50 protein-coding genes (2 of these 50 running past the window's edge) are annotated in these 56,921 nt (G+C 70.2%); 25 read left to right on the forward strand and 25 right to left on the reverse strand.

The window, feature by feature from the left end; genetic code table 11:
- Nucleotides 1-285 carry the 3' portion of a LytR/AlgR family response regulator transcription factor gene (locus ACQQ2N_RS18190; protein WP_440222984.1) on the forward strand. 510 nt of this gene lie to the left of the window's left edge, so the window shows 285 of its 795 coding nt (coding positions 511-795); the start codon falls outside the window, past its left edge; the stop codon is at nt 283-285.
- 55 nt (nt 286-340) lie between these two features.
- A complete protein-coding gene (locus ACQQ2N_RS18195; RefSeq protein WP_440222985.1) occupies nt 341-1,054 on the forward strand; it encodes an rRNA pseudouridine synthase in 714 nt (237 codons plus the stop codon).
- A 27-nt stretch (nt 1,055-1,081) separates the two neighbouring features.
- Here ACQQ2N_RS18195 and ACQQ2N_RS18200 read toward each other — a convergent pair whose 3' ends face one another.
- Nucleotides 1,082-2,035 carry a glutaminase gene (locus ACQQ2N_RS18200; RefSeq protein ID WP_440222986.1) on the reverse strand — a complete coding sequence of 318 codons (954 nt, stop codon included), beginning with the start codon at nt 2,033-2,035 and terminating at the stop codon, nt 1,082-1,084.
- A 149-nt stretch (nt 2,036-2,184) separates the two neighbouring features.
- On the opposite strand from ACQQ2N_RS18200, the gene ACQQ2N_RS18205 reads away from it, so the two are divergent.
- Nucleotides 2,185-5,217 carry a ligand-binding sensor domain-containing diguanylate cyclase gene (locus tag ACQQ2N_RS18205; protein ID WP_440222987.1) on the forward strand — a complete coding sequence of 1,011 codons (3,033 nt, stop codon included), beginning with the start codon at nt 2,185-2,187 and terminating at the stop codon, nt 5,215-5,217.
- A 313-nt stretch (nt 5,218-5,530) separates the two neighbouring features.
- Here ACQQ2N_RS18205 and ACQQ2N_RS18210 read toward each other — a convergent pair whose 3' ends face one another.
- Both ACQQ2N_RS18210 and ACQQ2N_RS18215 read right to left on the reverse strand, forming a co-directional pair.
- The gene (locus tag ACQQ2N_RS18210) at nt 5,531-6,970 is read right to left on the reverse strand and encodes a UdgX family uracil-DNA binding protein (RefSeq protein ID WP_440222988.1); all 1,440 of its coding nucleotides are present in this window, start codon (nt 6,968-6,970) and stop codon (nt 5,531-5,533) included.
- Complete coding sequence (locus ACQQ2N_RS18215; protein WP_440222989.1) at nt 6,967-8,211, reverse strand: putative DNA modification/repair radical SAM protein; 1,245 nt, start codon at nt 8,209-8,211, stop codon at nt 6,967-6,969. Before ACQQ2N_RS18215 ends, ACQQ2N_RS18210 begins: the two co-directional genes overlap by 4 nt.
- Before the next feature lie 206 nt (nt 8,212-8,417).
- On the opposite strand from ACQQ2N_RS18215, the gene ACQQ2N_RS18220 reads away from it, so the two are divergent.
- From ACQQ2N_RS18220 to pdeM, 4 genes are all read left to right on the forward strand, one after another.
- On the forward strand, nt 8,418-9,416 hold the full coding sequence (locus tag ACQQ2N_RS18220) for a ligase-associated DNA damage response exonuclease (protein WP_440222990.1): 999 nt from the start codon (nt 8,418-8,420) through the stop codon (nt 9,414-9,416).
- Complete coding sequence (locus ACQQ2N_RS18225) at nt 9,416-11,017, forward strand: ATP-dependent DNA ligase (protein WP_440222991.1); 1,602 nt, start codon at nt 9,416-9,418, stop codon at nt 11,015-11,017. The genes ACQQ2N_RS18220 and ACQQ2N_RS18225 overlap by 1 nt, the downstream gene beginning before the upstream one ends.
- Nucleotides 10,974-13,430 carry a ligase-associated DNA damage response DEXH box helicase gene (locus ACQQ2N_RS18230; protein ID WP_440222992.1) on the forward strand — a complete coding sequence of 819 codons (2,457 nt, stop codon included), beginning with the start codon at nt 10,974-10,976 and terminating at the stop codon, nt 13,428-13,430. The genes ACQQ2N_RS18225 and ACQQ2N_RS18230 overlap by 44 nt, the downstream gene beginning before the upstream one ends.
- A gap of 178 nt (nt 13,431-13,608) precedes the next feature.
- Nucleotides 13,609-14,265 (forward strand): ligase-associated DNA damage response endonuclease PdeM, encoded by a 657-nt coding sequence (gene pdeM / locus ACQQ2N_RS18235; RefSeq protein ID WP_440225798.1) that lies wholly within the window; start codon nt 13,609-13,611, stop codon nt 14,263-14,265.
- Between the two features lie 418 nt (nt 14,266-14,683).
- Here pdeM and ACQQ2N_RS18240 read toward each other — a convergent pair whose 3' ends face one another.
- The 6 genes from ACQQ2N_RS18240 to hrcA all read right to left on the reverse strand — a co-directional run bounded on the left by ACQQ2N_RS18240 (nt 14,684) and on the right by hrcA (nt 21,676).
- Nucleotides 14,684-15,124, reverse strand: a complete 441-nt coding sequence (locus ACQQ2N_RS18240; protein WP_440222993.1) for a hypothetical protein — start codon at nt 15,122-15,124, stop codon at nt 14,684-14,686.
- Between the two features lie 6 nt (nt 15,125-15,130).
- The gene (locus ACQQ2N_RS18245) at nt 15,131-16,501 is read right to left on the reverse strand and encodes a DNA/RNA non-specific endonuclease (protein ID WP_440222994.1); all 1,371 of its coding nucleotides are present in this window, start codon (nt 16,499-16,501) and stop codon (nt 15,131-15,133) included.
- 155 nt (nt 16,502-16,656) lie between these two features.
- Nucleotides 16,657-17,793 (reverse strand): molecular chaperone DnaJ, encoded by a 1,137-nt coding sequence (gene dnaJ / locus ACQQ2N_RS18250; protein WP_440222995.1) that lies wholly within the window; start codon nt 17,791-17,793, stop codon nt 16,657-16,659.
- A 138-nt stretch (nt 17,794-17,931) separates the two neighbouring features.
- Nucleotides 17,932-19,842 (reverse strand): molecular chaperone DnaK, encoded by a 1,911-nt coding sequence (dnaK, locus tag ACQQ2N_RS18255; RefSeq protein ID WP_440222996.1) that lies wholly within the window; start codon nt 19,840-19,842, stop codon nt 17,932-17,934.
- A gap of 105 nt (nt 19,843-19,947) precedes the next feature.
- Nucleotides 19,948-20,478, reverse strand: a complete 531-nt coding sequence (gene grpE, locus ACQQ2N_RS18260) for a nucleotide exchange factor GrpE (RefSeq protein WP_440222997.1) — start codon at nt 20,476-20,478, stop codon at nt 19,948-19,950.
- A gap of 142 nt (nt 20,479-20,620) precedes the next feature.
- Complete coding sequence (gene hrcA / locus ACQQ2N_RS18265; RefSeq protein ID WP_440222998.1) at nt 20,621-21,676, reverse strand: heat-inducible transcriptional repressor HrcA; 1,056 nt, start codon at nt 21,674-21,676, stop codon at nt 20,621-20,623.
- 172 nt (nt 21,677-21,848) lie between these two features.
- On the opposite strand from hrcA, the gene ACQQ2N_RS18270 reads away from it, so the two are divergent.
- From ACQQ2N_RS18270 to sugE, 3 genes are all read left to right on the forward strand, one after another.
- Nucleotides 21,849-23,018, forward strand: a complete 1,170-nt coding sequence (locus ACQQ2N_RS18270; RefSeq protein WP_440222999.1) for a site-2 protease family protein — start codon at nt 21,849-21,851, stop codon at nt 23,016-23,018.
- A gap of 146 nt (nt 23,019-23,164) precedes the next feature.
- Entirely contained in the window at nt 23,165-24,838 is a 1,674-nt protein-coding gene (recN, locus tag ACQQ2N_RS18275; protein ID WP_440223000.1) for a DNA repair protein RecN, read from the forward strand.
- 144 nt (nt 24,839-24,982) lie between these two features.
- Nucleotides 24,983-25,306 (forward strand): quaternary ammonium compound efflux SMR transporter SugE, encoded by a 324-nt coding sequence (gene sugE / locus ACQQ2N_RS18280; RefSeq protein ID WP_440223001.1) that lies wholly within the window; start codon nt 24,983-24,985, stop codon nt 25,304-25,306.
- Between the two features lie 19 nt (nt 25,307-25,325).
- On the opposite strand, the gene ACQQ2N_RS18285 is transcribed toward sugE, so the two are convergent.
- Complete coding sequence (locus ACQQ2N_RS18285) at nt 25,326-26,435, reverse strand: LysR substrate-binding domain-containing protein (RefSeq protein WP_440223002.1); 1,110 nt, start codon at nt 26,433-26,435, stop codon at nt 25,326-25,328.
- A 115-nt stretch (nt 26,436-26,550) separates the two neighbouring features.
- Between ACQQ2N_RS18285 and ACQQ2N_RS18290 the strand changes: the two genes are divergently transcribed.
- The 11 genes from ACQQ2N_RS18290 (at nt 26,551) to ACQQ2N_RS18340 (ending at nt 38,918) form a co-directional block, all read left to right on the forward strand.
- Entirely contained in the window at nt 26,551-28,023 is a 1,473-nt protein-coding gene (locus ACQQ2N_RS18290) for a form I ribulose bisphosphate carboxylase large subunit (protein ID WP_440223003.1), read from the forward strand.
- Between the two features lie 26 nt (nt 28,024-28,049).
- Nucleotides 28,050-28,469, forward strand: a complete 420-nt coding sequence (locus ACQQ2N_RS18295; protein WP_440223004.1) for a ribulose bisphosphate carboxylase small subunit — start codon at nt 28,050-28,052, stop codon at nt 28,467-28,469.
- Between the two features lie 107 nt (nt 28,470-28,576).
- The gene (cbbX, locus tag ACQQ2N_RS18300; RefSeq protein ID WP_440223005.1) at nt 28,577-29,545 is read left to right on the forward strand and encodes a CbbX protein; all 969 of its coding nucleotides are present in this window, start codon (nt 28,577-28,579) and stop codon (nt 29,543-29,545) included.
- 11 nt (nt 29,546-29,556) lie between these two features.
- Nucleotides 29,557-30,642, forward strand: a complete 1,086-nt coding sequence (locus ACQQ2N_RS18305) for a class 1 fructose-bisphosphatase (protein WP_440223006.1) — start codon at nt 29,557-29,559, stop codon at nt 30,640-30,642.
- A gap of 19 nt (nt 30,643-30,661) precedes the next feature.
- Nucleotides 30,662-31,543: a phosphoribulokinase gene (locus ACQQ2N_RS18310; RefSeq protein ID WP_440223007.1), complete on the forward strand. Its 882-nt coding sequence runs from the start codon at nt 30,662-30,664 to the stop codon at nt 31,541-31,543.
- A 22-nt stretch (nt 31,544-31,565) separates the two neighbouring features.
- Nucleotides 31,566-33,620, forward strand: coding sequence for a transketolase (tkt, locus tag ACQQ2N_RS18315; protein ID WP_440223008.1), 2,055 nt, complete (start codon nt 31,566-31,568; stop codon nt 33,618-33,620).
- Nucleotides 33,617-34,303 (forward strand): phosphoglycolate phosphatase, encoded by a 687-nt coding sequence (gene gph / locus ACQQ2N_RS18320; RefSeq protein ID WP_440223009.1) that lies wholly within the window; start codon nt 33,617-33,619, stop codon nt 34,301-34,303. Before tkt ends, gph begins: the two co-directional genes overlap by 4 nt.
- A gap of 35 nt (nt 34,304-34,338) precedes the next feature.
- Complete coding sequence (fba, locus tag ACQQ2N_RS18325) at nt 34,339-35,376, forward strand: class II fructose-bisphosphate aldolase (RefSeq protein WP_440223010.1); 1,038 nt, start codon at nt 34,339-34,341, stop codon at nt 35,374-35,376.
- Between the two features lie 4 nt (nt 35,377-35,380).
- Nucleotides 35,381-36,142 (forward strand): HAD-IA family hydrolase, encoded by a 762-nt coding sequence (locus tag ACQQ2N_RS18330; RefSeq protein WP_440223011.1) that lies wholly within the window; start codon nt 35,381-35,383, stop codon nt 36,140-36,142.
- 107 nt (nt 36,143-36,249) lie between these two features.
- Nucleotides 36,250-36,822 carry a hypothetical protein gene (locus tag ACQQ2N_RS18335; protein WP_440223012.1) on the forward strand — a complete coding sequence of 191 codons (573 nt, stop codon included), beginning with the start codon at nt 36,250-36,252 and terminating at the stop codon, nt 36,820-36,822.
- A 35-nt stretch (nt 36,823-36,857) separates the two neighbouring features.
- Nucleotides 36,858-38,918 carry an alkaline phosphatase gene (locus tag ACQQ2N_RS18340; protein WP_440223013.1) on the forward strand — a complete coding sequence of 687 codons (2,061 nt, stop codon included), beginning with the start codon at nt 36,858-36,860 and terminating at the stop codon, nt 38,916-38,918.
- 84 nt (nt 38,919-39,002) lie between these two features.
- Here the strand turns inward: ACQQ2N_RS18340 and gorA are convergent, their stop codons facing one another.
- Nucleotides 39,003-40,358, reverse strand: a complete 1,356-nt coding sequence (gene gorA / locus ACQQ2N_RS18345; RefSeq protein WP_440223014.1) for a glutathione-disulfide reductase — start codon at nt 40,356-40,358, stop codon at nt 39,003-39,005.
- A gap of 10 nt (nt 40,359-40,368) precedes the next feature.
- Entirely contained in the window at nt 40,369-41,622 is a 1,254-nt protein-coding gene (locus ACQQ2N_RS18350) for an NAD(P)/FAD-dependent oxidoreductase (protein ID WP_440223015.1), read from the reverse strand.
- A 306-nt stretch (nt 41,623-41,928) separates the two neighbouring features.
- Between ACQQ2N_RS18350 and ACQQ2N_RS18355 the strand changes: the two genes are divergently transcribed.
- Nucleotides 41,929-42,243: a hypothetical protein gene (locus ACQQ2N_RS18355; RefSeq protein WP_440223016.1), complete on the forward strand. Its 315-nt coding sequence runs from the start codon at nt 41,929-41,931 to the stop codon at nt 42,241-42,243.
- A gap of 106 nt (nt 42,244-42,349) precedes the next feature.
- Entirely contained in the window at nt 42,350-42,868 is a 519-nt protein-coding gene (locus ACQQ2N_RS18360) for a C40 family peptidase (RefSeq protein WP_440223017.1), read from the forward strand.
- 41 nt (nt 42,869-42,909) lie between these two features.
- Here ACQQ2N_RS18360 and ACQQ2N_RS18365 read toward each other — a convergent pair whose 3' ends face one another.
- Nucleotides 42,910-43,398, reverse strand: coding sequence for an FKBP-type peptidyl-prolyl cis-trans isomerase (locus tag ACQQ2N_RS18365; protein ID WP_440223018.1), 489 nt, complete (start codon nt 43,396-43,398; stop codon nt 42,910-42,912).
- 112 nt (nt 43,399-43,510) lie between these two features.
- On the reverse strand, nt 43,511-44,053 hold the full coding sequence (locus ACQQ2N_RS18370) for a YkvA family protein (protein WP_440223019.1): 543 nt from the start codon (nt 44,051-44,053) through the stop codon (nt 43,511-43,513).
- 309 nt (nt 44,054-44,362) lie between these two features.
- Between ACQQ2N_RS18370 and ACQQ2N_RS18375 the strand changes: the two genes are divergently transcribed.
- Complete coding sequence (locus ACQQ2N_RS18375; protein WP_440223020.1) at nt 44,363-45,688, forward strand: DEAD/DEAH box helicase; 1,326 nt, start codon at nt 44,363-44,365, stop codon at nt 45,686-45,688.
- Nucleotides 45,689-45,718: 30 nt separating this feature from the next.
- Here ACQQ2N_RS18375 and ACQQ2N_RS18380 read toward each other — a convergent pair whose 3' ends face one another.
- From ACQQ2N_RS18380 to ndk, 11 genes are all read right to left on the reverse strand, one after another.
- A complete protein-coding gene (locus ACQQ2N_RS18380; RefSeq protein WP_440223021.1) occupies nt 45,719-46,381 on the reverse strand; it encodes a hypothetical protein in 663 nt (220 codons plus the stop codon).
- Nucleotides 46,382-46,435: 54 nt separating this feature from the next.
- A complete protein-coding gene (moeB, locus tag ACQQ2N_RS18385; RefSeq protein WP_440223022.1) occupies nt 46,436-47,569 on the reverse strand; it encodes a molybdopterin-synthase adenylyltransferase MoeB in 1,134 nt (377 codons plus the stop codon).
- A 1-nt stretch (nt 47,570) separates the two neighbouring features.
- The gene (locus ACQQ2N_RS18390; protein ID WP_440223023.1) at nt 47,571-48,824 is read right to left on the reverse strand and encodes a molybdopterin molybdotransferase MoeA; all 1,254 of its coding nucleotides are present in this window, start codon (nt 48,822-48,824) and stop codon (nt 47,571-47,573) included.
- Nucleotides 48,821-49,396 carry a molybdenum cofactor guanylyltransferase gene (gene mobA / locus ACQQ2N_RS18395; protein WP_440223024.1) on the reverse strand — a complete coding sequence of 192 codons (576 nt, stop codon included), beginning with the start codon at nt 49,394-49,396 and terminating at the stop codon, nt 48,821-48,823. Before mobA ends, ACQQ2N_RS18390 begins: the two co-directional genes overlap by 4 nt.
- A gap of 10 nt (nt 49,397-49,406) precedes the next feature.
- Entirely contained in the window at nt 49,407-50,807 is a 1,401-nt protein-coding gene (gene der / locus ACQQ2N_RS18400) for a ribosome biogenesis GTPase Der (RefSeq protein ID WP_440223025.1), read from the reverse strand.
- Nucleotides 50,808-50,998: 191 nt separating this feature from the next.
- Nucleotides 50,999-52,156 carry an outer membrane protein assembly factor BamB gene (bamB, locus tag ACQQ2N_RS18405; protein ID WP_440223026.1) on the reverse strand — a complete coding sequence of 386 codons (1,158 nt, stop codon included), beginning with the start codon at nt 52,154-52,156 and terminating at the stop codon, nt 50,999-51,001.
- Complete coding sequence (locus ACQQ2N_RS18410; RefSeq protein WP_440223027.1) at nt 52,153-52,836, reverse strand: YfgM family protein; 684 nt, start codon at nt 52,834-52,836, stop codon at nt 52,153-52,155. The genes bamB and ACQQ2N_RS18410 overlap by 4 nt, the downstream gene beginning before the upstream one ends.
- Nucleotides 52,837-52,974: 138 nt before the next feature.
- Entirely contained in the window at nt 52,975-53,934 is a 960-nt protein-coding gene (locus ACQQ2N_RS18415; protein ID WP_440223028.1) for a helix-turn-helix domain-containing protein, read from the reverse strand.
- Between the two features lie 113 nt (nt 53,935-54,047).
- Nucleotides 54,048-54,857 (reverse strand): type IV pilus biogenesis/stability protein PilW, encoded by an 810-nt coding sequence (gene pilW, locus ACQQ2N_RS18420; RefSeq protein ID WP_440223029.1) that lies wholly within the window; start codon nt 54,855-54,857, stop codon nt 54,048-54,050.
- The gene (rlmN, locus tag ACQQ2N_RS18425) at nt 54,847-55,959 is read right to left on the reverse strand and encodes a 23S rRNA (adenine(2503)-C(2))-methyltransferase RlmN (protein WP_440223030.1); all 1,113 of its coding nucleotides are present in this window, start codon (nt 55,957-55,959) and stop codon (nt 54,847-54,849) included. Before rlmN ends, pilW begins: the two co-directional genes overlap by 11 nt.
- A 10-nt stretch (nt 55,960-55,969) precedes the next feature.
- Entirely contained in the window at nt 55,970-56,395 is a 426-nt protein-coding gene (gene ndk, locus ACQQ2N_RS18430; RefSeq protein ID WP_440223031.1) for a nucleoside-diphosphate kinase, read from the reverse strand.
- A gap of 234 nt (nt 56,396-56,629) precedes the next feature.
- On the opposite strand from ndk, the gene ACQQ2N_RS18435 reads away from it, so the two are divergent.
- Nucleotides 56,630-56,921, forward strand: partial view of a TetR/AcrR family transcriptional regulator gene (locus ACQQ2N_RS18435; RefSeq protein ID WP_440223032.1) — the beginning only. Its footprint extends 329 nt past the window's final position; only the first 292 of its 621 coding nucleotides appear in the window; its start codon is at nt 56,630-56,632; the stop codon falls past the right edge of the window.

Below are 56,921 nucleotides of genomic sequence, written 5' to 3' on the forward strand. Positions count from 1 at the left end.
TGGATCCGTGCCAACGGCAACACCGTGCGCCTGCACCTCGCCGATCGCGAACACGACCTGCGCGAGACGATGGCCACCCTCGCCACGCGCCTGGATCCGAAGCATTTCGCACGCGTGCACCGCTCGGCGATCATCAACGTGCGTCGCGTCAAGGCGATCCATCCGTGGTTCAACGGCTACCACGTGGTCACGATGGACACCGGCCAGCAGCTGCGCATGAGCCGTTACCAGCACGAGGCGTTCCTGCGCCTGGCCACCGTGCGCAGCGAGGATCCGCCGGCCTGACGCGCACGCCGGCGCCGCCGCGCGTACACTCGCCGGCCGTCGCCGAAGCCCCGCCATGACCGAATCCGTCCGCCTCGACAAGCATCTCGTCGCCCTGCTCGGCTGCTCGCGAGGCGAAGCACGCCAGTACATCGAGGGCGGCTGGGTGCTCGTGGATGGCGCGATGGTCGACGCGCCGCAGCACCCGATCGACGGCCAACACGTCGAACTCGCCCCGGGCGCGCGCCTCGGCGAGATCGAACCGGTGACGCTGCTGCTGCACAAGCCGGCCGGCCTCGACACGCAGGCCGCGATCGCGCTCGTGACTCCGGCGACGCTCAGCCCGCTCGATGTCTCGGCACCACGCGTGCTCAAGCGTCATTTCCATCACCTCGAGGCGCCGATGCCGCTCGACGACGACGCCAGTGGCCTGCTCGTGCTGACCCAGGACCACGGCGTCAAGCGCCGCCTGACCGAGGACGCCGCGCATCTCGAGCAGGAGTACATCGTCGACGTCGAGGGCACGCTCGCGCCGTACGGACTCACGAAGCTCGCCGGTGGCACCCTTCTCGACGGTGGCTGGCCGCTGCCACCCTGCCAGGTCAGCTGGCAAAGCGAGACGCGCCTGCGCATCGCGATCAAGCGCGCCCGTCCCGGGCAGATCGCGCGCATGTGCGCCCTCGTCGACCTGCGTGCCGTCGCGGTGCGACGCCTGCGCATCGGCAGCGTCGGGCTCTCGAAGATCGCGCCGGGCACCTGGCGCTATCTGCGTGCGGACGCGCGTTTCTGACCAGGCGCGACGCGCAGGCGCCGAGGATCAGAACACCGACAGCCCCGTCATGCGCGTGAACCGGTGCAGCGCGTAGCCGCCGAGCATTGAGTTGCCTTTCGCATCGAGCGCAGGTGACCACGCACACAGCGCCATGACCTTGGGCACGACCGCGACGATCGCGCCGCCGACACCGCTCTTGGCCGGCAGCCCGACGTGGAACGCGAAGTCGCCCGCCGCATCGTAGGTGCCGCAGGTGAGCATGACCGCGTTGATGCGCGTGGCGCCTTCCGCGCTCGTCACGCGCTCGCCCGAGACCGGGCATTCGCCGGCGTTGGCGAGGTAGAGCACGCTGCGCGCGAGGTCGACGCAGTCCATGCGCAGCGCGCAGTGGAACGAATAGAAATCGAGTACCGCGTCGACGTCGCAGGCGAGGTTGTCGAAGCTGCGCAGGAAGTTCGCGACCGCGATGTTGCGCGGGCCACTGCGGCGCTCTTCGGCCGTCACGGGCGGATCGACGCCGATGCGCGGGTTGCCGGTGCGCGCGCGCAGGAACGCGAGCAGCGCGTTCTCGGGGTCCGCATGCAGCGACATGAGCACGTCGTCGACAACGAGCGCACCCGCGTTGATGAACGGGTTGCGCGGGATGCCATGCTCGTATTCGAGCTGCACGAGCGAATTGAACGGATCACCCGACGGCTCGCGGCCGACGCGCCGCCACAGCGCGTCGCCGGCCTCGTGCAGTGCCATCGTGAGCGTGTGCACCTTCGAGACGCTCTGGATCGCCAGCGGCACGCGCGCATCGCCGACCGCGTGAACGTCACCGTCGAGCGTGACCACGGCCATGCCGAAACGCTCACGCGGCTGGCCGACCAGCGACGGGATGTCCTCCGGCAGCGTGCCCTCGCCGAAGCGTTCGCGCACCTCGGCGTCGATCGTCGCGAGGATCGCCGGCAGGTCATGGCGGCGCAGGTCGTAGGGATTGTGCGGGATGGTCCGCATGGGTCGGCCTCGGGTCGCGTCGCGCGAGTGTGCGAGGCCCAAGCTGAACGGGCTGGGGTCGCAAGAGGGCAGACATGCGCGCGGTCGGAGGCCCCCGCGGCGCCACGCCGATGCGTCATACTTCAGGCAGGGGAAATCATCAGCGCAACATGTCCAGAGTCGTCGCGTGCGTCGTGCTTGTGTCCGGCCTGCTGGTCGCCGTGTGGACGGCCGCGCGCGCGGAGCCCGTGCGACCGCTCGACCTGCAGGACCTCGGCGCACCGACGTTCACGAACTTCTCGCCGCGCGACGGCCTGCCCGACGCCGTCACCGTCGCCGCCCGCACCGATCGGGATGGCTTCGTCTGGGTCGCGTCGCCGGCCGGCGTGGCGCGTTACGACGGCCGACGCTGGATGCCCAGCGACGATCCGCGCATGGCGCATGGCGTCGACGCCTTGTTCACCGATCACGACGGCACGCTCTGGGCCGGCTTCCGCCAGCAGGGCATCGCGCGTTACGACGGTCGCCGCTGGCACGTCGAGGATGCCGCGTCGGGCTTGCCGTCCCAGCAGATCCGCCGGTTCGCGGAAACCACCGACGAGGCCGGCGTCACGACCCTGTGGGCGCTCACTTGGGACCTCGGACTCATGCGCCACGACGGCGGCCGCTGGAGCGCCGATCCCGGCAATGCCTCGCTGCCGCGCGGCCCCGTGCTCGGCTTCGCCCGGACACGCACGCTCGGCGGCGCGGCGCGCCAGTGGGCAGGCACCGGCAACGACGGCCTCTGGTACCGCGACGAAGGCACCTTCGCATGGACGCGCTGGCATGCCGAAGGCTTCGATGCCGCGCAAGTCGAGTACCTCCTCGCGACGACCCAGGCGAACCACGAGGCACTGTGGATCAGCGGGTTCGGTGCCGGCCTGTGGCGCCTCGACGACGAGGGCTTGCGCGCATGGTCGCTCGGTAGCGGCGAGTTGCCGACCAACGATCTGTACGACATCGCGCAGACGCCATTGCCCGGTGGCGATCTGGCGGTCTGGGTCGCCTCGCGTTCGGGCTTGCTGCGCATCCACGGCGATCGCGTGCAGGTGTTCGACCGCCGCCACGGCCTGCCCTCCGATGTGGTGCGCGGGCTCGACGCCTGGCGCAGCCCGAACGGCGAGGACGCCCTGTGGCTGGTCACCGAGGCCGGCGTCGCGCGCACGATCCCGTCCGCCAATCCCTGGCTCACCGCCTCGCTCATGGGCACGCGCTCGACCGGTGTGTTCGCGGTGCTCGTCGAGCCCGATGGCCACGGTGGCGAACGCCTCTGGGTCGGCGCCAACGGCGATGGCCTTGGACTCTACGAAGACGGGCGCTGGCGTCACTTCACGCAGGCCACGGGCGATCTTCCCGACGCCGGCGTGAGCCTGGTCGTGCCGCATCGTGGCGCGCGCACGACGCACACGCACTGGATCGGCCTGCGCAAGGGGCACCTGCTGCGCATGCACGATGGCCCGCGTTTCGAGGAAGAGGTGACGCCCTGGCCCAAGCTCATGGGCGAAGCCGTGCTGGACGTTTTCGAACGTGATGTCGACGGCCACGAGGAGCGCTGGATCGCGCTGCGCCAGGCCGGCATCCATCGCTGGCGCGACGGCACGTGGACGCATTTCCCAGCCGCCGGCGAAGGCGTCGCGTGGCGCGTCAACCGCATCGTCGAACAGATCGCCGCGGATGGCAGCCGCTGGCTGTGGGCCACGACCGATCGCGGACTTGCACGTTTCGACGGTTCACGCTGGGACCTGCTGGGGCGTGCGGATGGCCTGCCGGACGAGGTGCTGCTCGGCATCACCCTGCTCGACGACGGACGCGGGCATCCGGTGTTGTGGATCGGCTCGTCGACGGCCGGCGTGATCCGCGTCGATACCACCTCGCCGCGCGCGCCACGCATCCTGCCCGCCGACCTGCCCAGGTCACCGGACCCGACCGTCTACAGCGTGCTTCGCGACTCGCGTGGCGTGATCTACGTCTGCACGAACAACGGCGTGCAGCAGCTCGTCGCGGAGGGCAGCGGCTACGCGAGCAGCGTGTCGACGCGTCGCGACGGCATGGTGCACGAGGAGTGCAACACCAACGCGCAGTTCATCGACGCCCACGACCGTTTCTGGACCGGCACGCTCGGCGGACTCACGGTGCACGACCCGCGCAGGCGCAGCATCGACACCCAACCCAAGTCACTGCGCATCGTCGGCATGCAGGTCGACGGTGTCGCACGCGAGGGGGATGCGCTCGACGTGTCCGCCGGGGCGCGCGCGATCGACATCGAGTTCGCGCTGCTGTCCTGGCAGCGCGAGGGCGAGTCACGCTTCCGCACGCAGCTGGTCGGCTACGACAACGCGCCCTCCGACTGGACGGCCCAGAACAACAAGCGTTTCAACGCGCTGCCGCCTGGCCACTACGTCCTGCGCATCGAGGGGCGCGATTATGCGGGCAACCTGAGCGCGCCGATCGAGCTGCCGGTGGTGATCGCCGCGCGCTGGTGGCAGCAGTGGTGGGCCAGCGTCGCCCTCGGCATCGCCCTCCTCCTGCTCGGTTACGCGGGCGCCCTGTGGCGCAACCACGTGCTCAAGGCGCAACGCCGCGCGCTCGAGTATCGCGTCGCCGCGCGCACGGCCGAACTGCACACCGCGAACGCGCGGCTCGTCGAACTCTCCTACGTCGACGCGCTGACCGGCCTCGCCAACCGTCGCCGCTTCATCGAGGCCCTCGAGCATCGTCCGCAGTTCGGGGCCCCCGACGAGACGACCTCGCTCGCGTTCGTCGACGTCGACCACTTCAAGGCCTGCAACGATCTGTACGGCCACCCGGCGGGCGACGAGGCCTTGCGTGCCGTCGCGACGATCCTGCGTTCGGAGGCGCCTGCGGGAACGCTCGCGGCGCGTTACGGCGGCGAGGAGTTCGCCTGCCTCCTGCCCGACACGTCCATCGACGCCGCGATCGCATTCGCCGAGCGCGTGCGCGAACGTGTCGCGGCATGCGACATCACCGTGCCCGACGGCGACCGCGTGTTCCGCATCACGATCAGCGCCGGCGTCACCGGCGCCGTGCTGCACGACGCCGACGACACGCGCCGCCTGCTCGCCGATGCCGATGCTGCGCTGTATGCGGCCAAACGCTCCGGACGCGACCGCGTCGCGGTGCTCGAGGGCAACACGATCGCGTGAGTCGACGCGAGTGTCACGCATGATGCTGTGCTCCGGGCCGACAGACACGCCACGCCGTCGGCGGCATGCGTAAACGGAGTGCGTCACGTCGTACCGACGGCGGAATCCGCTGCGCGGGTTCCGCCCTACCCGAGAACGTTGCAGCCATCGCGCTGGGTACCACTCGCTCGTCTCGCGCGCAGGGTGGAACCGCCGCAGGCGATTCCACCGTGCCCGGCGTCGCCGTCACGTTCCCGCGCGTGCGGTTGCGGTGCATCGTACCGAGGGTCTCGCGGAATCCTCTGCGAGGGTTCCACGCTACCTCGGCCATGCCTTACGGCGCAGCATCCTGCGCGGCGTCGGCGCGTTCGGCGAGCAGGGCGCGATCGTCGACGAAGCCCTGGTAGGCCGTGTCACGCGCCTCGCCGGCGGCCTGCCTCAGCACCCACGATGGATGCACGGTCGCGAACGCACGCGTGCCGTCGTCCAGACGCATCCAGATCGCACGCTGTTCCATGAGCTTGAAGCCCGCACCAAACACCGCGCGCGCGGCGGTCGCACCGAGGCAGACGATGATGCGCGGCTTCACGGTCGCGATCTCGCGCTCGAGCCACGGCCGGCAGGCCTGCATGTGGCTGACCGCGGGATTGCGGTGCAGGCGCCGCTTGCCGCGCTGCTCGAAGCGGAAGTGCTTGACTGCGTTGGTGAGGTAGAGACGCGCGCGCTCGATGCCGTGCGCGGCGAGCGCGCGGTCGAACAGCTGGCCGGCCGGACCGACGAACGGACGGCCGCTGAGATCCTCGGCGTCTCCGGGCTGCTCGCCGACGATCATGATGCGCGCCGAGGACGGGCCTTCGCCGAAGACGGTCTGCGTGGCCGGCTGCCAGAGCTCGCAGCGACGGCATTCGCGCGCCGCGATACGCAGCGCAGGCAGGCCTTCGGCGCGCGGCAGCGGCTCGACCACGCGCTCGGGGATGCGTCGGCGCGGGGCCTCGGCCTCGCGATCGGCCATCGCCTGCACGCGGGCGCCGGCCTCGGCGAGCAGCGTCGGCAGCAGCCGCGCCTCGGGCAGGTTCTTCCAGTACTTCTGCGGCATCTCCTGGGTCATCATGCGCGGGTTGAGCCGCGCCGGATTGAAGATGTTCGCGTAGTAGGTGCGCCACAGCGCGTCCTGCGCATCGTCGGCAGGCGCATCGCCACGCGTCGCACCGCCGCCGAAGCCGAGCGCACTGCCGTCCCAGAACGCGCTGCGGTACGGCGTGAGGATGGCCCAGCGCATGCCGGCGAAACGCCGCGCGAAGAACGGTGCCACGCGGTCGACGATGAAGTGCTCGGGTTCGAACCAGGCGACGAACGCATCGTGTTCGCCGGGCACTTCGCGGAAGCGCACGAAAGCCTTCATCTTGTGGCTGTCGCGGCCGACGGCCTTGGCGAGCTCGCCGGCGCGCCGCACGTCGGCATCGGTCTCGCGCTCGAGCAGCGCACGCTCGCCGCTCGCTATGCGCCACAGCAGCCGGTACAGCAGGCCATGCCGCTGCGCATCGCGATGGCAGAGCACGCTGCCGGCCAGCGCGAGGAAGTCGGAGGACACGTGCGGGGCGAGGCGTGTCGGCGCCTGCGTGGTCACGTCGATGCCGGCGAGCAGGCTGGCCTGGCCGTCACCGTCCCACGTGAGCTGATCGGGTGCGACGCCGGCACGCCAGGCCGCGCGCGCGACGTCGCGCCACGCACGCTCGTCCCACGGCGGCGTGACGGTGGCGTGGAACGTGCTCACCCGAACAGGCTTTCCTGGCGCGGAGGCGGCGCGAACCGCGCACGCATGCGCGCGGGATCGTCGAGGCGACGCTTCGGGTGGTGATCGAGCGTCGCGACGAACGGCAGCACCTTGCGCAGCGGCACGCGCAGCGTCGTGAGGTCGGCCACGCGCAGGCGTGCGTGGCGGCGCGAGCCCAAGATGCGTTCGACCGTGCGCGCACCGAGGCCCGGCACGCGCAGCAGCACCTCGCGCGGTGCGCGGTTGATGTCGACCGGGAAGCGCTCCGGATGACGCAGCGCCCACGCGGTCTTCGGATCGACGTCGAGATCGAGCATGCCGGCGCCGTCGGCCGGCGCGATCTCCTCGACATCGAAGCCGTAGAAGCGCAGCAGCCAGTCGGCCTGGTAGAGGCGATGCTCGCGCACGAGCGGCGGCGCCTGCAGCGGCAGGCGCGCCGACGCATCGGGGATCGGGCTGAAAGCCGAGTAGTAGACGCGGCGCAGGCGGTAGTTGCCGTAGAGGTTGGTGCTCGTGCGCAGGATGTCGCGGTCGTCCGCGCCGTCGGCCCCGACGATCATCTGCGTGCTCTGCCCGGCCGGCGCGAAGCGCGGCGGCTTGGCGCGCGTCTTCGCCTCGGCCTTGCGCGCGTCGACGTTCTCCTCGATGCGCCAGCGCAACTCGCCCATCGCGGTGCGGATGTCCGGCAGCTTCTTCTCGGGCGCGAGTGCGGCGAGGCCTTCCTCGGTCGGCAGCTCCACGTTGATGCTGAGGCGATCGGCGTACCGGCCCGCCGCGGCGAGCAGTTCCGGCGAGGCATCGGGAATCGTCTTGAGATGGATGTAGCCGCGGAACCTGTGGTCCTCGCGCAGGCTGCGCGCGACCTCGACGAGCTGCTCCATCGTGTAGTCGCCGTTGCGGATGATGCCGCTCGACAGGAACAGCCCCTCGATGTAGTTGCGCTTGTAGAAATCGAGCGTGAGCGTGACGACTTCCTGCGGCGTGAAGCGCGCGCGGCGCACGTTGCTCGACACGCGGTTCACGCAGTACACGCAGTCGAACACGCAGAAGTTGGTCAGCAGGATCTTGAGCAGCGACACGCAGCGGCCGTCCGGCGTGTACGAATGGCAGATGCCCATGCCCTCGGTGCTGCCGATACCGCCCGTGCCCAGCGAGTGCCGGCGATCGGCACCGCTCGACGCGCAGGAGGCATCGTATTTGGCCGCGTCGGCGAGCACGGCGAGCTTGTCGAGGAGTTGCATCGCGCCAGCTTACGCATCCGCCGTCTCAATGCATGAACGCCGCAAGCTGAACGGTTCAGGCGGCCACGACGTCGATACGCCGGCGTCGGCAGGCGTTAAGTCGCGGGCCGCGACCATCGCGTGATGCGCGCCCCGTGCCCTTCTTTCCTGCGTCGATCCGCCGCCCGCCGCGGCGGTGCGATGCCGTGCGGGACATCCGTCGACCGATGACGCGCCCATCCGATCTCGTCGCGCTGACACCCGAGGGCCTGTACTGCCCGGCCGGCGACTTCCACATCGATCCCTGGCGCCCGACGTCGACCGCGATCATCACGCACGCGCACGGCGACCACGCGCGCACGGGCTCGCAGCACTACTGGGGCACGAACGTCGGTGCGCCGCTGCTCGGCGAACGCCTGCCGGGCATGGCGCTCGACACGCTCGACTACGGCGAGGTGCGTCGCTTCGGTGAGGCGCGCGTTTCCCTGCATCCGGCCGGCCACATCCTCGGCTCGGCGCAGGTGCGCATCGAAGTCGACGGCCGCGTCTGCGTCGTGTCGGGCGACTACAAGCGCGATCCCGATCCGACCTGCGCACCGTTCGAGGTCGTGCCCTGCGACGTGTTCGTGACCGAGGCGACGTTCGCGCTGCCCGTGTACCGCTGGCCACCGATGGAGGCCGTCGTCGCCGACGTGATCGCGTGGTGGGATGCCTGCGCCGCGCGCGGTGTGCCGGCGGTGCTGTTCTGCTACGCGCTCGGCAAGGCGCAGCGCCTGCTCGCCGAACTCGCGCGTGCGACCGACCGCACCGTGCACCTGCACGGCGCGATGCTCGCGCTGGTCGAGCGCTACCGCGAACTCGGCGTCACCATGCTGCCGACCGTGCCGGTGTCCGATAGCGCACGCGGCCGCGACTTCGCCGGCGAACTGATCCTCGCGCCCCCGTCCGCGGCGGGTTCGACATGGATGCGTCGTTTCAACAACGCCTCGACCGGATTCGCCTCGGGCTGGATGCGCATCCGCGGCAACCGGCGCCGGCGCGGCTACGACCGCGGCTTCGTCGTCTCCGATCACGCCGACTGGCCGAGCCTGATCGAGACGATCCGTGCGACCGGCGCGCAGCGCGTACTGCCGACGCACGGCAATACCGATGCGCTCGTACCCTACCTACGCGAGCTCGGCCTCGACGCCGAGCCGCTGCGCACCGACTTCGGCGGCGAGGACTGATGCGCCGCTTCGCCGAACTCTACGCCGAGCTCGATGCCTCGACCGCGACCAGCGCGAAGGTCGAAGCGATGGCCGCGTACTTCGCTCAAGTGCCCCCCGCCGACGCGGCCTGGGCCGTGCACGTGCTGACCGGCCGCAAGCTCAAGCGCCTGATCCGCTCGAGCGAGCTGCGTACGCTCGCCGCGCGCGCGAGCGGCTATCCCGACTGGCTCGTCGAGGAGAGCTACAGCCACGTCGGCGACCTCGCCGAGACGATCGATCTGCTGCTCGACGCACCGCTCGAGGCACGCGACGAGCTGTCGCTGTCGACCTGGATCGAGCAGCGCCTCGCCCCGCTGCCCTCGCTCGACGAGGCTGGGCGCGCGGTGCGCCTGCTCGCGTGGTGGTCGGAGCTTCCGCATGCGCAGCGCTTCGTGCTCAACAAGCTCATGACCGGCAGCCTTCGCGTCGGTGTCTCGCAGCGCCTGGTCGTGCAGGCGCTCGCGCGCGTCGCGGGCCTCGACACGGCGCTCGTCGCGCACCGCCTGACCGGCGACTGGACACCGACGCCAGCCGCGTTCCGTGCCCTGCTCGATCCGGCGGGCCAGCTCGCCGTCGACGTCGACCAGCCCTACCCGTTCTTCCTTGCTTCGCCGCTCGAGCACGCGGTCGAGACGCTCGGCGAGCGCGCCGACTGGCTCGCCGAATGGAAGTGGGACGGTATCCGCGCGCAGCTGCTCAAGCGCGCCGGCGCCGCGCGGTTGTGGTCGCGCGGCGAGGAACGCCTCGACGGCCGCTTCCCCGAGATCGAAGCCGCTGCGGCGACGCTGCCTGACGGCGTCGCGATCGACGGCGAGATCCTCGCCTGGCGCGATGGCGCGCCGCTGCCGTTCACGGCACTGCAGAAGCGCATCGGCCGCCTCAAGCCGGGCGCGAAGTCGCTGGCCGACGCGCCCGTCGTGCTGCTCGCCTACGACCTCGTCGAGGACGCCGGAATCGACATCCGCGCCTCGTCGCTGCAGGAGCGCCGCACACGGCTCGCGCAACACCTCGCGACGTTGCCGGCGGGTGCGGATGCCGCGATCCAACTGTCGCCCGCGCTCGACGGCGATGACTGGCAGGCGCTCGCACGCCTGCGCGAGGCCTCGCGCGAGCGCGGCGTCGAAGGCCTCATGCTCAAGCGCCTGGCATCGCCGTACCAGGTCGGCCGCAAGCGCGGCGACTGGTGGAAGTGGAAGGTCGAGCCGTACACGCTCGATGCCGTGCTGATCTACGCGCAGGCCGGCCACGGCCGCCGCGCGAACCTGTTCACCGACTACACGTTCGCGGTCTGGGACGGCGACGCGCTCGTGCCGGTCGCCAAGGCCTATTCGGGCCTGACCGACGAGGAGATCGGCCGCCTCGACCGCTGGATCCGCGCACACACGCTCGAGCGCTTCGGACCCGTGCGTTCGGTCGAGCCGCACCACGTGTTCGAACTCGCGTTCGAGGCGATCAACGCCTCGTCGCGCCACAAGTCCGGCGTCGCGGTGCGCTTCCCGCGCATCCTGCGCTGGCGCACCGACCTCTCGATACGCGATGCCGACAGCCTCGATCAGCTCAAGACGCTGGCTGGCGGCTGAGCGCCGCCTCGCCGACTGGCTCGCCGAGCGCAGCGGCGGGCGCGTCGCGCCGTTCCAGCGCGAGACCTGGCGCGCATGGCGCGACGGCGCGAGCGGGCTCGTGCACGCGCCGACCGGCAGCGGCAAGACGCTGGCCGCGTTCGGTGGCCCGCTCGTCGACGCACTCGCACGCGATCCCGCGGCGCGACCGGGTTTGACCCTGCTGTGGATCACCCCGCTGCGTGCACTGGCCGCCGATCTCGTCGTGCAGCTCGAGGCGCCGCTGCGCGAGCTCGGCCTCGCCTGGCGCCTGCTGCGTCGGACCGGGGACAGCGGCAGTCGCGAGCGCACGCGCCTGCGCAAGGGCGAGGTCGAAGTGCTCGTGACCACGCCCGAAAGCCTCGCACTGCAGCTTTCGCACGCCGATGCCGCGCAACGCTTTGCCGGCCTCACGACCGTCGTCGTCGACGAATGGCACGAGCTCGTCGCGGGCAAGCGCGGCGTGCTGCTCGAGCTCAATCTCGCGCGCCTGCGCCGCCTCGCGCCGGCACTGCGCACCTGGGGCTTGTCGGCGACGCTCGGCAACCTCGACGAGGCCATGCAGGCATTGCTCGGTCCGCAGGTCGAGGGGCGCCTCGTCAGCGTGACGACGCCGCGCCGCGTCCTCATCGAAACCGCCCTGCCCGACGAAGTCGAACGCTTCGCCTGGGCCGGCCATCTCGGCCTGTCGCAGCTGCGTCGTGTCGTCGAGGCCACGCGCACGCCGCGCTCGGTGCTCGTCTTCACCAACACGCGCTCGCAGGCCGAACTGTGGCACGAGGCACTGGCCTCGGTGTGGCCGCACGCGCCCGACACGCTCGCGATCCATCACGGCTCGCTCGATCGCGCCTTGCGCGCGCAGGTCGAGGAAGGCCTGCGAACAGGCGCAATCCGCTGCGTCGTCGCGACCTCGAGCCTCGACCTTGGCGTCGACTTCGCGAGCGTCGAAGCCGTCGTGCAGATCGGCAGCCCGCGCGGCGTCGCGCGCCTGCTGCAGCGCGCGGGACGCTCGAACCATCGCCCCGGCGAAGCCAGCCGCATCCTCTGCGTGCCGACGCACGGCCCCGAGCTCGCCGAGATCGCGGCTGCGCGCCGTGCGCTCGCGGCCGGCGCGATCGAGGCACGCGCGCCGCTCGACGGCACCGCCGACGTGCTCGCCCAGCACCTCGTCTCGATGGCGCTGGCCGGCGGCTTCGAGGCCGCCGCGATGTTCGACGAGGTGCGCACCGCGCACGCCTACGTCGGATGGACGCGAGAACGCTTCGACGCGGTGCTCGCGTTCGTCGAACACGGCGGCCCCGCGCTCGGTGCGTATCCGGATTACCACAAGCTCGTCGTCGAGGACGGCCGTCATGTGATCGCGAGCCCGCGCCTCGCGCGCCTGCACCGCTACGGCATCGGCACGATCGTCGCCGACGGCTCGATCGAGGTGCGCTACCTGCGCGGCGGTCGCATCGGCCACGTCGAGGAGACGTTCGCGGCGCGCCTCGCGCCGGGCGAGACCTTCCTGTTCGCGGGCCGCACGCTCGAACTCGTGCGCGTGCGCGACATGACCGCGTGGGTGCGCCTCGCCAAGGGGCGCCGCAGCCTCGTGCCGCGCTGGTCGGGCGGACGCCTCGCGCTGTCCAACGCGCTGGGCCGCTGGATGCAGCAGGTGCTCGCCGATCCGCAGGCACGCGAGCCCGAGATGACGCGTCTCGCGCCGCTGCTCGCGACGCAGCGCGAGCGCTCGCACGTGCCAGGCGTCGACGAACTGCTCGTCGAGCGCATCAAGGCACGCGATGGCGAGCACCTGTTCGTGTTCACGTTCGCGGGGCGACTCGTCAACGAGGGGCTCGGCGCGCTGCTTGCGACGCGCCTGAGCCGGCTCGCGCCGTCGACGCTCGCGTTCGGCGCGAACGACTACGGCGTGATCGTGTCGACGCGCCGCCTGCCGGCGCTCGATGCCGAAGCGATCCGCGGCCTGCTCACGATCGACGGCGTGCGCGCCGACCTGCTCGCCGGCATCGCGGGCGGCGAACTCGCCAAGCGCCAGTTCCGCGAGATCGCGCGCATCGCCGGCCTCGTGTTCGGCACGCCGCCGGGCACGCAGCGCTCGCTGCGCCACCTGCAGGCCGGCACGGGCCTGCTCTACGACGTGCTCGCGCAGCACGACCCCGGCCATCTGCTGCTCGAGCAGGCGGTCGACGAGGTGCTCGAGCGCACCTTCGACCTGCGCCGCCTCGAGGCGACGCTGCACGAACTCGCCGCGCGCACGCTCGTCGCCACGCAGCCGGCGCGCTTCACGCCGTTCGCGTTCCCGCTGTGGGCCGAATGGATCCGCGGCGGCCTGTCCAGCGAGGATTGGGAAACGCGCGTGCGCCGGCTCGCGGCGGAGCTCGAGGCGCGCGCATGATGTTCAGGGCGACGCCACGCGTTGACGCACGCTGCAGGCGTGTCCGTACGCGCGAACGGATGCGAAAGCGCGTGCACGCTCGCCACACCGCACGTGGTGAGCGAATGACGTGGCTCGATGTGACCATCGCGCGCGGAACGATGTGCCTCGACGCGCGGCGCGCAAGGGTAAGCGCGTGATGTGGCTCGACGTCGCCATCGCCGGCGAGCCGATGCGCCTCGACGCGCGGCGCGCGCTGGTATGGCCGCGGCGACGCTGGCTGCTCGTCGCCGACGTGCATCTCGGCAAGGCCAGCCTGCTGCGCCAGGCCGGTGCACCGCTGCCGCGCGGCACGACGACGCGCGACCTCGAGCGCCTCGCCGCGCTCGTCGCCGACCACCGCCCCGAACGCCTCGTCGTGCTCGGTGATCTCGTGCACGGGCATGAACCTGCCGATGCCGCGTGGCTCGCGACGTTCCTGCGCTGGCGCGAAGCCCATGCCACGTTGCCGGTCACGCTCGTCGCGGGCAACCACGATCGCCACGGCGTACCTGGGGCGTTCGCACTCGATGTGGTCGACGAGATCGTCTATGCGCCGTTCGTGCTGCGGCATGCGCCTGGCGTCGTACGCGATGCGCACGTGCTCGCAGGCCACGTGCATCCCGGTGTAGTGCTGCGCGACGGCCGCGTGCGCCATCGCCTGCCGGCGTTCTGGTCCGGCCCGCAACGCACGCTGCTGCCCGCCTTCGGCTCGCTGTGCGGACTCGCACCGGTCGCGGCGCAGGCGGACGATGCGGTGTATGCGATGACGCCGGGAGGGGTGCTGGCGATGCCGGCTGACGTGGCGGGGCGTTGAGGATGCGGGACGCTGGACGGCGTCGACGTTTTTTCGAGAAAGCCGCCAGCTAACGCCCGTGGGGTTTCCACGGAGGTTCAATGAGCTTCGGGACGCCTTGACTGAGCATACAGCTCGAAATTTCGGGCAATGCTCAAGTGGATTCCGGCTTTCGCCGGAATGACGGGATGTAGGGTCGTATCAAGGATGAAGCCATCGTTCCCATGAACCGCTTCGGGTCCAGCCGACGTCTGCGCCCAGAGAAGGCGCGCCGTCATTCCGGCGAAAGCCGGAATCCCCTCAAGCAGAACAGATGTGCGGCGTGCTCCAGATCGGATGAGATCGAACAACCGCATGACGCAGCGTGCGGATCCAACTCCACGGAGAGCATCGGGTAGTCGTTCGAACGTCGATACCACCGAATACCGGCGGCTTCGCCCTACTGCGCCAACGCCTTCGTCGCCCCCGCGAGGTAGCGCTCGAGGTAGTCCTTGAAACGCGTGTCGTTGAGGTTGCCGCCGAGGCGGTACGGCGGGTCGTACGAGAACTCGAACGCGTAGCGGCCGTCGCGGTCGATGACGAGGTCGCAGACGGTCCAGTGCTGGCCCTTGGCCGCGCTCATGACGTCGTCGACGCGGTGGAAGCCGGCCGTGGCCTGCGGGCTCAGGCGGAACGAGACCTTCTCGGGCGTGCCGCCGGGTGGGCGGGCGATCGCGAACGCGAGCACGCTCTCCTGCGCTTCGGCGGCGTGGCGCAGCGATTCGTAGTTGACGACGATGCGCATCCAGTCGCGGTCGCCCCACTCGCCTTCACGCACGTTCACGACGCTCTGCGCGACAGCGCGCACGGTCTCCTGATAGGCCTGGTTGAGATCGTCCATCCGCGGTCACTTGTTGATGAAGCTGTGGTCGATCCAGTCGCCGCCGTCGACGCGGTAGCTCGCGACGAACGCATCCGGGCGCGTGGTCGTGTTGCCCGGATTGTAGGTGAGGGTCACCTGCATATCCACGTCGTGGCCGTTCTCGAGCAGGCCGGCGATCTGGTTCTCGAAGCGCTTGTAGGCGCCGTTGTTGAGATTCGGCAGGCCGTCGCCGATCGGCTTGCCGTTGCCGGGCACGACGTTGACGCGGTTGGTCGGGCCGCCGAAGCGGTCGGCGATCAGGTGGAAGCCGACGTCGGTATCGCGGCCTTCGTTGCCGATCTGGCGCTGCAGGCCGGGATCGTTGCGGCCGACCGGATCGAGTTCGACGCGGCCCTCGGCGCGCACGACGCGCGCCTGCGGATCGGTGGTCCAGCGCAGCTCGCCGAACTGGTAGATGGTGTTCGGCTGCGCAGCGTTGGCGGCGGCGTTGAGTTCGTCGATCGAGTCGAACGTGACCGTGCGCAGCGGCGTGGCGCGCGCCGGGCCGAGATCGTCGAGCCTGCCGAGGCGCGCATCGGCCGCACGCGAGGCGTCGTTCGCGGCATCGAGCGCACGCGCCGCATCGCCGGCACGGTCGAGCGCGGCCGCGCCCTCGCCGACGCGCGCGAGCGCACCGGCGCCCTGCGAACCCTTCACGACGGCATTGGCCTCGCCGACGCCGATGAACATGCTGCCGACGTCGATGACGCCGCGCCCCGCGAACTTGGCCCAGTCGCCGTCGGCGGCCGCCTGCTGGTAACCCTCGGTGACGCCGTCCCAGAGCGCGCCGGCGGTGGCGAGGTTGGCTTCGGGGCGCGTGAGCCACGCGGCCGGGCTGGCGAGGTCGCCGATCGCGACCGCGGCCTGGCCCACGCTTTCGGCGCGTGCGAGGTTCTGTTCGGGCTGCACGGCCCAGCGCACCGGATCGATGAGCTTGACCGCACCGTCGGCGAGCTGCACGACGCCCTTGCCCATGTCGTAAACGGCGAGGCTCGCGCCTTCGACGAGGCCGATGCTGTCCGACACCTGGCGCGCGAGCGCGCCGCCGACGACACCGCCATGGCGCTCGCCGACTTCGACGATGTCGGCGCGGAAACCGTCGACGGCCTGCTCGGCCGTGTCGACAGCACCGTCGATCGCGTTGCCGACGTTCGCGCGGAGTCCGTCGAGATCGTCGAGGCGGTCCCCGGCCCACTGGCGCGCCGACTGCAGGCCGTCGCCTGCGGCGGATAGGGCGTCACCGGCCGCGTCGGCGGCCTGTCCGGCAAGTTCGCCGCCCTTCTGCGCGAGGTCGTCAGCGGTGTCGCCGAGCCACTGCGTGGCACGCTGTGCGATGCCTTCGAGGTTGAGACCCATGGCGCGCTCCGGCGTGCACCGTGGTCGACACGGCGCTTCGGAGCGGCAGGCTAGTCCTGCGCAGGGCCGCAGGCCATCGGGGGAAACCCCAAGGCGACGGGCGTCGCCGGGGTCACGCGCGCGTCATGCCGGCATGGCACGCGCGCGCGGCGGGATCACGAGGTGACGCGGTCCCAGAACTGCTTGACGCCGTCGAACCAGGTACGGTTGCGCGGCGAATGCGCGAGCGCATCCTCACCCGCGAACGTCGCCTCGAACTGCTCGAGCAGCTCGCGCTGGCGCGACGTGAGCTTGACCGGCGTCTCGAGCACGACGCGGCACAGCAGGTCGCCCGTGCGGCCGCTGCGCACCGACTTGACGCCCTTGCCGCGCAGCCGGAACAGCTTGCCGGTCTGGGTCTCGGGCGGGATCGTCACGCTGGCTTCACCACCGAGCGTCGGCACGGCGATCTCGGCGCCGAGCGTGGCCTGGGCGAAACGGATCGGCACCTCGCAGTAGAGGTCGTCGCCTTCGCGCGTGAAGATCGCGTGCTCGCGCACGCGCACCTCGACGTAGAGGTCGCCCGGCACGGTGCCGGCCGGACCGGCCTCGCCCTGGCCGGTGAGGCGGATGCGGTCACCCGAATCGACGCCCGCGGGAATCTTGACCTGCAGCGTGCGCTCGTCCTCGACGCGGCCTTCGCCGCTGCAGTCCTTGCACGGATTGGCCACGGTCTTGCCCGTGCCCGCGCAATGCGGGCAGGTCTGCTGCACCGAGAAGATGCCGTTCTGCATGCGCACACGGCCGTGGCCGCGGCAGGTCGAACAGGTGGAGGTCTTGCCGTCCTGCGAGCCCGAGCCGTCGCAGCCCTTGCATGCGACCAGCGTCGGCACCTCGATCTGGCGCTCGATGCCGAACACGGCTTCCTCGAGGTCGAGCTCGAGCAGGTAGCGCAGGTCCGAGCCGCGGCGCGGGCGACCACGCCCGTTGCCGCCCATGCCGAAGATGTCGCTGAAGATGTCGCCGAAGATGTCGCCGACGTCGCCGTTGAAGCCGCCGCCCCCGCGACCGCCGCCCATGCCGCCGTTCTCGAACGCGGCGTGGCCGTACTGGTCGTAGGCGGCGCGCTTCTGCGCGTCACCGAGGATCTCGTAGGCCTCCTTGGCCTCCTTGAACTTGTCCTGCGCGGCCGGATCGTCAGGGCAGCGGTCGGGATGGAACTTCATCGCGAGGCGACGGAACGACTTCTTGAGCTCGTCGTCGGTGGCCGTGCGTTCGACCGAGAGGATTTCGTAGTAGCAGCGCTTGGACATGGCGGTATCGCGTGGCGGAGGGGCGCTTCGTCAGCAGCAAACGGGACGACACGGTCTCTCCGCGTCGCCGGCCGCCCGGACACGCCGGGCGACCGCACGATCACGCCCCGTCCATCGTGCGGACGGGGCGCTGGCGCCTTACTTCTTGTCGTCCTTGACTTCCGTGAACTCGGCGTCGACGACGTCGTCGGCCGCCGAGGGGCCCGCCTGCGGGCCGCCTTCGGCACCCGGCTGGCCACCCGACGCCGCCGCGTACAGCGACTGCGCGGCTTCCTCGACGCGCGTGATCTTCGCCTCGATCTGCGCCTTGTCGTCGCCCTTCATGGCCTTGTCGAGCTCCGAGAGCGCTTCCTCGATGCCGCCGAGCTGCTCGGCCGGCACCTTGCCGCCGTGCTCCTTGAGCGCGCTGCGCGTGGCGTGGACGAGCTGGTCGGCCTTGTTGCGCGTCGTGACGAGCTCCTGGAAACGCTTGTCTTCCTCGCGGTTGGCCTCGGCGTCGCTGACCATGCGCTGGATCTCTTCGTCCGAGAGGCCCGAACCGGCCTTGATCTCGATGCGCTGTTCCTTGCCGGTCTTCTTGTCCTTGGCCGACACGTGCAGGATGCCGTTCGCGTCGATGTCGAACGTCACCTCGATCTGCGGCATGCCGCGCGGCGCCGCGTCGATGCCGGCGAGGTCGAACTTGGCCAGCGACTTGTTGAAGCGCGCCTGCTCGCGCTCGCCCTGCAGCACGTGCACGGTGACCGCGTTCTGGTTGTCGTCGGCCGTCGAGAACACCTGCGTGTTCTTGGTCGGGATCGTCGTGTTCTTGTCGATGAGCTTGGTGAACACGCCGCCGAGCGTCTCGATGCCGAGCGACAGCGGGGTCACGTCGAGCAGCAGCACGTCCTTGACGGTGCCCGAGAGCACGCCGCCCTGCACCGCGGCGCCGATCGCGACGGCCTCGTCCGGGTTGACGTCCTTGCGCGGCTCCTTGCCGAAGAAATCCTTGACCGCGTCCTGCACCTTGGGCATGCGCGTCTGGCCACCGACGAGGATGACCTCGGAGATGTCGGACACCTTGAGGCCGGCGTCGGCGATCGCCGTGCGGCACGGCTCGATCGTGCGCTTGATGAGGTCGTCGACGAGCGACTCGAGCTTGGCGCGCGTGAGGCGCAGCTCCAGGTGCACGCCCTCGCCGTTCACCTGCGTGATGAACGGTTCGTTGATGTCGGTCTGCTGGCGCGACGAGAGCTCGATCTTGGCGCGCTCGGCCGCCGAGCGGACGCGCTGCAGCTGGATCGGGTTCTTGCGCAGGTCGACGCCGTGCTGCTTCTCGAACTCGTCGATGATGTAGTCGATGACGCGCTTGTCGAAGTCCTCGCCGCCGAGGAACGTGTCGCCGTTGGTGGCGAGCACCTCGAACTGCTTCTCGCCGTCGACTTCGGCGATCTCGATGATCGAGATGTCGAACGTGCCGCCGCCGAGGTCGTAGACCGCGATCTTGCGGTCGCCGCCCTTCTTGTCGAGGCCGTAGGCGAGCGCAGCCGCGGTCGGCTCGTTGATGATGCGCTTGACCTCGAGGCCGGCGATGCGGCCCGCGTCCTTGGTCGCCTGGCGCTGGCTGTCGTTGAAGTACGCCGGCACCGTGATGACGGCCTCGGTGACCGCTTCACCGAGGTAGTCCTCGGCGGTCTTCTTCATCTTCATGAGGATCTGCGCGGACACTTCCGGCGGCGCCATCTTCCTGCCGTCGGCGGTCTCGACCCACGCGTCGCCGTTGTCGTGGCCGACGATCTTGTACGGCACGAGGTCGATGTCCTTCTTGACCTCGTTGTCGCTGAACTTGCGGCCGATGAGGCGCTTCACGGCCGAGAACGTGTTCTTCGGATTCGTGACGGCACCGCGGCGCGCGGTCGCGCCCACCAGCACCTCACCGTCCTTGAACGCGACCACCGACGGCGTCGTGCGGTCGCCCTCGGAGTTCTCGATCACGCGCGCCGTGCCACCTTCCATGACCGCCACGCACGAGTTGGTCGTGCCGAGGTCGATACCGATGATCTTGCCCATCTGTGTGCTCTCCCAAAATGATCTTGATGGCCGCTCGGGCCGCTGGCGCGAAAACTGGGGGTAACGCGACCGCTTTCAAGCGGTTGCGCGGGATCGGATGCCGGTTCAGCCCGGCTGGGTGGCCACGTTCACGAGCGCCGGGCGCAGCAGGCGGTCGTTGAGGACGTAGCCCTTCTGCAGCACCGTCACGACCGTGTCGGGCGCGTGCTCGGCGGTCTCGACCATGCTCATGGCCTGGTGGCGTTCGGGATCGAACGGCTGGCCGAGCGGATCGACCACGACGATGCCGTGGGCCTGCGCGACGCGCAGCAGCTCCTTGGCGGTCAGCTCGACACCCGCTCGCAACGTCGAGGCGCCGCCCTTGTCCGCGTCGAGCGCGCGCTGCAGGTTGTCGAGCACCGGCAGCAGCTCGTTGAGCAGCTTCTCGTTGGCGAACTTGCGCGCCTGCTCGAGATCGCGCTGCAGGCGCTTGCGCTGGTTCTCGATCTCGGCGCGCTCGCGCAGCACATGGTCGCGCATCTCGGCGAGCCTGGCCTCGTACTCGGCGGCGACCTGCGTGGACGCGTCGGCGCCGTCGGCAGCCTCGTCGATGAACGGCTCGGTTGCCGGGTCCTGCGTCGGGTCGTTGTTCTGCATCGTTCCTCCAGTCAATCCATCGGAAAGGCCCGCGCGGGTGCGCCGGACCCTTCCCTTCATCGAAACCATGAATGTGGTGTCGCCAGGCCCGCGCAAGGGGGCCGGCGTGGCGGTGGCACCCCCCGGTGCCGTCCCGCCTCCCCTATTGGGGCGCCCCCGACCGGTTCAAGGCGCCCGAAATGAGCTGCGCCGTGGCCGTGACGACCGGGATCACGCGCTCGTAGGCCATGCGCGTGGGTCCGATGACCCCGAGCACGCCGAGCACGCGGTTGCCGACGCCGTACGGCGCCGTGACGAGCGAATAGCCGCCCAGCGCCGCGAAACCCGACTCCTCGCCGATGAACAGGCGCACGCCGTCGGCGCGCGCGCAGCGCTCGAGCAGCTGCAGCAGGTCGCGCTTGCGCTGGAACGCATCGAACAGGTCGCGCAGGCGGTCGACCTCGGCGAGCTCGTGCACGCCCATGAGGTTGGTCTGGCCGCTGACCAGCATGTCGTTGTCGGCCGGCGACTGGAACGCCTGCTGGGCCACGTCCACGGCCGCGGCGAGCAGGCGGTTCAGGCGCGCGCCCTCGTCGCGCATCTCGCGCAGCAGGCGCGCGCGGATCTCGTCCAGGCGCATGCCGGCGAACTGCGTGTTGAGGTAGTTCGCGGTCTGCTCGAGCTCGCTCGCCGTGTAGGCGTGCTGGGTCTCGATGACGCGGTTCTGCACCTGGCCGTCGGTGAACACGAGGATCACGAGCAGGCGATTGGTGTCGAGCGCGACGAAATCGATGTGGCGGAACGGGAACTCGTCGTGCTTGGGCACGCTGACGACGCCGACGAAGCGCGTCATCTCCGACAGCAGCGTGCTCGCACTGCCGAGCAGGTGCGGTGTCGCCGCGCTGGTCGGCAGCTCGCGACGCAGCTGTTCGACCTGCGGCTCCTCGAGCGGACGCACCTCGAGCAGGCTGTCGACGAACACGCGATAGCCCTGCGCGGTCGGAATGCGGCCCGCCGAGGTGTGCGGCGCGGCGACCAGCCCGGCCTCCTCGAGGTCGGCCATGATGTTGCGGATCGTGGCCGGACTCACGTCGAGCCCCGACGATTTCGCGAGCGTGCGCGAGCCGACCGGCTGGCCGTCGGCGATGTACTGGGCGATGAGCGTGCGCAACAGGCTGCGCGAGCGGGCATCGAGCGGGAACGAGGGGCGCGGGGGCATCCCGCGAGCATACACGCGCGCCGCACGCCGGAAAATGCCGCGAACGGCTTTGCAGCGCGGTTTGCGGGACATCGACGCCTCGCGTACGCCGTCCGTGCGCCCGCACGGGCCGCCCGTCGCCACGGCCTGCACCGGCATCGCTGCAGGCACGCGCGCACGCTAGGCTGCGCGCATGATCGACACGCCGCCGCTCCCGCCCGCCATCTCCGCCGCGACCGGCCATGCGCTCGCGCCACCGGCCGACGCCGCGCCGTCGCGATCGCGCGGCGGCTGGATCATGTTCGCGGCAGGCGTCGTGGTGATGACGATCGTCCTCAACTCGGGCCTGCGCCTGCCCGCGGTGTCGGGCGACGGCGTCGCCTCGACGCTGGTCATGGCGGGCCTCCTGCTCCTGTCGCTGTGGCTGCACATCGTCCTGCACGAAGGCGGCCACGCGATCGCCGGCGTCACGCGGCGCATGCGCGTATGGGCCATCGGCATCGGACCGTGGCGCCTCGAACACTCACCCGCCGGCTGGCGCTGGCGCCATGGCGGCCATGTACGCGGCATCGGTGGCTTCGTCATGCTGCTGCCACGCGCCGGTGAAGCCGCCTCACGCCTGGACTCGATCGTCCACGTGCTCGGCGGGCCGCTCGCGAACCTCGTGGCCGCGCTCGCCGCCGCCGTCGCCGCGCGTGCCCTCGACGGGGGCAATGTCGCTGCGGTCCTGAATGTCTTCGCGGTCGCCGGCGTGATGCTCGGCGTGGTCAACCTGCTGCCGTTCCACGTCGCGGGCTGGCGCACCGACGGGCTCAACCTGCTCGACCTCGTGCGCGGCGCGCCCGCTGCGACCGCCTACCTGCGCATGAGCCAGCTCGTCGCGGCCAGCCACGCAGGCGTCCGCTCACGCGACTGGCCCGAGGCGTGGATGCCCGAGGGCGACCTCGCGCATTCGCCGATGCTCGCCCTCAACGCCGACCTTCTGCGACTCGGGCGTGCGATCGATCGCGAGGACGCCGACGCCGCCCGTGCGTACGCCACGCGCCTCGTCGCCGCGAGCGCGACCGCGCCACCGGCGATGCGCGCCTACATCGCGCTCGGCATGGCCTCGCACGCGGCGCTGATCGAGCGCGATCCCGAGCTGCTCGAGGCCTGGCTCGCGCGCAGCGAAGGCGGCCTGACCGATCTCGGCGCACACCGCCACTGGCTGCGCGCCGAATACGCCGCGCTCGTGCACGCCCATCCCCAGGCGTGTTTCCATGCCGCTGCTGCACGGGACGCACTCGTCCGGCTCGACGATCGCAGCGCGGTGCGCTTCATCGGCGAGCGCCTCGACCTCATCGAAGGCGGTTTGCGCGACTGATCGCCTGCCGGTCGACCGCATGCGGCGTCTCGTCCCGTGCGACGCGGCCGCGCGAGCATCACGTCCCGCCGCGGCGAAACACGCGGCAGGCTTGCGGCCGTCCGCGCCTGCCCCGACACTTCGCGCGGGATTTCCGGGGTCGGCTCATGCTGCGCACGTTGTACGTCAAGGATTTCGCGGTCGTCGGCGAGGCCGAGATCGCTTTCGATTCAGGGATGACCGTCGTCACCGGCGAGACCGGCGCAGGCAAGTCGCTGCTCATCGACGCCTTGCTGCTGCTCGCCGGCCATCGCGCCGACGCGGGCATGGTGCGCCATGGCTGCGACCGCGCCGAACTGTCGGCCGAGTTCGACCTCGGCGGCCGCGACGACCTGCGCGCCTGGCTGCGCGACGAGGAGCTCGACGACGACGATGCCTGCCAGCTGCGCCGCGTGATCCGCAGCGAAGGCAGCTCGCGCGCCTGGATCAATGGCCGCCCCGTGTCGCTCGCGCAGATGAAGGCGCTCGGCGAACGCCTCGTCGAGATCCACGGCCAGCACGAGCACCAGGCCTTGCTCGACCGTCGCCAGCAGCTCGTGCTGCTCGACGCGTTCGGCGGCCACGCCGAAGCGCTGGCCGGCGTCGTGGAATCAGCGCGCGCGTGGCGCGAGGTGAATGCACGCATCGCCGCGTTGCCGCACGGCGAGGATGCCTCCGCGCGCATCGAATGGCTGGGCCACCAGGTCGACGAACTCGACCGCCACGCGCTCGCGCCCGACGCCCTCGCCGCGCTCGAGGACGATCACCGCCGCCTCGCCAACGCGGGCCAGCTCGTGCAGGGCAGCGCCGGCCTCGCCGACCTGCTCGACGGCGACGGCGAGTTCACGGTCGCGCGCCTCGCCGCACGCGCCCAGGCCGAGGCTGCGCGCCTCGGCGAGATCGACACGCGCTTCACCGCGATCGCCGAACTGCTCGAGGCGGCGCGCATCCAGGTCGACGAGGCCGGCGGCTCGCTCGCGCGCGTGCAGGACGCACTGGACCTCGATCCGGATCGCCTCGCCGAGATCGACGCACAGCTCGGCAAGCTGCACGAGCTCGCGCGCAAGCACCGCGTGCCGATGGCCGAGCTCGCCGCGCATGCGGATGGCCTGCGTGCGGAACTCGAGGCTCTGCGTTCGGCCGGCAGCGACCTCGCCGAGCTGCAGCGCGAGCGCGAGCGTCTCGCCAAGGCGTACGCGGGCAAGGCCGCGACGCTGGGCGATGCACGTCGCAAGGCCGCCACGTCGCTCGGCGAAGCGGTCGGCGCGACGCTCGGCGAGCTCGGCATGGGCGGCGGGCGTTTCGAGGTCGAACTCGAACCGACCGGTGCCGCCGAGCCTGATGCGCAAGGCGCGGAGCGCTGCGAGTTCCTCGTGAGCGCGAATCCGGGCCAGCCGCCGCGCGCGCTGCGCAAGGTCGCCTCGGGCGGTGAACTCTCGCGCATCAGCCTCGCGATCGAGGTCGCCGCACTCGGTCTCGACGAGATCGGCACGATGGTGTTCGACGAGGTCGATTCGGGCATCGGCGGCGCGGTCGCCGAAGTGGTCGGCCAGAAGCTGCGCCGCCTCGGCAGCCAGCGCCAGGTGCTGTGCGTGACGCATCTCGCCCAGGTCGCCGCGCAAGGCCATGCCCACCTCAAGGTGGTCAAGGCCAAGACCGCGGACGACACGCGCACGCACATCGAGGTGCTGACGCCCGCGCAGCGCCGTGACGAGATCGCGCGCATGCTCGGCGGCATCGAGATCACGCGCGAGACGCTCGCCCACGCGAAGCAGATGCTCACCCACGCGCAGGTGGACTGAACGCTGCGCGACCCGCGCGTTGGCCATCGCGTGCGGGCGGTGCTAAGGTGCGCGCCGCACGACGTCCGTCGTGCCTGCCGCGGGGACGACCCCGTGCGCCTTCCCCGATGATGAGTCCAGGGACGACCCTGCCGGAGCTTTTCCATGGCATGGGTGTACCTGGCCTTCGCGGGCCTTCTCGAAATCGTCTGGGCGATCGGCCTGCGCTACACGCAGGGCTTCACGCGCCTGTGGCCGAGCGTCGGCACCGTGGTCGCGATGATCGCGAGCTTCTGGCTGCTGTCACTCGCGCTGCGCGCGCTGCCGCTCGGCACCGCGTACGCGGTCTGGACCGGCATCGGCGCGGTCGGCACGGTGATCCTCGGCATCGCGCTGTTCGGCGAAACCGCATCGCTCGTGCGCGTGCTGTGCGTGCTGCTCATCGTCGGCGGCATCGTCGGCCTCAAGATGGCCACGCCCGGCGCGTGATCCCTCCGCGACGCGGCGCTCAGCGCCGCGTCGCCCTCGACGCCGCCTTGCGCTTCGTCGGAGTGGCTGCGGGGATCGAAGCCGTTCCCCTACGGCGCGCCTCAGGCACCTTCCCCGCGCTTGCCTCAGGTGTCTTCTCCGCAACGCGCGCGATCGCCGGCGCAGCAGGCGGCGTCGCGATGTCGACGCGTCGCCCCGGTCGTGGCACGTCGCGTCCGAACATCTCGACGAGGAATTCCGCGCCATTCTGGAACACGAACTCGCGCATCGCCTTGGCCGCGGGACCGAGCCTGCGGTTGACGTTGTGGGCGACGTGCCAGTTGCGCACGATCGGCAGCCCGACCACGTCGAGCACGCTGACGAGGCCGTGCTGCAGCTCGAGGCCGAGTGTGTGGCGCGAGATCAGCGCGATGCCCATGCCGGCCATGATCGCCTGCTTGATCGTTTCGTTGCTGCCCATCTCGATGCTGCGCTTCGGCGCGAACAGGCATTTGCGGAAGTACTCGTCGTTGAGCACGCGCGTGCCCGATCCCGATTCGCGCAGCAGCATCGTCTCGTCGCGCAGGTCGAACAGGTCGATGCCGCGCGCGTTCGCAAAACGGTGCGTCGGCGGTGCGACGAACACGTAGGGATGCGTCGCGAACGCGGCGGTCTCGAGCTCGAGGCCGCGCGGCGGTCGCCCCATGATGGCGAGGTCGATCGCGTTGCGGCGCAGATAGCCGATGAGGTCGTCGCGGTTGCCGGTGAGGATGCGCAGGTCGAGCGCAGGATGCTGCGCGGCGAAGCGCGCGAGCAGGCGCGGCACGAAGTACTTCGCGGTGCTGACCATGCCGACCGTGACCGAACCGCCGCGCAGGCCCTTGAGCTGGTTGAGGGTCTCCTCGGCATCGTGCAGTTCGGCGAGCACGCGCAGCGCGTGCTCGTGGAACAGCGTGCCCGCTTCGGTCAGCGAGAGTGCGCGGCCGTGGCGATCGAACAGGTCGATGCCGAGCGCCTGCTCGAGCTGCTTGAGCTGCATCGACACGGCCGGCTGCGTGAGGTGCAGCGCCTCGCTCGCGCGCACGATGCTCGAGGCCTGGGCGACCGCGCAGAACACCTGCAGCTGGCGGAACGTGGTCCGGCGAATCATAAGCAATACCTTATGTCCGGCTCAGAAATCGTGAGTGTACTTGATGTTCCACGCTGCGTACGTTCGATCCCGACGCAGCGGATGACGGCATCCGCGACGCACGCCAGGAGCCGACATGAACGCACTCGCGAAAGACGCCGCCACCGAGATCACCACGTCCACGAAGCGCTACAAGGCGGGCGTGCTCAAGTACGCCCAGATGGGCTACTGGCAGCCGGACTACGAGCCGAAGCCGACCGACATCATCGCGCTGTTCCGCATCACGCCGCAGGAAGGCGTCGACCCGGTCGAGGCCGCCGCGGCCGTCGCCGGCGAATCCTCGACCGCGACCTGGACCGTGGTCTGGACCGACCGCCTGACCGCCTGCGACATGTACCGCGCCAAGGCCTACAGCGTCGAACCCGTGCCGGGCATACCGGGACAGTGGTTCTGCAAGGTCGCCTACGACCTCTCGCTGTTCGAGGAGGGCTCGATCGCCAACGTGACCGCGTCGATCATCGGCAATGTCTTCAGCTTCAAGCCGCTCAAGGCGGCCCGCCTCGAGGACATGCAGTTCCCGGTCGCCTACGTGAAGACGTTCCGCGGCCCGCCGACCGGCATCATCGTCGAGCGTGAGCGCCTCGACAAATTCGGCCGCCCGCTGCTCGGCGCGACGACCAAGCCAAAGCTCGGCCTGTCGGGACGCAACTACGGCCGCGTCGTCTACGAAGGCCTCAAGGGCGGCCTCGACTTCATGAAGGACGACGAGAACATCAACTCGCAGCCGTTCATGCACTGGCGCGACCGCTACCTGTTCGTGATGGACGCGGTGAACAAGGCGAGCGCCGCGACCGGCGAGGTCAAGGGCAGCTACCTCAACGTCACCGCGGGCTCGATGGAGGAGATGTACAAGCGCGCCGCGTTCGCGAAGGAGCTCGGCTCGGTCATCGTCATGGTCGATCTCGTCGTCGGCTACACGGGCATCCAGTCGCTGTCGAACTGGTGCCGCGACCACGACATGATCCTGCACCTGCACCGCGCCGGCCACGGCACCTACACGCGTCAGAAGAACCACGGCGTGTCGTTCCGCGTCATCGCGAAGTGGATGCGCATGCTCGGCGTCGACCACATCCACGCCGGCACCGCGGTCGGCAAGCTCGAGGGCGATCCGGCCACCGTGCAGGGTTACTACAACGTCTGCCGCGACGCGCACACGAAGGTCGACCTCGTGCGCGGCATCCACTTCGAACAGGACTGGGGCGCGCTACGCAAGGTCATGCCGGTCGCGTCGGGCGGCATCCACGCGGGCCAGATGCACCAGCTGCTCGACCTGTTCGGCGACGACGTCGTGCTGCAGTTCGGCGGCGGCACGATCGGCCATCCCGACGGCATCCAGGCCGGCGCAACCGCGAACCGCGTCGCCCTCGAGGCGATGGTGCTCGCGCGCAACGAAGGCCGCGACATCGCCAATGAAGGTCCGCAGATCCTGCGCGACGCGGCGAGGTGGTGCAGTCCGCTCAAGGCCGCGCTCGATACCTGGGGCGACATCAGCTTCAACTACACACCGACCGACACCTCGGACTTCGTGCCGACACCGACCGCCGTCTGATCCGACGCACGTCCAAGGAGAATCCCATGCGCATCACCCAAGGCACGTTTTCGTACCTGCCCGACCTCAGCGACGCCCAGATCACCAAGCAGCTGCAGTACGCGATCGACAAGGGTTGGGCGGTCGGCATCGAGGTCACCGACGATCCGCATCCGCGCAACACGTACTGGGAGATGTTCGGCCTGCCGATGTTCGACCTGCGTGATGCGGCCGGCATCCTGCTCGAGATCCACAACTCGCGGAAGACCTTCCCGGACCACTACATCCGCGTCACCGCGTTCGACTCGACGCACCAGGTCGAGTCGGTCGTGCTCTCGTTCATCGTGAACCGGCCGAAGGAAGAACCCGGCTTCCGCCTCGTGCGCATCGAGGAACCGGGCCGCACGCTGCGCTACTCGATCGAGAGTTACGCCGTCGTCGCACGCCCGGAAGGCGCGCGCTACTGACGTCTGCTGGCAGGAACCCCTGCCCGCTTCCGCCACGCCCGCCACCTACGCCGCGAACGCGGCGTCGGCCACGGCGTGCCACGGCTCCACGACTTCGCGAGGCTGCCATGACCGATGCCGTCGCCACCGACACGACGAACGATACGGATGCCGATCCCGTCGCCATCACGGGCGGCGTCGACCTCGCCGCGCTGTACCGCGAGAGCGGCGTCGGCGAGGTCATGCGCCAGCTCGATAACGAGCTCGTCGGCCTCGCCCCGGTCAAGTCGCGCATCCGCGACATCGCCGCGCTGCTGCTCGTCGACAAGGCACGCCACGCGCACGGCCTCGGCGGCGGTGCGCCGAGCCTGCACATGAGCTTCACGGGCAACCCCGGCACCGGCAAGACGACGGTCGCGCTGCGCATGGCCGACATCCTGCACCGCCTCGGCTACACGCGGCGCAACCACGTCGTCGCGGTGACGCGCGACGACCTCGTCGGCCAGTACATCGGCCACACCGCGCCGAAGACCAAGGAGGCACTCAAGAAGGCGATGGGCGGCGTGCTGTTCATCGACGAGGCCTATTACCTCTACCGCCCCGAGAACGAGCGCGATTACGGCCAGGAGGCGATCGAGATCCTGCTGCAGGTCATGGAGAACCAGCGCGACGACCTCGTCGTGATCCTCGCCGGCTACCGCGACCGCATGGAAACGTTCTACCGCAGCAATCCCGGCATGGCCTCGCGCATCGCCCACCACGTCGACTTCCCCGACTACACGCCCGACGAGCTGCTGCGCATCGCCGAGTTGCTCGCCGCGCGCATGGACTACCGCTTCGACGAGGCCGGCCTCGCCGCGATGCGCGAGTACATCGCGCTGCGCGTGACCCAGCCGCATTTCGCCAACGCGCGCTCGGTGCGCAACGCGCTCGACCGTGCACGCCTGCGCCAGGCCAGCCGCCTGTTCTCGGCTGCCGGCGAGGGCGAGACGACGCCGGATCGCGAGCGCCTCATGACGCTGTCGTCCGAGGACCTGCGCGCGAGCCGCGTGTTCCAGGGCGGGCGCGAGAGCGCCACCACCACGACACACCACTAGGGGAGCGCGCCATGGAACTGCTGCACGGCCGGACCACGCTGTCGAAATTCCTCATCGAACACCTGCGCGAGACGCAGGAATCCAACGACCTCGCCGCGCTGCTCGTCGACGTCGCCGCGGCGATCAAGGCGATCAGCGCGATGGCCGCCAAGGGCGCGCTCGGCGGCTACCTCGGCGAGGTCGATTCGCACAACGTGCAGGGCGAGGTGCAGAAGAAGCTCGACGTGATCACCAACGAGACGATCCTGCGCCACTGCGAATGGGGCGGCCTGGTCGCCGGCATGGCGTCGGAAGAGATGGACGAGCCGTTCGAGATCCCGGCCGAGTACTCGCGCGGGCGCTACCTGCTCGTGTTCGACCCGCTCGACGGGTCCTCGAACGTCGACCTCAACGTCTCGGTCGGCACGATCTTCTCGGTGTTGCGCCACGACGGCGACGAGCGACCCGCCTTCGGCGACTACCTCAAGCGCGGCCGCGAGCAGGTCGCCGCGGGCTACGCGATCTACGGACCGTCGACGCTGCTCGTGATCACGGTCGGCCGCGGCACGCACGGCTTCACGCTCGATCGCGAGATCGGCAACTTCATCCTCACCCATCCGAACCTGCGCGTGCCCGAGGAGACCAGCGAGTTCGCGATCAACGCCTCGAACCAGCGCTTCTGGGAGCCGCCGATGCAGCGCTATGTGGACGAGTGCAAGGCAGGCCGCACCGGGCCGCGCGCGCGCGACTTCAACATGCGCTGGATCGCCTCGATGGTCGCGGAAGTGCACCGCATCCTGATCCGCGGTGGCGTCTTCATGTACCCGCGCGACACCAAGGATCCGAAGAAGGCCGGCCGCCTGCGCCTCATGTACGAGGCCAATCCCATGGCGATGCTCGTGGAACAGGCCGGCGGGCTCGCCTCGACGGGGCGCGAGCGCCTGCTCGAGCACTCGCCGCAGACGCTGCACGAGCGCATCGCGGTGATCCTCGGCTCGCGCCGCGAGGTCGAGCTCATCGAGCAGTACCACCGCGACCACGACTGCGGCGACGACGTGCCTTTCAGCTCGCCGCTGTTCAACGAACGCTCGCTGTTCCGACCCGAAGCGCGCGCCTGACTAGACCGGAGGAAGACGCATGTCGATCAAGCATCCGGTGATCGCGGTCACCGGCTCCTCGGGCGCCGGCACCACGACCGTGCTGCAGAGCTTCGCCAACGTGTTCCGGCGCGAAGGCATCGCCGCGCAGATCGTCGAAGGCGACGCGTTCCACCGCTACGACCGCCTCGGCATGCGCGCCGCGATGAAGGAGGCCGAAGCTGCGGGCAACCGCAACTTCAGCCACTTCGGCCCCGAGGCGAACCTGCTCGAGGAGCTCGAGGCCCTGTTCCGCGACTACGGCGAGGGCGGCCGCGGGCGCGTGCGCAAGTACCTGCACGACCACGAGGAAGCCAAGCCCTACGGCCAGGATCCGGGCACGTTCACGGCCTGGGAGGACATCCCGCCCGGTTCCGACCTGCTGTTCTACGAAGGCCTGCACGGCGCGGCGAAGACCGACACGGTCGACGTCGCGCGGCACGCCGACCTGTGCATCGGCGTCGTGCCGATCGTCAACCTCGAATGGATCCAGAAGCTGCATCGCGACCAGCGCTGCCGCGGCTACAGCCAGGAAGCGGTCATGGACACGATCCTGCGCCGCATGCCCGACTACGTCGCCCACATCTGTCCGCAGTTCTCGCGCACGCACGTGAACTTCCAGCGCGTGCCGACCGTGGACACCTCGAACCCGTTCATCGCACGCGACATCCCGACGCCCGACGAGAGCTTCGTCGTGATCCGCTTCGCCAACCCGCGCGGCATCGATTTCCCGTGGCTGCTCGGCATGCTCAGCGACTCGTTCATGAGCCGCGCGAACACGATCGTCGCGCCGGGCGGAAAGATGGGCCTCGCGATGCAGCTCATCTTCACGCCGATGATCCTGCAGCTCATGGACCGCAAGCGCCGTGCGCTCGCCGCGTGAGGCCGCACCGAGGACACGCCCGATGAACGCCCGACTCGACACCTCCGCCCTGCCCGACCGCGCGCCGCTCGCGCACGCGATCCGATTCCTCGCCGCCGACGCGGTGCAGGCTGCGCGGTCAGGGCATCCCGGTGCGCCGCTCGGCATGGCCGAGATCGCGGTCGCGCTGTGGACGCGCCACCTGCGCCACAACCCCGCGCATCCGGGCTGGGCCGATCGCGACCGCTTCGTGCTGTCGAACGGCCACGCCTCGATGCTGCTCTACGCGCTGCTGCACCTGACCGGCTACGACCTGCCCGTCGAGGAACTGCGGCGCTTCCGCCAGTTGCACAGCCAGGCGCCCGGTCATCCGGAATGGAGCGTCACGCCCGGCGTCGAGACGACGACCGGCCCGCTCGGGCAAGGCCTCGCCAACGCGGTCGGCATGGCCCTCGCGGAAGCCCTGCTCGCGCGCGAGTTCAACCGCGACGGGCACGCCGTCGTCGACCACCGCACCTGGGTGTTCGTCGGCGACGGCTGCCTCATGGAAGGCCTCTCGCAGGAGGTCATCTCGCTCGCCGGCACGCTCGGCCTAGGCAAGCTCACCGTGTTCTACGACGACAACGGCATCTCGATCGACGGCGAGGTCGAGCACTGGTTCGCCGACGACACGCCGGCACGCTTCGAGGCCTGCGGCTGGCACGTCATGCGCGACGTCGACGGTCATGACGTCGACGCGATCGATGCGGCGATCGAGGCCGCGCGGCGCGAACGCGACAAGCCCTCGCTGATCGCCTGCCGCACCGTGATCGGCCACGGCAGCCCTAACAAGGCCGGCGGTCACGCCGTGCACGGCGCGCCGCTCGGCGACGACGAGATCGCCGCGATGCGCGAACGGCTCGGCTGGCCGCACAAGCCATTCGAGATCCCGGCCGAGGTGCGGGCGCGCTGGGACGCGCGCGCCGAAGGCCGTGCACGCGAGAGCGAATGGCGGCAACGGCTCGATACCTACGCGAGGCTGTGGCCCACCGAGGCCGCCGAGCTCGAACGTCGCCTGCGCGGCGACCTGCCGCTGGACTGGCCGGCGGCGGTTCGTGCCGCGCTCGCCGAAGTGCAGCTCGCGATGCCGAACGTCGCGACGCGCAAGGCCTCGCAGCAGGCGCTCGACCGCCTCGCCGCACTCGTCCCCGAACTGCTCGGCGGCTCGGCCGATCTCGCCAGTTCGAACCTCACCGAGTTCAAGGGCGCCACACCGGTGCGCCGCGGCCGTGACGGCGAGGGCCCGACCGCGGGCCGCCACGTCAACTACGGCGTGCGCGAATTCGGCATGGCCGCGATCATGAACGGTCTCGCCCTGCACGGCGGCTACATCCCGTACGGCGGCACGTTCCTCGTGTTCTCCGACTACGCGCGCAACGCGATCCGCATGGCTGCGCTGATGCGCCAGCGCGTGATCTTCGTGCTCACGCACGATTCGATCGGTCTCGGCGAGGACGGTCCCACGCACCAGCCTGTCGAGCACGTCGCCTCGCTGCGCCTGATCCCCGATCTGCTCGTGCTGCGCCCCTGCGACGCGGCCGAAACCATGGCGGCGTGGATGCAGGCGATCGAACGTCGCGACGGACCGACCTGTCTGGTGCTGTCTCGCCAGGACCTGCCGGCACAGACGCGCACACGCGAGCAGCTCGATGCGATCACGCGCGGCGGCTACGTGCTCGTCGAAGCCGCCTCGGGCACGCCGCGCGCGGTCGTGCTCGCGAGCGGTTCGGAGGTCGCGCTCGCGCTCGCCGCACGCGCGAGCCTCGGCGACGATGGCCGCGACGTGCGCGTGGTCAGCGTGCCGTCGCTCGAGCGCTTCGAGGCGCAGGATGCGGCGTATCGCGACAGCGTCATGCCGCCTGGCGTGCCGCGCGTCGCGGTCGAGGCCGGGCACCCGCTGCCATGGAAACACCTCGTCGGCGCGCAAGGCAGCGTGGTCGGCCTCGCGCGTTTCGGCGAGTCGGCGCCTGCGGCGCAACTGTTCGAACTGTTCGGTTTCACACCCGGCAACGTCGCGGCGCACCTGCGCCGCGCCCTCGAGATGGAGCGACGCGCATGACCCCGCCGATCCGCGCCGTGCTGTTCGACATGGACGGCACGCTACTGCACACCGCGCCCGACATCACGATCGCGCTGAACCAGGCGCTCGCGTCCGAAGGCCTCGCGCCACTCGCGGTCGAGTCGGTCGCGACACTGATCGGGCGCGGCCCGCGCGTGCTCGTCGAACGCGCGCTCGCGCTGCGCGGCCTCCATGACGGTGAACGCACCGAGGTGGTGTACGAGCGCTACGTCGCCTGCTACGCCGAGCAACTGGGCCGAGCGACCGAAGTGTTTCCCGGTGCGCTGCGCTGCCTGCAGCGCCTGCGTGCCCGCGGGTACGCGCTCGGTGTCGTGACCAACGCCTTGCAGCGCTTCGCCGAAGCCGCGCTCGGCCGCTTCTGGCTCGCCGATCCGCTCGACCTCGTGCTCGGCGGCGACCGCGTCGCGTTCACCAAGCCGCATCCCGAACACCTGCTGTCGGCCTGCCGCGCACTCGGTGTTTCGCCGGCGGAGGTTCTGTTCGTCGGCGACTCGATCAACGACGTGCTCGCCGCGCGCGCGGCCGGCTGCACGATCGTCGCGGTGCGCCACGGCTACAACGAGGGGCGTCCGCCCGAGACGCTGGGCTGCCCTCTGCTCGATGGTCTCGATGCGCTGCCCGCATGGCTAGAGGCGCGCCGCATCGCCACCGAGCCGGCCTGAATCCGCTCCATCACGTCACCGGGAGGATCCGCACCATGGCCTTCATCAGCCTTCGCCAGTTGCTCGACCATGCCGCCGAGCACGACTACGGCGTGCCCGCGTTCAACGTCAACAACCTCGAACAGATCCAGGCCATCATGTTCGCCGCCGAGGAGACGCGCAGCCCGGTGATCCTGCAGGCCTCGGCCGGCGCGCGGAAGTACGCGGGCGAGCCGTTCCTGCGCCACATGGTGCTCGCCGCAGTCGAGGCCTGGCCCGACATCCCGGTCGTGCTGCACCAGGACCACGGCGCCTCGCCGGCCGTGTGCCAGCAGTCGCTGCGCTCCGGATTCACCTCGGTGATGATGGACGGCTCGCTGCTCGAGGACCAGAAGACACCGGCCGATTACGCCTACAACGTCGAGACCACGCGCTTCGTCACGCGCATGGCGCATGCGGTCGGCGTGTCGGTCGAAGGCGAGCTCGGCTGCCTCGGCTCGCTCGAGACCGGCACCGCGGGTGAAGAAGACGGCGTCGGCGCGGAGGGCACGCTGTCGCACGACATGCTGCTGACCGATCCCGCGCAGGCGCGCGACTTCGTCGAGCGCACGCGCGTGGATGCACTCGCGATCGCGATCGGCACGTCGCACGGCGCCTACAAGTTCACGCGCCAGCCGACCGGCGACATCCTCGCGATCGACCGCATCCGCGCGATCCACGAGGCGGTGCCCGACACCCACCTCGTCATGCACGGCTCGAGCTCGGTGCCGCAGGAATGGCTCGCGATCATCCGCGAGCACGGTGGCGACATCAAGGAAACCTACGGCGTGCCGGTCGAGGAGATCCAGCGCGGCATCCGCCACGGCGTGCGCAAGGTCAACATCGACACCGACATCCGCCTCGCGATGACCGGCGCGATGCGCAAGGCCTTCGCCGAGGACCGCAGCGAGTTCGATCCGCGCAAGGCGCTCAAGGCCGCGACCGCAGCCGCGCGCGGCATCTGCAAGGCGCGCTTCGAGGCGTTCGGCTGTGCCGGGCAATCCGATCGCATCAGGCCCGTGCCGCTCGAGGCCATGGCGCGGCGCTACCACTGAGCCCATGTCGACGCCCTCTGCCCGCGCCACCGTCGCGCCTGCGGTCGAACCGCTGCAGGCGCTCGTGTTCGATGTCGACGGCACGCTCGCCGATACGGAGCGTGACGGCCATCGTGTCGCGTTCAACCTCGCGTTCGAAGACCTTGCGCTGCCGTGGTTCTGGGACGTGCTGCGCTACGGTGACCTGCTCGCCGTCACGGGCGGACGCGAACGCCTGCTGCATTTCTTCGAGACGCAGCACGTGAAGCTCGCCGCGGCCGAGCGCGACGAGCTCGCGCGCGAGCTGCACGCGCGCAAGACGCGCCACTACGCACGCCTCGTGGGCGAGGGCCGCATCGACTGGCGGCCCGGCGTGCAGCGCCTGCTCGCCGAGGCGCGCGACGCCGGCATGCGCCTCGCGATCGCGACGACGACGACGCGTGCGAACGTCGAGGTGCTGTTCGCGACCTCGGCAGTACCGCTGTCGGCATTCGAGGTCGTCGCGACGGCCGAGGACGCCGAACGCAAGAAACCCGATCCTGGCGTCTACGAGCACGTGATCGTACGACTCGGCATAGACGCGACCCACGCCCTCGCGATCGAGGACTCGTCCGCAGGGCTCGCCGCGGCGCGCGCCGCGGGACTGGCGACGCTCGTGACGACCAACGACTACACGCGCGAGCAGGCCTTCGACGGCGCCCTCGCGGTCGTCCCGCATCTCGACGACGACGGCGCCGGCAACCCCGTCGATCTCGACCGCCTGCGCGGATGGCTCCGCCACGCCTGATGTCGCCACGCTGAAACGCGGGCGTCATCCCGCTTTCACGACACGTTCCTAGCCTTTCCTGAACGCACTGCGGCGCTCGTGCCGCGTGCTCGCCGGGGATCGCCCACGTGTCATCGTCCACGCCTCGTTCCATCGCCGCGCAGGCCTTCGCGCTCGCGGCGCTGCTGTCGTGCGCCGGCGTCGCCGCGCATACGCATTCCGAACCCGTCGAATCGCGCGAAGCGCCACGCGCGCTCGCCGTGAAGAAGGAGCTCGGCGCGCCGCCGAAGGACGTCGTCGAGCTCAAGTTCCGCGACCTGTTCGCGATGCCGGTCGGCCCGCGCGGCCTCGAGCCGAGCGACACGCTCAAGGCCGCGGCCGGCAAGCGCGTGCGCATGGTCGGCTTCATGGTGCAGCAGTCGCCGGCGACGCTCGGCGGATTCCTGCTCTCGCCGCTGCCGGTCGCGGCCGGCGACGCCGACGAGGACCTCGCCGACGACCTGCCGCCCGGCCTCGTGCGCGTCGAGCTGCCCGCGCATCCGGACCGGGTCCTGCCGCACCTGCGCGGCCTCATCCACGTGACCGGCACGCTCGAGCTCGGCGCGCAGGAGAGCCGCGAAGGCACGCGCATCTCGTTCGTGCGCATCGTCCCCGACCGCAAGACCGAACGCGCACTCGCGAAGCTCGCGCACGCCCCCTGATCCCTATCCGCTCCTCCCCTCGCAGAGGTCTCCCCATGTCCACGCTTTCGCGCCACGCCCCGCTCGCGCTTGCCCTCGCTTCGCTGCTGTCCAGCGCGCCCGCGCTGGCCGGCACGGTGTCCCGCCTCACCCCGCCGAGCGAACTGTTCGCCACAGGCGCCGAAGCGCCGGTGATCGCGCGCTTCCTGCCCGGCCAGCGCTTCGACCTGCAGGCGACGATCCAGCCCGACGCGGGCCAGACGATCACCTCGTTCGAGTTCTACGTGGACGGCGCGCCGACGCGCCGCGACCAGGTGATCCCGATCGGCGGCGACCTCGTCACGATCCCGTCGACCGCCGCGCGCAGCACGGTCACCGAAACCGGCGCCGCCGCGACCTGCATCAACGCCACGGGTCGCACCACGGGCGCGTCGGGCTGCAAGCTCGTCGCGGGCCTGCCGTCGAACACGGCGGTCGTCACGCAGCGCGCGTACTCGCACATGGAACCCGGCGTGCACGCGCTCAAGATCGTCGCGTGGCAGAGCGATGGTTCGCGCATCAGCGCGACCGGCAACTTCGAGATCGTCGGCATCACGCCGGGCGGCACGGTCGCCAAGAACATCATCATCATGCTCGGCGACGGCATGGGCGCCTCGCACCGCACGGCCGCGCGCATCATGTCCAAGGGCTACGCACAGGGCAAGGCCAAGGGCCGCCTCGCGATGGACACCTTCCCGGTCAGCGGCATGGTCATGACCGCGTCGCTCAACTCGATCGTGACCGACTCCGCGCCGGGCATGCAGAACTACGTCAACGGCAACAAGGGCAACAACAACGAGGAAGGCGTATTCCCGGACGACACGCGTGACGCGTTCGACAACCCGCGCATCGAGTACCTCGCCGAATACCTGCACATGCTGCAGGGCAAGTCGCTCGGCATCGTGACCACGTCGGACGTGTTCGACGCGACGCCGGCCGCCAACGCGATCCACACCTCGGCGCGCGGCAACGGCACCGGCATCGTCGACCAGTTCCTCGACGATCGTCACCTGACGGGCCTGACCGTGCTCATGGGCGGCGGCCGCAAGTGGTTCCTGCCGAACGCCGGCGACAGCACGAGCCCGCAGCCGCTCAATGGCTCGCAGCGTCGCAGCACGAACGACTACGTGCTGCCCGACGACCTCGTGTCGGGCTGGGGCGCAAGCCGCGGCGCGATCGATCCGGGCCGCGACCTCATCGCCGACTTCGAGGGCGCCGGCTACATCTACACGCCGGACCGCACATCGCTCGACGCCGCGTTCGCGACGCGCGTGCCGGACAAGCTGCTCGGCCTCTACGCGTTCTCGAACATGAACGTGGCCTACGACAAGATCGCCGGCCGCCGCGGCAACGGCACCGTCGTCGACGCCTACGGCTTCCCCGATCAGCCGATGCTCGACGAAATGACCGACAAGGCGCTCAAGGTGCTCGCGAAGAACCCGAACGGTTTCGTCGCGATGATCGAGGCCGCGTCGATCGACAAGCAGTCGCACCTCATGGACAGCGACCGCTGGCCGCTCGAGGTGATCGAGTTCGATCGCGCGATCGCGGTGGCGAAGCGCTTCGCCGAGCAGAACCCCGACACGATCGTCATCGTCACCGCCGACCACGAGTGCTCGGGCGCGGCGATCATCGGCGCGGCCACGGTCACGGCCGCGGCGCTCGAAGCCGATCCGGATGCGGGCCAGTCGGTCGTCGGCGTGTACGAGGCGGCGAAGTTCCCGAAGTACACGATCGCCGGTGACGGCTACCCGGTCACGACCGTGATCGACAACCGCATGCTGATCGGCTACGGCGCGAACGCGGACCGCTACGAAACCTGGCTGCCGACCGTGTACCCGACGCTCGACTCGCAGCAGCCGTTCTCGCCGTCGGCATCGCCGGCCAACCCGAGCGTGCGCAACCAGGGCGCGGGCTTCCTGATCACCGGCCAGGTCGGCGGCAACCAGGCCGTGCACACGGCGACCGACATCCCGCTGTCGGCCTACGGCCGCGGCGCCGGTGCGTTCACGGGCGTGTTCGACAACACCGACGTGTTCTTCAAGCTCGGCCAGATCGCGATCGGCGGCGTGCAGTAAGCGACGCCCGGCTCCCGGTCACCGCACGCGCGGTGGCCGGGAACCCTGCATCATCGGGATGCGTGCACCGTCAACGCACGCACGTCAGCGCAACAGCACGAGTTCCTCGGCCGCGGTCGGATGGATCGCGACCGTCGCGTCGAGATCGGCCTTGCGCGCACCGGCCTTCATCGCCACCGCGAAACCCTGCAGGATCTCGTCGACGCCGTCGCCGGCGAGATGGATGCCGACGATGCGCTCGTCGTCACCGGTGCAGATCACCTTCATCGCGACGCGCTCGTCGCAGCCGACGATCGCGTTGAGCATCGGCCGGAAGCGCGTGCGGTAGACGCGCACCGCGTCGCCGTGGCGCTCGCGCGCCGCCGCTTCGGTGAGTCCGACGGCACCGACCGGCACCGCACCGAAACACACGCTGGGAATGTCGCGATAGTCCAGGCAGGCCTCGGGCTGGCCGCCGAACAGGCGATCGGCGAGACGGCGTCCGGCGGCGACGGCCACCGGTGTCAGCGCGACGCGACCGGTCACGTCGCCGACCGCGTGAATGCCGGCCACATTCGTGTCCTGACGATCGTCGACGACGATGTGTCCCACGGCGTCGACGGCGACGCCGGCCACGGCGAGGTCGAGGGTCGCGGTGTTCGGCGCGCGCCCCGCGGCCCAGATCACGCTGTCGAAACCGCTCTCTGCAGCCGCGGTTTCCTCGAACGACAACGCGAGCCCGGCGCGATCGCTGCGCGAGATCGCCGCGAGCGTGCGTCCGCAGGTCAGGCCGATGCCGCGCCCACGCATGACGCCGACGAGGTGCTCGACCATCTCGGCGTCGAAATGCGAGAGCAATGCCTCGCCGCGCACGAACAGTTCGACCTCGCTGCCCAGGGCGTGCAGCACGCCGGCGAGCTCGCAGGCGACGTAGCCGCCGCCGATGATCGCCACGCGCGGCGGCGCCGCACGCAGGCCGAAGAAGCCGTCCGAATCGATCGCGTGGTGCCCACCGTGGATCTCGGCTGGACGCGGTCGCGAGCCCGTCGCGACGACGACGTGTGCCGCGCGGAACTCGCGCGTCGGCGTCGCGACGACGCCCGGCGCGAGGAACCGCCCGGCCTCGCGCACGACCTCGATGCCGGCCGCCTCGAACTGCGCGCGGTAGCTCGCATGGATGTCGCCGATGTAGGCGTCGCGGCGTGCGACGTAGGCCGGCCAGTCGAGCGGGCCCGCGATCGTCGCGAAGCCTGCCTGGCGTGCGGTCTGCTGCAGGCTCGCCAGGCGCGCGGCCAGCCACATCGCCTTCTTGGGCACGCAGCCGGCATTGACGCAGGTGCCACCGAACGGGCCCGGATCGAGCAGCGCCACACGCGCGCCATGGCGTGCGGCGCGGATCGCCGTGCCGATGCCGCCGGAGCCGGCGCCGAGGACGAGGAGGTCGAACGGGGAAGCGGTCATGTCGGGAGCATCATCCGAAACGGGTCGCGCGGAACGGCGCGAGGTCGAGGCTAGGCGCGGCACCGGTGAGGATCTCGCGCACGAGCTGCGCGGTGATCGCCGACATGCTCACGCCGAGCATGCCGTGGCCGGTGGCCAGGCAGAGGTTGTCGAGGCCCGGGACGCGCCCGAGGATCGGCAGGTCGTCGGGCGTCATCGGACGCCAGCCGTACCACTGCTCCTCCTCGACCGGGCCTTCGGGCTCGTGCAGGTAGAGCGCGGCACCGCGGCGCAGCGCGTCGAGGCGCGTGCGGTTGAGCGTGCGGTCGTAGCCCGCGAACTCCATCGTGCTGCCGAGTCGATACCCCGAATCCCAGCTCGACACGCAGACGCTGACCTCCTTGAGCACGAGCGGCAGGCGCGGGCAACGCCCGGGGCGTGCATAGGTGATCGAGTAGCCCTTGCCGGGCTGGATCGGGATCGCCACGCCGAGCTGGCGCGCGAGCAGCGGCGACCACGCGCCGAGCGCGAACACGATCTCGCCGCCCGACCACGTGCCGCGCGAGGTGCGCACCTGCGTGATACGGCCGCCGTCGCGTTCGAAACCCTCGACCGCCGTGTCCTCCTCGACGACGCCACCGGCCTCGCGCACGAGGCGCGCGAGCTCGGCCACGTAGCGGTCGGGACGCAGGCGCGCATCGTCGGGATTGAAGTAGCCGCCGGCGACGCCGGGCTTGAGGGCGGGTTCGAGTGCCTCGACGCGTGCGCCGTCGAGCGCCTCGATCGGCACGCCGACCTCGGCGAGCGCGCGCGGCAGCCACTGCGAAGACTCGAACGCACGGGCGTCGCGGAACACGTAGAGCGTGCCGTCGTGGCGGTACTCGCAGGCCATGCCGGTGCGCGCGATCAGGTCCCCGATGAGCCGGCGCGAGGCGCTCAGGAACGGTGCCTTGATGGCGCTGATGCGCGCGAAGTCGCGCCAGTTGCAGAAGCCCGCGAAGCGCAGGAACCAGCGCAGCAGCGCCGGATCGAAACGCGGCTTGATGCGGAACGGCGCGTCGGCACGGAACATCTGCACGAGCGCCTCGCCGATCACGCCGGGCATCGCGAGCGGCGTCGCGTGGCTCGGCGTCAGCGTGCCGCAGTTGCCATGCGAGCTGCCGCGGCCGGTCGCACCCTGCTCGAGGATCGTCACGCTGCGGCCGGCCTCGAGCAGCGCGAGCGCGCTGGCCAGCCCGATCACGCCTCCGCCGAGGACGAGGACATCGGGTTTGCGGGAAGTCATGGCGCGCGATTCTACGTGAGGCGGCGTGCCTGCCCGCGCCACCGCGTCGAGGCGCCGCGCCGCGCGGGGCCGGGCGCACGATGTGTCGGCACGCAGTGTCAGCAAGTGACGCGGAGGGGCCGGCGCGTACGGACAGCCTGCACGCTTCCGATGCCACCGGCAGGCCGCCACGACGCCGTCATCGCGCCGTCACGCGGGAATCAGGGCCTTCCGCGCCGCCTGGCGCGGCACGCTGGCTCGAAATCCACGATTGGCACGATGCCTGCTTAATCCTTCTCAGAGTCCAACCATCGAAGGGTTACCGCGATGTCCGTGCCGACCAACGAACTGCTCCTCGCCCTGCGCGCCCCGACCTCCGGCTGGCTGGCCGGCGTGATCTGCGCCCTCGACGAAGCGCTGCTCGACCACGACTTCTCGCCGTCGCACCGCGCCCTGCTGCGCGCCCTGCTCGATGCGGGCGAAGTGCCGGCCTCGGTTTCGGCGGCCGCGCAGGAACGCCTGGTCCGCTTCGAGGAAGCCGTGCACATGCTGCACGACGCCCTCGTCGGCGACGCCGAGATGCCTGCCGAACCGGTCGCGCGCAAGCGTCCGCATCTGACCCTCTGCACGACCGCGGCCTGATCGCCGCACGCATCCCACTGGCGTCGGCCGTCCACGAATCCGCGGCCGGCGCCCTTTTTCTTCCCGCGTTGACAGCGGCGCGCCACTCGCGCAGCGTCATCCTCCGATGACGCCGACCACCCGCCTCCGCATCCTTCTCGCGCTGCCTGCCCTGCTCGCCCTCGCGGCCTGTGGCTCGTCGCCGAAGAAATCCTCCACGACACCGCGCCCCGCGACCTCCCCGGTCACGGCGAACCTGCATGCGGCCGCCGCGAATGCGGTGCTGTTCCGCGCGCTCGCGCTGGTCGGCACGCCTTACCGCTACGGCGGCAACACGCCCGAGACCGGCTTCGACTGCAGCGGGCTCGTCGGCTATGTGTTCCGCGACGCGGCAGGCGTGTCGCTGCCGCGCACCTCCGCCGACATCGCCGAAGAAGGACGCCGCAAGCTCGATGCACGCGACCTGCGTGGCGGCGACCTCGTGCTGTTCGCGTTCGGCGGCCGCCGCATCACCCATGTAGGCATCTACGTCGGCGAGCGACGTTTCGTGCACGCGCCCAACAGCGGCGGCACGGTGCGGCTCAACAGCCTCGACGATGCGGGCTGGCGCGACAGCTTCCGCTACGGCAAGCGCGTCTTCGAGTGAGGCACGTGCCGGTCGCGCGCAAGGCGCGACCGGCGTTTCGATCAGCCGTGGGCGTGGCCGCCGTCGCCGTGCACGTGGCGATGCGCGATCTCCTCGGCGTCGCCGTCACGCACGGCGATGATCTCGACGTCGAACGCAAGCGTCTGGCCCGCGAGCGGGTGGTTGAGGTCGATGTCGACGACGCTCGAGCCCACCTTGATCACCGTGACAGGACGCTGGCCGCCCTCCTTGAGCGCGAGGGCCGTGGTCATGCCCGGGCGCAGGCGATCGGCGTCCCGGAAGTACTTCTTCGGCACGCGCTGCTGCTGGCCTTCCACGCGCGGACCGTAAGCGTCCTCGGGGGCGACCGAGACCTCGAAGCGATCACCCGCCGCACGACCTTCGAACGCCTTCTCGAGACCCGGAATGAGGCCGCCATAACCGATCAGTACGGCCATCGGCCCGCGATCGCGCGAACTGTCGATCGTCGCGCCCGCGGTGTCGGTGACGGTGTAATGGAACGTGACGACCTTGTTCTTCTCGATCTGCATGGCGTTTCTCCGGGGCGGCGCGCGGACGCGCGGCGCGAAAAAGGGCGCGCGAGCCTAGCAGGTCACGGCAGGCCCTGCACGGACGGGCGAAGCGTGGATCCGAGTGGGGCCGTCAGGCCTGTTCGGACAGCCACGCGGCGATGCGCCGGCGGCGCGCCTGCACGCCGCTGACACGCGCATTGCGCTCCTCGAGGAGCGCACGCGCATGGCGCGAACGCCCTTCGGGATCGGGCGGCGGCGCGCCGAGCGTGGCACGGAACGCACAGAAGCGTGCATAGCCCTCGAGCACGTGACGCATGCGCCGGGCCAGCAACTCCAGCATCACCGCATCGTCGAGCAGGCCGATCACCTCGAGATGATCGGGGATGAGGTCTTCCGGATCGGCGAAGTAGGCGAGCGCCGCGAGCACCTCTGCGCGATCGGGATCGGGCAGCGACCAGGCATCATCCTCGAGCATGACGATGAGGCGCTGCACGTGCACGAGGCGCTTGCGCACGTAGCTAGGCACCGCGTCGACGCACAAGGTGTCGAGGGCGTGGCGCGCGGCGTCGAGCACGTCGATCTCCTCGGCGTTGCCGGCGACCTCGCGCGAGCGCGCGAACGCCGCGCGGAAGCGCTCGATGTCGGCGGATTCGAGTTCGAACGTGATGCGCATGCGCGCGCAATCTACGCAGCAACCCCGCGCAGCGTCAAAGGACGCTCGTCATGGCCGGGCGCGCATGCATGCCACCCCGACTCGCGGAATCCGCGCCCACGCGCTATACTCGTCGGGCTTCGTCGCGTCGATTTCCGAGTTCCCTTCCGGATCATCGCGGACCAGCTGCCTCGCGCGGCCGCTCCCGACCCCTCGCCGTTCGGCCCCGACGCACGAAACCGGACACGCCGCCACTCGGCTGGCATCCGACATCCCACCTGCAGCGCGGTTCACCAGGGACGCTCCGGGTTTTCCATCAGGAGCATCTCCATGTCTTTCGACACCCTCGGGCTGTCGCCCGCCCTGCTGCGCGCACTCGCCGAGCAGGATTACACCGCACCGACGCCGATCCAGGCCGCCTCGATCCCGCTCGTGCTCGCGAGCCACGACCTCATGGCCGGCGCGCAGACCGGCACCGGCAAGACGGCCGCGTTCACGCTGCCGCTGCTCGAGCGCCTCTATCCGAACGGTCGCCGCGACGGCACGCCGCGCAAGCCGCGCGCGCTCATCCTCACGCCGACGCGCGAACTCGCCGCACAGGTGCAGGACAGCGTGCGTACCTACGGCAAGTACATCGGCATGAAGTCGGCGACGATCTTCGGCGGCGTCGGCATGGGCCCGCAGATCGACGCGCTGCGCCGCGGCCTCGACATCGTCGTGGCCACGCCGGGTCGCCTCATCGACCACATGCAGCAGCGCACGGTCGACCTGTCGGCGATCGAGATCCTCGTCCTCGACGAGGCCGACCGCATGCTCGACATGGGCTTCCTGCCCGCGATGAAGCGCGTGCTCTCGGCACTGCCGAAGGCCCGCCAGACGCTGCTGTTCTCGGCCACGTTCGCGCCCGAGATCAAGGCGCTCGCGACGCAGTTCATGCGCGAGCCGCAGGAGATCCAGATCGCCAAGCCGAACAGCGTCGCCAACACGGTCACGCACCGCGTGCACCCGGTCGACGCCGAGGCCAAGCGGGATCTGCTGCTGCACCTGCTGCGCAACGATGCGCGCCAGACCCTCGTGTTCTGCCGCACCAAGCACGGCTCGGACAAGCTCGCGCGCCAGCTCGAGATCGCCGGCCTGCGCGCCGCGGCGATCCACGGCAACAAGAGCCAGAACCAGCGCACGCGTGCGCTCGCCGACTTCAAGAGCGGCCGCGTCGGCGTGCTCGTGGCGACCGACATCGCCGCGCGTGGCCTGGACATCGATCAGCTGCCGATGGTCATCAACTACGACCTGCCGATGGTCGCCGAGGACTACGTGCACCGCATCGGCCGTACCGGTCGCGCCGGCGCCGAAGGCCTCGCGGTGTCGCTGGTGAGCCACGCCGAGGAAGGCCTGCTGCGCGACATCCGCAAGCTGCTCAAGCAGGACATCGCGATCGAGGACGTCGAGGGCTTCGCGCCGTCGCGTCCGCTGCGTCTGGACGGTCCCGGCGGCGGCGCACGTCCGCGCCAGCAACAGGGTCCGCGCCCGCCGCAGCACGCGCGTCGCCCGCACGCGCAGCAGCCGCGCGGCAACGGCGGCGATCACGCGGCCGGCAACAAGAAGCGTCGTCGCCGCGGTGGCGGCGGTGGCAAGCCCGTCGCAGCCAAGCCTTAAGGACTGCCAGGACCGCGGCGCCCGCCGCGGTCAACCCGTCGAGAGCACCGGGTAATGGATATCCCCGAAGTCCGCTTCGGGGTGGTCCAGCATCAGCGCGACGACGATCGGCAGCAGTGCCGACAGGATGTTCACGCCATCGCGCACCTGCTCGCGGTTGACGCGGCTGTTCCAGGTCGCACCGCCGTGCACGAGCTGGTTGCGCAGCACGTAGAGGCGATCGAACACGATCGACAGGACCGCGTCGGTACGACCGTCGAGTACGGCGCGCGTGGCGAGCCGACCACTGCCGTCGAAGGCTTCCTTCCAGCGCTCGCTCGCATCGTGCTCGCGCAGCGCACGCCAGAACGGTTCGAACACGAAGCGGTTCGCCACCATCGTGCGGATCGGTCCGCTGAACTGCCTGAGCAGCAAGGCCGCGATGCGCTTGTCGGCATCGAGCGCGAGAATGCCCGCCAGGAACGCATTGAGCTGCTCGCGCGCGGATCCCTCGAGCGCGAACTCGCGCGCGTAGGCCGCGTTGAACGCGATCCACAGGAACACGAAGCGCGCATCATGATCATCGGCTTCCGCTTCCGCACGGGCAAGCCAGCTGATCGCGCGATGCAGGCGGATGCGCGAGGCTTCGGTGTGCGCATCACCACGCTCGGCGAGCATGGCCTTGAGTGCCGCTGCGGTCGGCGTCCCTGTCATCGTCTTCCCCTCGGCGATCCGATGCCGATTCTAAGGGTGCAGCCGCAGGAAGGATCACTCCGCCGAACAGATCGCCGCGATGTCCTCGTACCCCGTGAACGCGACGCCCGGACCGCAGCCCGGGCACGCCGGATCGCGCGGCAGGCCGAGTTCGCGGAACGTCGCCGCGAGTGCGTCGTAGCACAGCAGGCGGCCGACCAGCGGGCGGCCCGCGCCGAGCAGCAGCTTGACCGCCTCGGTCGCCTGCAGCAGGCCGATCGTGCCGGGCAGCACGCCGAGCACGCCGGCCTCGCTGCAGTTCGGCGCCTCGGCGGCGGTCGGCGGATCGGGGAACAGGCAGCGGTAACACGGCGACGTCGCGTCGCGCGCATCGAACACGCTGACCTGTCCCGTGAAGCGGTGCACCGCCCCGTAGACGAGCGGAATCCCGAGGCGACGGCATGCCGCATCGAGCAGATAGCGGGTCGGGAAATTGTCCGCGCCGTCGATGACGACGTCGTGGCCTGCGACGACCTCCTCCACGTTGGCCGCGACGATGCGCGTCTCGCGCGTCGCGATCGAGATCGTCGGGTTCAGGGCCTCGAGCGCGATGCGCGCCGAGTCGACCTTCGGCATGCCGACGCGTGCGTCGGCGTGCACGACCTGGCGCTGCAGGTTCGAACGCTCGACGCGATCGTCGTCGACGAGCGTGAGGTGGCCGATGCCCGCTGCTGCGAGGTACAGCGAGGCGGGCGCGCCGAGACCGCCCGCACCGATCAGCGCGACGCGCGAGGCGCCGAGGCGCGCCTGGCCCGCCACGCCGACTTCGGGCAGCACCAGATGGCGCGCGTAGCGCTGCGCGGCGTCGGCGCCGAGCAGGCCTTCGGCGACCGGCAGGCCTTCGGCACGCCAGCGCGCGAAACCGCCGCGCACCGAGCGCACGTCGGCATAACCGAGCGAAAGCAGTTCGTCGCGCGCGCGCAGCGAGCGGCGTCCACTCGCGCAGATCGCGAGCAAGGTGCGGCCACGCTCGGGCGCTTCGGCGGCGATGCGCGAGCCCAGCGTGCCGAGCGGAAGCGCGAGCGCGTGCGCAGGCATGCCGGCGGCACGCTCGTCGTCCTCGCGCACGTCGACGAGCAGCGCGCCGTCGCGCTGCAGCGCGAGCGCGTCGGCGGGATCGATCTCGATGGCGTCCGGGCGCGCATGCATGTCAGCTGCGCTCCGGCAACGGCAGCGTGGCCACGACGGTCCCCGTCTCGAGCATGCGTGCCTCCTCGGGCACGACGATCAGCGCATCGGCATCGGCGACGCCGCGCAGCATGCCCGAACCCTGCTTGGCGACCGGCGTCGCCCACAGGCTGCCGTCGGCGCGCGACGCGAGGCGCGCGCGCATGAACTCGGTACGGTCGTGGCGCTTGGCGATCGGCGCGGCGAGCCGCGCGTGCCACGTGCGTGGCTGCACCTCGCGCGCGCCCTGCAGCGCCGCCAGCGCCGGCGCGACGAACATGAGCAGCGTCGCGTAGCTCGACACCGGATTGCCGGGCAGCCCGAACACGAGCGCGCCGTCGAGCTCACCGAACAGCACCGGCATGCCCGGGCGCATGCGCACCTTCCAGAAATGCACGCGACCGTGCGCGGCGAGCAGCTGGGGCAGGAAATCGGCCTCGCCGGCCGACACACCACCCGAGGTGACGACGACATCGCTCGTCGCGGCGGCCGCGCGCAGCGCCGTCGCGAGGCGGTCGGGATCGTCGCGTACATGATCGAAAGGCAGTGCGGAGCTCGTCGGCGAAACGAGTTCCGCGCCGCTGCGTTCGAGCAGTGCAGCTAGGCTGAAGCCGTTGCTGTTGTGGATCTGCGCATGCCCGAGCGGCTCGCCCGGAAGCACGAGCTCGTCGCCGGTCGTGACGACCGCGACGCGCGGGCGGCGCGCGACGTCGATGGATGCATGACCGAGCGAGGCGAGCACGCCGAGCTGTGCCGCACCGAGGCGTTCGCCGGCGCGCAGGGCGACATCGCCGCGGCGGTAATCCTCTCCGGCAGGACGCACGTTGGCACCGGCCACTTCGCCGCCAGGAAGGACGACATCGTTTCCGTCGACGCGCACGCGCTCCTTGATCACGACCGTGTCGGCGCCGGCCGGCAGTGGCGCCCCCGTGGTGATGCGCAAGGCCTCGCCCGCGGCGATGCGCGCCTCGCGCGTGTCGCCCGCGAAGCGCGTGTCGGCGATGCGCAGGCGGCGTTCGCCTTCGCTCGGGAGATCGGCCGACGCGACGGCGAAGCCGTCCATCGCGGAGTTGGCGAAGGCCGGCACGTCGGCGCCGGCGACGAAGTCGGCACGCAACACGCGCGCCGCGGCCCGGTGCAGCGCGACCGGCTCGGCGTCGAGGACGCGACCGGTGCAGCACGCGAGGATCGCGGCCTGCGCCTCGGGCACGGAGAGGAAGGTCGGGATGTCGTTCAACGCAAGCGCTCCGCGTACGCGGCGAACTCGCCGGGCGTGTTGAGATTGGCGAAATGCGCGCGCGCATCGCTGAAATCAACCTCGCGCGCGTCGATCGCCTGCTGCCACTGCCAGGCCCCCTCGCCTCTCGCAGCGGCCTCGGCGGCCGACGTGGCGAGTGATCGCGCGTAGATCGCGAACAGCGGCTGGCGACGCTCACCGTCATGGGCCACGGCGCAGACGACACTCTCGTCATCGATCGCCGCGAGCAGGCGCGCGGCGAGCCGCGGCGGCGGATCCGGACAATCGACGGGCACGGTCACGAGCCACGGCGTGTCGGCGTGCGCGAGCGCCGCGGCGACGCCTGCGAGCGGACCGCGATGACCCGGCAACGCATCGGTGATCACGGGCGCATGGCGTGCGTAGGTCTCGAGGTTGCGGTTTGCGACGACGAATGCCGGTGCATCGCCGAGGCCGGCGAGAACGCGGTCGACCAGCGCACGTCCCGCGACCTGCTCGAGCCCCTTGTCGCGGCCGTCCAGGCGCGTCGCCGCGCCGCCGGCGAGGATCGCGAACGTCAGCGCGGCCGCCACGCGTACACCGTCAGCGCTTGCCGCGCTTGGCGTTGCGGATCATGCGCTGGCGGCGCTTCTGCTGGCCTTCGGTCAGCACGTTCTTCTTGCCCGCGTACGGGTTGTCGCTCTCGGCGAAGGTCAGGCGCACGGGCGTGCCGACGAGCTTGTAGCGCTTGCGGAAGAAGTTCTCGAGGTAGCGCCGGTAGGCTTCGGCGAGGTGCTTCGTGCGCGAGCCGTGGATGACGATGTTGGGCGGGTTGCTGCCGCCCGGATGCGCGTACTTGAGCTTGGGCGCGTGGCCGCGCACGAGCGGCGGCTGGTAGGCCGTGTAGGCGGCCTCGAGCGCACGCGTGAGTTCGGACGACGTGAAGCTGCGGTTGGCCGATGCATAGGCACGGTTGACCGCCTTCATGAGCTCGCCGATGCCGCTGCCGTGCAGCGCCGAGATCGTCACCTGCTGTGCCCACGCGACGAAATCGAGGCGGCGCACGAGCGAATTGCGGCACTGCTCGCGGTCGTAGGTCTTGAGGCCGTCCCACTTGTTGACCGCGACCACGAGCGCGCGCCCCGCGTCGAGCACGTGGCCGACGAGGCCGGCATCCTGTTCGGTCACGCCCTCGTTCGCGTCGAGCAGCATGATCACGACGTTGGCCGCCTCGATCGACTGCAGCGTCTTGATGACGCTGAACTTCTCGACCGCGTCCTCGATGCGTGCGCGGCGGCGCACGCCGGCCGTGTCGATGAGCGTGTAGCGACGGCCGTCGCGCTCCATCGGCACGCGGATCGAATCGCGCGTGGTGCCGGCGATGTCGGACACGACGACGCGATCCTCGCCGATCAGGCGATTGACCAGGGTCGACTTGCCGACGTTCGGACGACCGACGATCGCGACGCGCACGCCGGACGTGTCGGCGTCGCTGGCCGGCTCGGGCTCGTAGGCGGGCAGCAGCGGATCGATCGCCTCGAGCAACGGCAGCACGCCGCGACCATGCGACGCCGCGAGCGGCAGCGCGCTCGCGAAACCGAGCGTGGCGAAATCCGCGGTCGCGACCGTCTCGTCGAGGCCGTCGACCTTGTTGACCGCGAGCAGCACCGGCTTGGCGGCACGACGCAGCCGCGCGAGGATGGCCTGGTCGGTCGGCAGCAGGCCGTCGCGCGCATCGACGACGAACAGCACGACATCGGCTTCGCCGATCGCGAGTTCGACCTGGCGCGCGGTCAGGCCGGCAAGGCCCTCCTCGCTGTCGGCGAGGCCGCCCGTGTCGACGACGACGAAATGGCGCTCGGCGAGGCGGCAGATGCCGTAGTGGCGATCGCGCGTGACGCCGGGAAGATCGGCGACGAGCGCGTCACGCGTGCGTGTGAGGACATTGAAAAGGGTCGACTTGCCGACATTCGGGCGTCCGACCAAAGCGACGACGGGCAGCATCGCGGGCGCTCCGTTGGGGGCGGCATGGTCGCGTTGCGCGACGTGCGTGCAGGGCACGCGCGTGCGGGTCCGCGCTCCCGGCGCCGCCGGGGTGGATCATGGAAACGCCTTGCGGCGACCCACCCGCGTGTCGCGCGGGCGGCGTCGCCGCAAGGCGGTGGCGTGCGGCGCCTCGCGCCGCACGCATGTGCTTACTGCGTGCGGTACGCGCCGACGTGGCCGGCGACATCCTCGACGTAGACCATGTCGCCGGAGACGACCGGCGCGCTCTCGATCGGCTTCTTGCCGAGCCGCTCGCGCGCGGCGATCGCGCCGTCGTCGAGGCGCAGCCAGTGCACGTAGCCTTCGAGGTCGCCCATGACGGCATAGCTGCCGACGATCGCGGGCGAACCGAGCCAGCGGTGCTTGAGCGCCTCCTGCTTCCACAGGTTGGCGCCACTGTTTCGGTCGAACGCCCAGACGTTGCCTTCGGCATCGCTCGTGACGACGGCGTTCGCACCGACCGCGACGCCGGCGAAACTCGACAGCTCGCGTCCCCATGCAGGACGGCCGCTGTCGGCATAGAAGACCGCGAGCTGGCCGCGGTAACCCGCGGCGAACAGCTCGTTGCCGTCGAGCACGAGGTTGCCGTCGGCATCCGACAGGCGCTCGACTTCGGTGCGGCCTTCGCCGACCGAAAGCATCTGCGTCCAGGCCTGCGCACCGTCGCTCGTGCGCACGGCGACCACGCGGCCACTGTCGTAGCCTCCGAACACGAAGCCGCTGCCGATCTGCGGGGAGGCATTTCCGCGCAGGCTCAGGATCGGCACGGACTGCTCGTAGACCCACTTGCGGGTACCGTCGGCCGGATCGACGCCGTAGAGGCGGCCATCCTGGGCGCGCACGGCGACGAGGCCGTCGGCGATCGCGGGCGCGGTGATGACTTCGGAGTTGATCTTGAACGTCCAGCGCTCGCTGCCGTCGCTCGCCGAGAAACCGCGGACCGTGCCGTCGAGTGCTCCGACGACGACGAGATCACCCTGTGCGGCCGGGCCGCCGCTCCAGCGGATCTTCTTCTCGCGCACGCTCCACAGCGTCTTGCCGCTCGAGGCGTCGAGCGCCTGCACGCTGCCGTCGACGCCGGCGACGTAGAGGCGATCGCCATCGAGGGCCGGGCGCATGCGCGCACCGGACTCGCCGGCACCCTTGCCGGTGCCCGTGCTCCACACGCGCGACACGTTGGCCGTCGAGGTGATGTCGACGAGCGGGGTCGGCGGTTCGACATTGTCCTTCTTGCCGAGGTTCCTGAGCCAGTTGCAGCCGCCGAGGGCCACCGACACGGCGGCCACGAGCACGAAGGCGCGCCTCATGAGTTCTGCTTCTCGGCCGCAGCCGGCGTAGCCGCGGGCGTCGTCGCGGAAGCCGGCAGGTCGGCGAGCTTCATCTCGACGACGTCACGACCCGGAGTCATCGGATCGAGCTTGCCGAGTGCGGCGGTGTATGCGGTACGCGCCTCGTCGGCACGACCGAGCTTCGCGAGGGCATCGCCGCGCAGTTCGTCGCGCGTCGCAGCGTAGGAGGCGTCCTTGACGCCGTCGGCGAGCTTGAGTGCGGCATCGGCGTCGCCCTTGGCGAGCGTGACGCGCGCGAGGCGCAACGAGGCGAGCGCCTTGAGCGACTCGTCCTTGACGTTGGACTGCGCCCATTGCAGGTCGGCCGCGGCGGCATCGAACTCGCCCTTGCCGGCGGCCTTCTCGGCCGTGTGCAGAGCCGCGAACACGGCGAACGGGCTCTTCGCGTGGTCCTTGCGCAGCGCCGACGCGATCGAGGCGACCTCGTCGTCGCGCTTGGCTTCGACCGCGTCGGTGAAGGCCTTGTACTGCAGGGCGGCTTCGCCCTGCGCGCGCAGGTCGCGTGCCTTCCACTGCTGCCAGCCGAAGATCATCAGCAGGCCGATCGCGATGCCGATCGCGATCGACATCGCATTGGCGCGCAACCACTTGCGCACCACTTCACCTTGTTCGTGTTCGTCGAGGACTTCGAAAGCCATTGCGCATCACCAGATTTGGGCGCGGACGCGAGAGACCGCCGACAGGCGGCGGATGCGGCGCGGGGGCCGTAGCGTATCAGGAAACCGGGACGTGCCCGTAAAAAACGCGTGCAGGAAATCGGGAGAAAGCCGCCCGAATCACTCCACGCGCGAGGCGCGCGCGCCGTCGCCGAACACCTTGAGGTGGGCCACGTTCGCACGACGGAACGGTGCGAGGTCGATCGCCTCGCCGTCCGCGACCACCTCGGCACCTTCGGCATTGCCGAGGCGCACCGAGATCGCTCCGTCGGACGCATAGGAGCGCTCTGCGCCGGCGGGGAGAAGGCCGTACTCGAGCTTCTCGCCCGAAGCCGACAGGATCTCCACCCAGCTCGCCTGCTTGAGCCTGAGTATCAGCGTGTGAGTGCCGGTGACGGCAGGCGTCGTGGCCGGCACGGGCGCTGCGGCGGGCGCCTGGGAAAGGCTCGAGAACGGCGCCATCGAGGCGATGATCGGCGCGTCCTCGACCGGCGTGGCCGGCGGCGGGACGGCCGGCGCGGCACCGTCGACGGCGACCGGCTCGATCGTGAGTTCGCTGCGCGCCTGTTCGCGCGCGAGCGTGGTCTGCGGCGGAGCGACGTCGAGCAGCTCCGTGCGTGCGAAGTTCTGCTCGAGCCCGCCGTGCGTGGCCAGCCACACCGCCGGGCCGACGACGAGGCCGGTGAGGATGAGGTACGTGGCACTGACCGAGTAGCGGTCGAGCAGGTAGCGCGAGCGCGACACCGTGCCCGTCGAGACGAGCGGCGCCTGCTCTCCGCGCGTGGCCACGATCTCGTCGGCGAGGGTCACGGGCAAGCCGAGGAGGCGCGAGTAGCTGGTCAGGTAGCCGCGCAGGTACACCGAATGCGCGATGCCGCTGTAGTCGTCTTCCTCGATGCGGCGGATCACGCTGACCTGGAGCTTCAGGCGGTTCGCCACCTCCTCGCGGCTCCACCCTCGATGCTCGCGACCGGCGCGCAGGCGCTGTCCGACCGTCGCGTCGACGTCGGCAGGTGCCGCCGCGACGGCATCCTCCGCACGGGGCTTCGGATCCAGGTTGTCGATGCCGGTCTCACTCACGACTTCAGTCTCCGCACCGAACAGCAATTGGAGCTGTTCTTCGTGATTGTCGTTGCCGCGTCCCGCGCCACACGTTCCCGTCACGCCCCGCCCGGCCTCCCGGCCCGCGGCGGTCATGACGAGGACGGTGCGTCGAGCGAACGCGCCTGTTCCGATTCCGGAAAGTTCTGCCGCAGGCGCCGCGTGTAGTCCGTGGCGGCGTCCGCATTCCCCAACCTCAGCTCGATGTTGCGTCCGAGCAGCAGCGATTCGGGACTCGGCTGGCCGAGCGACTCGTAGCGCTGGATGAACGCACGGGCCCGGAAGAAGTCGTCCTTGCGGTACAACACCATCGCCATCTGGAACAGCGCTTCGGCATTGTCCGGCCCCCGGTCCAAGGCAAGCTTGAGATCCCTCTCGGCCGCATCGAACTTGCCGCCTTTGATCGCACACGTCCCGGCGTTGGTCAAGGCCACGACGGGCGTCTGGTAGAACGGATCCGTGATGGCGCGCTCGAAATACGTCGCCGCCTCGTCGTAACGCCCGATCTTGCACAGGTAGGCGCCGTAGTTGTTCGCCTCCGAACCCGACTTGGGCTTGAGCTGGGTCGCGCGCCGATAGTGTTCTTCCGCGAGCGCCTGCTCGTTGATGGTCTCGTAGAGCACCGCGATGACCGTGTGCGCATCGACGTAGCGCGGATCGTTCTGCAGCGCGCGCGTGAGCTTCTCGAGCGCGAGCTCGAGCTTGCCCTGCGCCATGTACTTCTGGCCGAGTTCGGTGTTGACGCGCGCGGCCTCGGTCTTCGCGGAACCGGCTTCCTTGACCGTGCCGCCAGGCGAGCGCCCGCCCGATGCAGGTCGGGCGCCGCCGTCGCTCGCGCAGCCGGCGAGCAGCATGGCGAACACACCCGCGGCCAGCGGCGGGAGCGAGGCATCACGCGGCATCGGACACCTTTCCATCGAGGCTGCGGCGGAACTCGGCCTGGCGACGCGTGCGGTCGAGGACCTGGCCCTTGAGCTGGCCGCAGGCCGCGTCGATGTCGTCACCGCGCGTGCGGCGGACCATCGTGAGCACGTTGGCGTCGAGCAGGATCTTCTGGAACGCACGGATCGCCGATTCCTCGGAGCGCTCGAAGCGCGTGCCGGTGAACGGGTTGAACGGGATCAGGTTGACCTTGCTCGGCACCTTGCGCATGAGCTTGATGAGCTGGCGCGCGTGCTCGGGCTGGTCGTTGACGCCCTTCATCATCGTGTACTCGAACGTGATCGAGGTGCGCGGGCGGCGCTGCGCGTAGCGGATGCAGGCCTCGAGCAGTTCGGCGATCGGGTACTTCTTGTTGAGCGGAACGAGCTGCGTACGCAGCTCGTCGGTCGGCGCATGCAGCGACACCGCGAGCGACACGTCGCTCTCGTCCGAAAGACGGTCGATCATCGGCACGAGGCCGGCGGTCGACAGCGTGACGCGCTTGTTGGCGAGGCCGAAGCCGAGGTCGTCGCGCATGATGCTCATCGCGCGCACGACGTTGTCGAAATTGAGCAGCGGCTCGCCCATGCCCATCATGACGACGTTGGTGAGCTTGCGCTGATGGTGCGGAACGTTGCCGAGGTGACGCGCCGCGACCCAGACCTGGCCGATGATCTCGGCGGTCGACAGGTTGCGGTTGAAGCCCTGCGTGGCGGTCGAGCAGAACTGGCAGTTGAGCCCGCAGCCGACCTGCGAGGACACGCACAGCGTGCCGCGCGTGCCGTCGGGGATGAACACGGTCTCGATCGCGTTCGCGCCGTCCATGCCGAGCAGCCACTTGTGGGTGCCGTCGCTGGACTGCTTCTCGAACACGACGTTCGGCGGGACGATCTCGGCAACGGCCTCGAGCTTGGTGCGCAAGGCCTTGCCCACGTCCGTCATGAGCGCGAACTCGGTGACGTGGCGGTGGTACATCCACTTCATGACCTGGTCGGCGCGATACGGCTTCTCGCCGGCCTGCGCGAAGAAATCGCGCAGGCCCTGGCGATCCAGGCCGAACAGGTTGGTGCGTGGATCACTCACCGCGGCGGCCTCAGCGCGAGACGACGTCGGTGCTGGCGAAGAAGTACGCGATCTCGACCGCGGCCGTCTCGGCGGCGTCGGAACCGTGCACGGCGTTCGCGTCGATCGAGTCGGCGTGGTCGGCGCGGATCGTGCCCTTGTCGGCCTTCTTCGGATCGGTCGCGCCCATGAGCTCGCGGTTCTTGGCGATCGCGTTCTCGCCTTCCAGCGCCTGGATCATGACCGGGCCCGAGATCATGAATTCCACGAGCGCGTTGAAGAACGGACGCTCGCGGTGCACGGCGTAGAAGCCCTCGGCCTCGGCGCGCGACAGCTGCTTCATGCGCGCGGCGACGACCTTGAGGCCGGCCTTCTCGAAACGGGAATAGATGTCGCCGATGACGTTCTTGGCGACGGCATCGGGCTTGATGATCGAAAGGGTGCGCTCCAGCGCCATGGTTCTTGAGCCTTGATTTTTGCGGGTAAACGAAGCGCCGGCACCTTTGCTGCAATGCAAAGCGGTGACAATCCGGGCAGTTAGCGGACAAATCCGCTGCGCATTCTAGCTGGTTTCCGCGCCGGCTTGCACCCCAAGACTGCGATTTTGTTCGCCTTTCGGGTTTGCCGGACGCTCTGGCCAGGCGTATGATTCAAACGATCGTTTGGACCTCGGACCCGTCGCGACGCCCGCATGAACGCCCCGCACTTCTCGACCAAGGAGCGCATCCTCGACGCCGCCGAGGAACTGTTCGCGCGCAACGGCTTCGCCGGAGCTTCGCTGCGCGAGCTCACTGCGGCAGCCAAGGTCAACCTCGCCGCGGTCAACTACCACTACGGCTCCAAGGACAACCTCGTCAACGAGGTGTTCCGCCGCCGCCTCGACGAACTCAACAGCGAACGCCTGGCCACGCTCGAAGAGGTGCTCGCGAAGCCCTCGCATAAGCTCGAGGACCTGCTCGCCGCGTTCATCCGCCCCGCCCTCT

It is taken from the genome of Dokdonella aquatica (assembly GCF_051987395.1).
GTDB lineage: Bacteria > Pseudomonadota > Gammaproteobacteria > Xanthomonadales > Rhodanobacteraceae > Dokdonella.

Bases quoted from the DNA above. Each gene is read 5' to 3' on its own strand.
- ACQQ2N_RS18195 (WP_440222985.1), top strand. From the start codon at position 341: ATGACCGAATCCGTCCGCCTCGACAAGCATCTCGTCGCCCTGCTCGGC.
- ACQQ2N_RS18200 (WP_440222986.1), bottom strand. From the start codon at position 2,035: ATGCGGACCATCCCGCACAATCCCTACGACCTGCGCCGCCATGACCTG.
- ACQQ2N_RS18205 (WP_440222987.1), top strand. From the start codon at position 2,185: ATGTCCAGAGTCGTCGCGTGCGTCGTGCTTGTGTCCGGCCTGCTGGTC.
- ACQQ2N_RS18215 (WP_440222989.1), bottom strand. From the start codon at position 8,211: ATGCAACTCCTCGACAAGCTCGCCGTGCTCGCCGACGCGGCCAAATAC.
- ACQQ2N_RS18220 (WP_440222990.1), top strand. From the start codon at position 8,418: ATGACGCGCCCATCCGATCTCGTCGCGCTGACACCCGAGGGCCTGTAC.
- ACQQ2N_RS18225 (WP_440222991.1), top strand. From the start codon at position 9,416: ATGCGCCGCTTCGCCGAACTCTACGCCGAGCTCGATGCCTCGACCGCG.
- ACQQ2N_RS18230 (WP_440222992.1), top strand. From the start codon at position 10,974: ATGCCGACAGCCTCGATCAGCTCAAGACGCTGGCTGGCGGCTGAGCGC.
- pdeM (WP_440225798.1), top strand. From the start codon at position 13,609: ATGTGGCTCGACGTCGCCATCGCCGGCGAGCCGATGCGCCTCGACGCG.
- ACQQ2N_RS18240 (WP_440222993.1), bottom strand. From the start codon at position 15,124: ATGGACGATCTCAACCAGGCCTATCAGGAGACCGTGCGCGCTGTCGCG.
- ACQQ2N_RS18245 (WP_440222994.1), bottom strand. From the start codon at position 16,501: ATGGGTCTCAACCTCGAAGGCATCGCACAGCGTGCCACGCAGTGGCTC.
- dnaJ (WP_440222995.1), bottom strand. From the start codon at position 17,793: ATGTCCAAGCGCTGCTACTACGAAATCCTCTCGGTCGAACGCACGGCC.
- dnaK (WP_440222996.1), bottom strand. From the start codon at position 19,842: ATGGGCAAGATCATCGGTATCGACCTCGGCACGACCAACTCGTGCGTG.
- grpE (WP_440222997.1), bottom strand. From the start codon at position 20,478: ATGCAGAACAACGACCCGACGCAGGACCCGGCAACCGAGCCGTTCATC.
- hrcA (WP_440222998.1), bottom strand. From the start codon at position 21,676: ATGCCCCCGCGCCCCTCGTTCCCGCTCGATGCCCGCTCGCGCAGCCTG.
- ACQQ2N_RS18270 (WP_440222999.1), top strand. From the start codon at position 21,849: ATGATCGACACGCCGCCGCTCCCGCCCGCCATCTCCGCCGCGACCGGC.
- recN (WP_440223000.1), top strand. From the start codon at position 23,165: ATGCTGCGCACGTTGTACGTCAAGGATTTCGCGGTCGTCGGCGAGGCC.
- sugE (WP_440223001.1), top strand. From the start codon at position 24,983: ATGGCATGGGTGTACCTGGCCTTCGCGGGCCTTCTCGAAATCGTCTGG.
- ACQQ2N_RS18285 (WP_440223002.1), bottom strand. From the start codon at position 26,435: ATGATTCGCCGGACCACGTTCCGCCAGCTGCAGGTGTTCTGCGCGGTC.
- ACQQ2N_RS18290 (WP_440223003.1), top strand. From the start codon at position 26,551: ATGAACGCACTCGCGAAAGACGCCGCCACCGAGATCACCACGTCCACG.
- ACQQ2N_RS18295 (WP_440223004.1), top strand. From the start codon at position 28,050: ATGCGCATCACCCAAGGCACGTTTTCGTACCTGCCCGACCTCAGCGAC.
- cbbX (WP_440223005.1), top strand. From the start codon at position 28,577: ATGACCGATGCCGTCGCCACCGACACGACGAACGATACGGATGCCGAT.
- ACQQ2N_RS18305 (WP_440223006.1), top strand. From the start codon at position 29,557: ATGGAACTGCTGCACGGCCGGACCACGCTGTCGAAATTCCTCATCGAA.
- ACQQ2N_RS18310 (WP_440223007.1), top strand. From the start codon at position 30,662: ATGTCGATCAAGCATCCGGTGATCGCGGTCACCGGCTCCTCGGGCGCC.
- tkt (WP_440223008.1), top strand. From the start codon at position 31,566: ATGAACGCCCGACTCGACACCTCCGCCCTGCCCGACCGCGCGCCGCTC.
- gph (WP_440223009.1), top strand. From the start codon at position 33,617: ATGACCCCGCCGATCCGCGCCGTGCTGTTCGACATGGACGGCACGCTA.
- fba (WP_440223010.1), top strand. From the start codon at position 34,339: ATGGCCTTCATCAGCCTTCGCCAGTTGCTCGACCATGCCGCCGAGCAC.
- ACQQ2N_RS18330 (WP_440223011.1), top strand. From the start codon at position 35,381: ATGTCGACGCCCTCTGCCCGCGCCACCGTCGCGCCTGCGGTCGAACCG.
- ACQQ2N_RS18340 (WP_440223013.1), top strand. From the start codon at position 36,858: ATGTCCACGCTTTCGCGCCACGCCCCGCTCGCGCTTGCCCTCGCTTCG.
- gorA (WP_440223014.1), bottom strand. From the start codon at position 40,358: ATGACCGCTTCCCCGTTCGACCTCCTCGTCCTCGGCGCCGGCTCCGGC.
- ACQQ2N_RS18350 (WP_440223015.1), bottom strand. From the start codon at position 41,622: ATGACTTCCCGCAAACCCGATGTCCTCGTCCTCGGCGGAGGCGTGATC.
- ACQQ2N_RS18355 (WP_440223016.1), top strand. From the start codon at position 41,929: ATGTCCGTGCCGACCAACGAACTGCTCCTCGCCCTGCGCGCCCCGACC.
- ACQQ2N_RS18360 (WP_440223017.1), top strand. From the start codon at position 42,350: ATGACGCCGACCACCCGCCTCCGCATCCTTCTCGCGCTGCCTGCCCTG.
- ACQQ2N_RS18365 (WP_440223018.1), bottom strand. From the start codon at position 43,398: ATGCAGATCGAGAAGAACAAGGTCGTCACGTTCCATTACACCGTCACC.
- ACQQ2N_RS18370 (WP_440223019.1), bottom strand. From the start codon at position 44,053: ATGCGCATCACGTTCGAACTCGAATCCGCCGACATCGAGCGCTTCCGC.
- ACQQ2N_RS18375 (WP_440223020.1), top strand. From the start codon at position 44,363: ATGTCTTTCGACACCCTCGGGCTGTCGCCCGCCCTGCTGCGCGCACTC.
- ACQQ2N_RS18380 (WP_440223021.1), bottom strand. From the start codon at position 46,381: ATGACAGGGACGCCGACCGCAGCGGCACTCAAGGCCATGCTCGCCGAG.
- moeB (WP_440223022.1), bottom strand. From the start codon at position 47,569: ATGCATGCGCGCCCGGACGCCATCGAGATCGATCCCGCCGACGCGCTC.
- der (WP_440223025.1), bottom strand. From the start codon at position 50,807: ATGCTGCCCGTCGTCGCTTTGGTCGGACGCCCGAATGTCGGCAAGTCG.
- bamB (WP_440223026.1), bottom strand. From the start codon at position 52,156: ATGAGGCGCGCCTTCGTGCTCGTGGCCGCCGTGTCGGTGGCCCTCGGC.
- ACQQ2N_RS18410 (WP_440223027.1), bottom strand. From the start codon at position 52,836: ATGGCTTTCGAAGTCCTCGACGAACACGAACAAGGTGAAGTGGTGCGC.
- pilW (WP_440223029.1), bottom strand. From the start codon at position 54,857: ATGCCGCGTGATGCCTCGCTCCCGCCGCTGGCCGCGGGTGTGTTCGCC.
- ndk (WP_440223031.1), bottom strand. From the start codon at position 56,395: ATGGCGCTGGAGCGCACCCTTTCGATCATCAAGCCCGATGCCGTCGCC.